Here is a 55,607-nt window from a genome sequence, read left to right on the forward strand (position 1 = left end):
CGGGAGGGATCACGGCCGCGGCCACGGTCACGACCGGAGCAGCCACGGGAACCGGCTCAGGAACAAGCACCGCCGCCGCGGGTTGCACCGCGGGCGCGGCGCTTCGCTGCGACCAGCCGAACCAGGCAGCGCCCGCGGCAGCGAGCGCCGCGGCCACGATCCAGGCGCCGCGCCTTGCGGCGGAAGCGGTGCGGGCCGGCGCGGCCAGCGCGGGCTGCGCGTGGATGCCGCGGGCCGGATCGCGTTCGCGTTGGGCATCGGCCTTGCGCAGGGCATCGAGGATGTACGACATGCGCTTCTCAGGGTTCGGTGCGCAGGCGGGGTTCGTCGAGCCCCGCCGCGCGATTCAGTTGCATGTAGGTGAGCGGACCGGGCTGGCCGTCGGCGGGCAGGCCCTGCGCGAGCTGGAAGGCCCGCAGCTCCGCCCGCAGTCGCTCGTCCAGGCGGCTTCCGGGCGCAGGCACCGGCTGGCCCTTGCGGGCCGCGAGCTGCTGCGCGATCCAGTCGATCGCGACCCCGCCCTGCCCATTGCGCTGGCGTTCGCGATAGCCCTCCGGCACGCGCCACAGGGTCGCGAAATCGCCTTGCCAGCGCTCCGCGAACGCCGCCAGGGTCACGGTCTGCTCGGTGCCGGCCGCCTGCAGCGTGGCGCTGCTGTCGGTCAGGCGCGTGAGCACCGCGTAGGAAGGCTGGCCGGTGCGTGCGTCCAGCGTCACGATGCCGGGCCGGGCCAGCTGGCGGATCAGCGCGAGGCTCATGGTGCGGCTGAAGCACTGCACCTGCTCGCGGGAGAACGCCTCGCAGGCCTCGCCGCTCGCCGCGGGCAATTTCCAGGCGGCGCCCAGTTCGCGCCAGGCCTGCTGCGCGTCGTGCAGCAGGACCGGTGGCGGCGCGGGCGCCGGCGGAGGGACCGGCAGCGGCGCGGCAACCAGCAGCGCAACGGCCTGCGGCTCACGCGGCGCGGCGGTCGGCGACAGCGTGGCTGCACGCTCTTCGCCCAGGCGCGTGGCCGCGGCCAGCAGGCCGGCGCCTGCCACGAGCACCACCGCTCCGGCCACGACCGCCCCGCGCCACCTGGGCGCCGGCCGCGCGGCGGCGGGAAACACCTCCGCCGCGGCCTGGTCGACGATGCGCCGCGTCACCTGCCCCTGCCCGTTGGCATACGCGCCGAGCAGCGCGCGGTCGCACAGCAGGTTGATCCGGCGCGGCACGCCCCGGCTCGCGCGGTGCACCCGCCGGAGCGCGGCGCGGTCGAACGGCAGCGGCCGTTCCAGCCCGCAGACTTCCAGCCGGTGCCGCACGTACTGCGCGCTCTCGCCTTCGCCGAGCGCCTGGAGGTGGTAGCGCGCGATCACGCGCTGCGCCAGCTGCTCCAGCTCGGGCCGGGCGAGCATCTCGCGCAGCTCGGGCTGGCCGATCAGGATGATCTGCAGCAGCTTGCGTTCGCTGGTTTCCAGGTTGGTCAGCAGCCGCAGCTGCTCGAGCACCTCGGGCGCCAGGTTCTGCGCCTCGTCGATCACGAGCACGTTGTTGCGGCCGGCCGCATGCGATTGCAGCAGGAAGGCATTGAGCGGGTCGAGGTAGTCCTTCACCGTGGCGGCGCGCTGCGCCGGCGGGTTCGCCTGCACCCCGAACTCGTGGCACACCGTCTCCAGCAGTTCGAGCACGGTGAGCTTGGGGTTGAAGATGTAGGCCAGGTTGCAGTGCGCGGGCACCTGCTCCAGGAAGGAGCGGCAGACGGTGGTCTTGCCGGTGCCGATCTCGCCCGTCAGCAGCACGAAGCCGCCGCCGCCCTGCACGCCGTAGAGCAGGTGCGCCAGGGCTTCCCGGTGCTGTTCGCTCATGAACAGCAGGCGCGGATCCGGCGCGATGGAGAACGGCTCCTGCTTCAGCCCGAAATACGCGGCATACATGGGCGCAAGGATAGCGCGGCGCTGGCGCAAACCCGTGCATTTTCCAAGGGCCGCAGCTGGGAATCCCGGCGCGCAGGCGATTGCGGGAATGCGACGGACCGGGATAATCCGTCGAAAACCAGCCAGATGCCGCGCCCCCGCCGTTCCCTCGTCGCCCCGGACAACACCGACGCCTTCCAGCCCAGCCGCGCGCGGCCGGTGCGCGTGCGATCGCGCCACCTTCCGGCCGACGCGCACTTCGAGCCGCATCGCCACGCCTGGGCGCAGCTCGCCTACTGCGCCACCGGCATGCTGCAGGTGAGCGCCGCCGACCCGGACAGCGCCACCGGCGAAGTCACCTACATCGTGCCGCCGTCGCGCGCGGTGTGGATCGCTCCGCGCGCGCTGCATTCGGTGCACGTGCTGGAGGACGCCCAGTTCCGCACCCTGTATCTCGATGCCTCGGCGTCGCCGCCGGACTGGCAGGGCTGCCGCGTGCTGATGGTGTCACCGCTGCTGCGCGAACTGATCCCGGCCCTGGACGTGCCCGGCCTGCCGCGCGCTCGCGAAGACCTGCTGGTCTCCCTGGTGCTCGACGAACTGCGCGGCGCCGCCACGCAGGCGCTGGGCGTGCCGCTGCCGCCCGCGCAGGGCGGCGACAAGCGCCTGCGCGCCTTGTGCGAAGCCGTGCTGCGCGCGCCGGCGGAACGCGCGACGCTCGCCCAGTGGGCCGCCGACGTCGGCGCCAGCGAACGCACCATGGCACGCCTGTTCCGAGACGAGCTGGGCACCAGCTACCAGCAGTGGCGCCAGCAGGCCGTGCTGGCCCATGCGCTGCCCCTGCTCGCGCGCGGCGTGCCGGTGGGCCAGGTCGCCGCGGCGAGCGGCTATGCGAGCGAGAGTGCCTTCGCCGCCATGTTCAAGTCGGCGATGGGCCAGCCCCCGAGCCGGCTGCAGGGCAAGCCGGCCTGAGACGGCCCTGCTCGTCCGTTCCCGCGACGGGCCGCTGCATCTACACTGGCGGCGTGTCGACGATCCGCAGTGCCGGCCTGCTGATGTACCGCCGCCGCGGAGCCGCGGCCGAGGTGCTGCTTGCACATCCGGGCGGCCCTTTCTGGACGCGCCGCGACGATGCGGCATGGACGCTGCCCAAGGGCGAGATCGGCCCGCAGGAAGATCCGCTGGCGGCGGCCCGCCGCGAGTTCGGCGAGGAAACCGGCTTCGACAGCACGCCACCCTTCGTCCTGCTCGGCGAAGCGCGTCAGAAAAGCGGCAAGCGCATCACCGCCTGGGCCTTCGAGGGCGATGCCGACCCGGCGCGCCTGGTGAGCAACACCTTCGAGCTCGAATGGCCGCCGCGCTCGGGACGCATCCAGGATTTTCCGGAAGTCGACCGCGTGCGCTGGTTCGGCCTGGACGAAGCGCGGCGCAAGCTGATCGCCGGCCAGGTGCCCTTCATCGACAGCCTGGAGCAATGGCTGGCGGACGCGGATCGCGAAGCGGTGCCTGCGCCTGCTGCACGTGGCGCTTCACCCAGTCGATGATGCGTCCGGCGGCGTCCTCCCGCACCGAGGGCTCGCCCTGGCCGAGGAAGTGGTGGTCCTGCTGCGGGTACAGCACCAGTTCCGCCTGCGCGCGGCCGCCCTTCATCAGGCTCACGAAGAGTTCTTCCGACTGGCACTTCGGGCAGCGCTCGTCCTCGCAGCCCTGGAGGAACAGCGTGGGCGTAGCCGCCTTCTCCACGTGCTTCATCGGCGAGAGCTCGTTGGCGAGCGTGCGGTCGAAGCGGGCGTCGGTGCCCATGGAATACGGATCCGCGTAGTAGCCGCCGTCCGATGTGCCGTAGTGCGTCTCGATGTTGCCCACCGGGGACATCACCACCGCGGCGCGGAACTGCGTCGTGTGGCCGATCGCCCAGGCGCTCAGGTAGCCGCCGTAGGACTTGCCGGCGATGGCCACGCGCCCGTCGCACACGCCTTCTTCCTGCAGCCGGCTCACGGCGGCCTGGTGCTGCGGCAGGTCGTACTCGCCCCAGTGACCCGAGAGGCGGTCGCAGAACTCGCGGCCGTAGCTGGCGGAGCCGACGGCGTTGAGCGCCAGCACCGCCCAGCCCTGGGAACACAGCACCTGCCAGTACACGTTGGTGTCGAAGTCCAGCAGCGCATAGCTCGCGGGACCGCCGTGCACGTCGTTCAGCAGCGGCAGCGGACCGCTCGCGCCCTCGGCACGCAGCAGCCAGCCCTCGATCGTCTCGCTGCCGCCGCGCCCATCGGGCACCTCGAATTCCCGGACTTCCGCGAGGATGGGCGTGCGCTCCTTCCACCAGGGATTGAGGTCGCTCAGCTGCCGCTCGCCCTGGCCGTCCGGCCCGCTCAGGAACACTTCGCTGGGCTGCGAAGGGTGCTCGACGACGTAGGCCACGCCGTCGCCCACCGGCGCGATCGCGCCGAACTGGCGGTCGCCCTGCACCAGCACCTGAAGTCGCGCATCGGCCGCCTGGATGCGCACCAGCTGGTGGCGGCCGCGGTGCTGGCGAGAGAGCAGCAGGCTGGCGGAATCCGGCGACCAGTGCACGGATTCCGCTTCGGTCACCTGCAAGTCTGCGTCGCCGAGACGGCGGATGCGGCCGGACGCGAATTCCAGGAGGTAGAGGTTGGTCTGGGCGTCGCCCTCTTCCACCGTCGCACTGAAGGCGATCCAGCGGCCGTCGGGCGACCACACCGGGCGCATCACGGTCGCGAACTCCGTGGTGAGCTGGCGCGCTCGCGAGCCATCCGCGTCGCAAACCCAGAGGTCGGAGCGGTGCGCGAAGCGCCCCTCGCGCGTGCGCGCATGGGCGATGTGCCTGCCGTTGGGCGCGATGCCGAAGGCCAGAACGTCGAACGGTCCGTCGGTGAGCTGGCGGTGCTCGCCGCTCTTCGCGTCGAGCGAGAACAGGTGGATCTCGCGGGCCAGCATGTAGCCCATGCCGTCGCTCTTGTACGGCAGCTTCCAGGCCACCTGCGGCTGCACTTTGGGCTGCTTCGGCTTGCGGCCGTTGGCGCGTGCGCCGCGCCAGTCGGGGTCGACCGGTACCGCGGCCGTGACCACGAGCGCATTCGCATCGGGCATCCAGCGCAGGCCGGACACGGCGCCGGGCAGCGAACCCAGCGCACCGGCCTCGCCGCCGTCGTGCGGCAGCAGATGGACCGCTGCGGTGCCACCGCGGTCCGAGAGGAAGGCAAGCTGCCGGCCGTCCGGGGACCAGCGCGGGGACTTGTCGAGTCCCGGCCCGCGGGTGAGCTGGCGGGGCGATCCGCCCTCGACCGGCAGCGACCAGATGCAGGAGAAGTAGTCGTCCTGGTCCCGGTCCACGGCGTGCACGGTGCAGGCGATGGCGCGCCCGTCGGGCGCGCCATCGAGTTCCGTGGGATTCCGGTGGAGGTAAAGGTCCTGGACGGAGAACGGCTGCGTCATGCGCGAGATCGTGCGGCGCGCCTCCGTTCACCCCTGTAGGACCGCGGCGGATGCCGCGCGGCGTGGCTGCGCACGCCGCAACGCTCAGGCCTCGGCGAACGCGGGCTGGCGCGAACGCTGCCTCTGCGATGCGACGTACTCGGGGCTGGCGAGCTCTTCCTCTTCGTCCTCGACCTGCGCGGTCGCGGCATGCTCCCAGGCCGCGCGGATCGCCGGCAGCGCCTCTTCGTATTCCAGCCGCGAGTCGCCCTTGATGCGGACCCAGTTGGCGCACAGCGACTTCTCCGCCTCCTCGAACCGGCCGCCGTACTGGGCGAAGCCGATGTAGCCGACGCAGTACGCGGGCGCGTAGTCGTCGTAGCTCAGGTCGGCGCAGTAGTAGGGCTGCGACCAGTAGACGCTCTGCCAGTACGCGTCTTCCAGCTCGGGCTGGATGCGGCCGTCGATGCGGACCTCCGGTTCGTCTGCTTGTTCCTGCCAGAAATCCTGTGCGAGGGCGGTCATGGCCATTTCTCCGTGTGTTTTCGCTTGGGGAGAATGATCGCGAACGAGCCAGCCCGACCGTGTAGGACGCCCGGGCCGCGGTGTTGTCGGAAGCCGTACCCGTGCGATGCAGGCGGCCCTCCCGGCGCCTCGCACGAAAGGGACCACCGGGCCTGCGCGGGGCATGTCGCCTCGGCGGCTTGCACCCGGCGCACTGGCGCGGATACTCTGCGGCTCATCGGAGGCAAGCATGGAAATCAGCGGCAAGGTAGCGGTGGTCACGGGCGGCGCCAGCGGCATCGGCGCGGGCATGGCGGAACGCTTCGCGCGCGAAGGCGCCGCGGGCGTGGTGGTGGCCGACGTGAACCTCGAACGTGCCCAGGGCGTCGCGCGCGGCATCGGCGCGCAGGCCATCGCGGTACGCTGCGACGTCAGCCGCGAGGCCGACATCCAGCAGCTGGCCCAGCAGGCGCGCGAGCGCTTCGGCCGCATCGACATCTGGTTCTCCAACGCCGGCATCCTCGGGCGCATGGGCGGCATCGAGCTGGAGGACGCGCTGTGGGACAAGATGTGGCAGATCCATGGCATGGCGCACGTGTGGGCGGCGCGCGCGGTGATCCCGGAAATGATCCAGCGGGGCGAGGGCTACTTCCTGGTGACGGCCTCCGCCGCGGGGCTGCTGAACATCGTCGAGTCGGCGCCCTACGGCGTGACCAAGCATGCCGCGGTGGCCGTCGCCGAGTGGCTGCGGATCGCCTACGGCCGCCAGGGCATCCGCGTGTCCTGCCTGTGCCCGCAGTCCGTGCAGACCGACATGACGCGCGACGGCACCGGATCGGCCGGCATCGACGGCGTGCTCACGCCGGAGCAGGTGGCCGACGTCGTGGTGCAGACCATGCGCGAGGAGCGTTTCCTCGCCCTGCCCCATCCCGAGGTGGCGAAGTACTTCCTGAACAAGGCGCAGGACTACGACCGCTGGCTGGGGGGCATGCAGAAGCTGTACGCACAGCACACCAAGCCAGCGCCGGCCTCGTAGGGTGGGCAGGCTTCGCTTGCCCACCATGCATTTGATCCGGCGCAAAGTCCTTGCGCGCGCATGCCGCAAGAATGCATGCATGGCCAAGAAGTTCCCGATCCTGCCGGCCCACCCCGAACGCACCTGCTGGGGCTGCGACCGCTACTGTGCCGCCGACGCGATGATCTGCGGCAACGGCACGGAACGCACGCAGCACCCGAGCGAGCTGTTCGGCGAAGGGTGGGAGCGCGAAGGACTGGACCCGCTGCGGCCCCCGGACCCGGCGAACGCGGAGGTCAGGACGCCGTGATGTGGCGCTCCTTGATCACCGCGCCGTAGCGCCGGCTGTCCTCGCGCATCACGGCGCCAAACTGCGCCGGCGTGAGCGGCGTGGGATCGGCGGCCAGCGCCGCGACCTGCGTCTTCACGCCGGGCAAGGCGAGCGCCGCGTTCACCTCGCGGTTGATGCGCTCGATGATCGCCGGCGGCACGCCCTCGGGCGCATAGAGGCCGTGCGTGGTGCCGGCATCGAATCCCTTCAGGCCCACTTCGTCCAGCGTCGGCACGTCCGGATACAGGGGCGAGCGGTGCGGCGCCGCGATCGCCAGCATCTTCAGCTTGCCGGCCTTCACGTGCTGCAGGGCGATGCCCGGATCGAAATAGAAGTCGATCGCCCCGCCCAGCAGGTCCTGCAGGGCCAGCGAGGCGCCGCGGTACGGCACGTGCACGGCGAAGACGTTGGCCTGGCTCTTGAGCATCTCGCCGGCGAGGTGCAATCCCGTGGCATTGCCCGCGGAGCCGTAGGTCACCTTGCCCGGGTTCTTCTTCAGGTAGGCGAGGAAGCCGCGCACGTCCTTCACGGGCAGGTCGCCGCGCGTGACGAGGAACAGGTTGAGGCGCGCGAGCGCCGCCACCGGAACCAGGTCCTTCGCCGGGTCGAACGGCATCCTGGCGAACACGTGCGGATTGGTGGTGATGGTGCTGCCCGCCGTCATCAGCAGCGTGTAGCCGTCGGCCGGCGCCTTGGCCACGAGCTCGGCGCCGATGATGCCGCTCGCACCCGCGCGGTTGTCGATCACCACCGGCTGGCCCAACGCCTGCTGCAGCGGCTGCGAGATCGCCCGCACCAGGGCGTCGGGCGAACTGCCGGCCGGGAAGTTGCAAACGATCTTGATGGGGCGCGACGGCCAGCCGTCGCCCTGGGCGTGCACGCTCCAGGCGAGACTGCCGGCGGCGGCGGCACCGGCTTGCGCGAGGAAGCGCCGGCGCGAGGGAAGGAAATGCGGGTCCATGCTCTCTCCTGTTCTCAGGCTGCCACCGGCAGCCCGGTGAAGTTCTCGGAAAATTCCAGCCGTCCGGGGACGGTGGTGGTCATGTATTCGAGGTCGGCCCGCTGCAGGCGCCGCACGAACGCGTTCTCGCCGGGGAACTGGTGCACCATCGTGCACAGGCCCGCGGCGAAGCGCTGCACCAGCCACATGCGCTCGAGGCAGACCTCCGAATAGCGCTCCAGCCAGTCGCCCCTGCCGCGCCGGTAGTGTTCCGTCAGCGCGCGGCCCAGCACCTTCACGTCGGCCATCGCGGAGTTGAGTCCCTTGGCGCCGGTCGGCGGCACGATGTGGGCGGCATCGCCCGCCAGGAAGAGCCGCCCGTGCTGCATCGGCTCCGAAAGGAAGCTGCGCATCGCGGTGACGCCCTTCTGCGTGATGCGGCCTTCGTTGAGCGTCGGCAGGCCGGGCACGTCCAGCCGCTTGTGCAGCTCGGTCCAGATGCGGTCGTCCGACCAGTTGTCCGGGCTGTCTTCCGGCGCGCACTGCAGGTACAGGCGCGTGACGCTCGGCGAACGGATGCTCATCATCGCGAATCCGTCCTCGTGGCAACCCCAGGTGATGTCCTCGATCGCGGGCTTCGCCTCGGCCAGGATGCCCAGCCAGCCGAAGGGATAGATGCGGTCGTAGACCTTCAGCCGGTCGGCCGGGATGGCCGTGCGGCTCACGCCGCGGAAACCGTCGCAGCCGGCGACGAAGTCGCACTCCAGCGTGGCCGCCTCGCCGCGATGCTCGAAGTGGATGCGGGGGCGCTGGCCGTCCAGGCCTTCGATGCGCGTCACCGGCGCGTCGTACAGCACCGGCCGGCCGGTGCGCTCGCGTGCGGCCATCAGGTCCGTCACCACCTCGTGCTGCGGATAGACCCAGGTGTGGCGGCCGCAAGTGGCCGCGAAGTCGATCGGGTGCGACTCGCCGTTGAAGCGGAAGTCGATGGCCCGCTGCTTCAGGCCTTCGGCGGTGACGCGATCGCCCACGCCGAACTCCCGCATCATTTCCACGGTGCCCTGCTCCAGCACGCCGGCCCGCAGCCGCGCGCGCACGTGCTCCTGGCTGGAGCGTTCCAGGATGACCGACTCGATGCCCTGCAGGTGCAGGATCTGCGCCAGCATGAGCCCCGAGGGCCCGGCTCCGATGATGCCGACTTGGGTGCGCATCAGGCCTGCTCCTCGAAGGTGATCAGGCCCATGCCGGTGGTCATGGGCGCGTAGTAGTTGCGGTGCACCTTCCTCGCCGCCGGCGACAGCGCGCCGCGCATCACCAGCCACATGATCAGCTCGATGCCTTCCACGCCGTACTTCTCCATCATTTCCTGGTGGGTGAGGCGCGTGAGGCTCTCGGGATCCTGCTCCAGCCGATCGAGGAAAGCGAGGTCCTCCTGCTGGTTCATCGCGCCGAAGTCCGCTCCGGTGAGCTGGTGCGACATGCCGCCGGTGCCGACGATCGCCACCTTGATGTCCTTGGGGTAGCTCTCCACCGCGCGGCGGATCGCCTGTCCCAGCCGGTAGCAGCGGCGCGCCGTGGGCAGCGGATGCTGCAGCACGTTCACCTGCACCGGGATCGACGCCACCGGCCAGCCGCCTTCCTGCGGGTCGAAGCACAGGTGCATGGGCACGAGGAAGCCGTGCTCCACCGCCATCTCCTGGCATACCGTGATGTCGAACTCGTCGTACACCAGCGCCGTGCACAGGTGCTGCGAGAACTCCACGTCGCCGCCGATCGCGGGCAGCGGCCGCACGCCGAAGCCCTCGTCGGCGATCGCGTAGCGGTCCGCGCAGCCGACCGCGAAGGTGGGGTACTTGTCGAAGAAGAAGTCCGCGCCGTGGTCGTTGTAGACCATGATGCAGACGTCCACCTTCCGTTCCTGGAGCCACTCGCGCACCGGCACGTAGGCGTCGAACAGCGGCTTCCAGGCCGGCGTGGCCGTCCTGCCGCGGTCGTAGGCGCCGCCGATGGAGGGAACGTGGGAGGTGCCGATGCCGGCGACGATGCGTCCCATCAGGTGGCTCCCGCGTCGTTGCGGGTGGCGAGGAACTGCTCGTAGCTTTCGCCACGCATCTTCGCGCCCATCTTGTACAGGCCGTTGCCGGTGACGACACCGAGCTTGAGCAGGAAGTAGATGTTGCCGCCGGCGGCCAGCAGGCCGGAGAAATCGCGCTGGCGCACCAGCTGCTTCTCCTCCTCGTTCAGGTGGTGGGCCGCCATGAAGGCTTCCTCGTCGCGCTGGAACGCCACGCGGTTGGCCGCGACGGACAGCGCATTGCACATCTTGTTGATGCGATAGCCGCGCCAGGAACTGGCGAGGTCGAAGACTTCGGAACCCTGGATGCGGGCGCCTGGGGTGAGTTGTGTGGTGGACATCGGGTGGGGCTTCAAAGGATGCTGCCCAGTCTAGGAGCCACCCCGATAATTCATCTATACAACTACCTGCGCGCCATGTCCCTAGCCCAGCCCCGCACCGTCGACGACCTGCTGAACTACCGGCTCAGCCGCCTGTTCGCGGCCAGCGGCGCCATGGTCGTGCGCCTGTGCGAGGGCCGCTACGGCATCACGCGGCGGGAGTGGCGCCTGATCGCGCTGCTGGCGGCGCACGGCGCGATGTCGCCGTCGGAACTGGCCGAGCGCGCGCACCTGGAGCGGGCCCGCACCTCGCGCCACATCACCGAACTGACGGAGAAGCGCCTGATCCGGCGCGTGCCGGACCTGGAGGATCGCCGGCGGGCGCAGGTGGATCTCACCGAGGAGGGACGCCGGCTGTACGACGAGCTGTTCCCGCAGTCGGTCCACTTCAATGGCGAGGTGCTGTCCGTGCTCTCGCCGGCCGAACTCGCGGCCTTCGAGAACGCACTCGACAAGCTGACGCAGAACGCGGAGCACATCGCCGCCGGCAAGCCGGTGGCGGAGAAGGCCGACCGCCGCCACGGCGGCGCGCGGCGGTTGCGGAGCCGCTAGAGGCCTAGCTGTCGGTGGTGCCGGGATCGATCCCCGTCACCACCCGCGCATAACGCTGGCGGCTCCAGTAGGCCGAGCCCCAGTCGATCAGCACGACGAGCCGGTTGCGGAATCCGATCAGGAAGTAGATGTGGGCGAACAGCCAGAACACCCACGCGAACCAGCCGCTGAACTGGATGCGGCGCCACGGCGTCCAGAGATCCACCACCGCCGAATTGCGCCCGATCGTCGCGAGGTTGCCGTAGTCGCGATAGCGGAAGGCCTCCGTCGGCTCGCCGCGCAGGCGCCGCAGGATGTTCGCGGCGGCGGTGCGGCCCATCTGCTTGGCCGCCGGCGACACTCCCGGCACCGGGCGCGCATCGTGTCCCTTCAAATGGCTTTGCGCCGACGCGAGGTCGCCGATCACGCTGATCTCGGGATGGCCCGGCACGCTCAGGTCCGGCTCCACCGGCACCCGGCCCGCGCGATCGGTGCGCGCGCCGGCCGCCTCGGCGATCTGCCGCCCGAGCGGCGATGCGGCCACGCCCGCGGCCCACACCATGCAGCGGCTCTCCAGCCGCCAGGAAGCTTCGCCGCCCTGCACCTCCAGGCCTTCGTCGTCGATGGCCGTGACGCGCGAGGACACGCGCACTTCCACGCCCAGTTTTTCCAGCTGCCGCTGCGCGCTCGCGCTCAGGGCCTCCGGCATGGCCTGCAGCACGCGCGGTCCGCCCTCCACCAGCAGGATGCGCGCGGCGGCCGGATCGATGCGGCGGAATTCGCCGGGCAGCGTGTCGCGCGCGATCTCCGCCAGCGTGCCCGCCATCTCCACGCCGGTCGGCCCGGCGCCGATCACCACGAAGGTGAGCCAGGCGGCGCGCCGCTGCGGATCGCTTTCCTTTTCCGCCGCCTCGAAGGCAAGCAGCACGCGCCGGCGGATCTCGAAGGCGTCGGCCAGCGTCTTCAGCCCCGGGGCGAAGCGCGACCAGTCGTCGCGCCCGAAGTAGCTGTGGGTCGCGCCGGCCGCCACGACCAGGTGGTCGTAGGGCAAGGACTGCCCGTCGCGCAGCTTCACCTCGCGCGCGGCGGCGTCCACGGCCACGACGTCACCGAGCAGCGTGGTGACGTTCGCCTGGTGGCGGAACAGGTGCCGTGCCGGCGCCGCGATCGCCGGCGCCGCCAGGCCCGCCGTGGCGACCTGGTAAAGCAGCGGCTGGAACAGGTGGTGGTTGGTCTTGTCGACCAGCGTGATCGCGACCTCGGCGCCGCGAAGCGCGCGAGCCGCCTCCAGGCCGCCGAAGCCGCAGCCGACGATGACGATGCGGGGAATCACTGACGCTCAGTCTAGCAGCCGATGCTTGAGCGCGTAGTACGTGAGGTCGCTGTTGGAGTGCGCATCGAGCTTGCGCATCAGGCGGGCGCGATAGGTGCTGACGGTCTTGGCACTGAGCGACAGTTCCGCAGCCACCTGCCCCGCGGTGCAGCCCTGGGCGAGCTTGAGGAAGACCTGCAGTTCGCGCGCCGACAACTGTTCGTGCAGGCCGCCCGGCGTCGGCGTGATCACCTGCGATGCGAGCAGCTCCGCGACGACCGCCGTGATGTAGCGCTGTCCCTGCGCGATGCGCCGGATCGCCGCGCAGATCTCCGAGGGTTCGCAGGCCTTGTTCAAGTAGCCGCTCGCGCCGTTGCGGATCAGCGGCACGGCGTACTGGTGTTCGGGATAGCCGGAGAGCACGAGCACGCCGACGTGCTCCGCCTTGGCCTTGATCATGGTGAGCGCATCGATGCCGCTCTGCCCCGGCATGTCGAGATCGAGCAGCAGCACGTCGAGCGCCTGCGTGCGCACGAGGTCGATCGCTTCGCGGCCGGAGGCCGCCTCCGCGACCACGCGGATGCCATCCTGTTCGTCGAGGTAGCAGCGCAGCGCCGTGCGCGTGATGGGGTGGTCGTCGGCAATGCCGACGCGGACGGCGCGCAACGCGTACACCCCCTGAGGCGGGGGACCCGCCTGCTCGCGTTCGCCGAAGCGATGCAGCTTCAAGGCCATCCTGTGCTCCCGAGCCCGAAGGCTCGACGGGACCATTAGGTAACAGGCCCTGCACCGGTCCTGTAGTCCTGCACCTACACGGGAGTCGGGAAATTTCGCAAGCTTGCGATTCGTCCTCGCCCTACTTGGGCTCGACGTCGGAGACGTCGGCGAGGCGTCCGCGGGCCACGGCGGCGGCGTCCGCGCGCGGCGTGCGGCTGGCCGGCGGCTGCGGCGCGCGCCGCATCATCTCCTCGAAGACGCTGCGCGGCCCCATGCGCATGCCGAAGGGCGTGACGGGACGGCCGGTCAGCCGCGCCCAGCCGGCGCGCAGCAGCCACGCTGCCATGAACAGCACGAACACGACCGTGACGACCGCGGCGGCGACCAGGCCGACCGCCAGCAGCAGGACGCGCAGGAGGATATGGGTCAGGAAAGGCATCACGCTTGCATTGTCGGGCACATGCAAAAACTGCCGGAGCCTGGGGGCTCCGGCTGCTGCCGGCCAGGCATCAGGCGGCCGCCCCTTCGCGCCGCGGCGCCTGTGCGCCATTGAAGTGGAACACGCCGGGCTCGCGCACCGGATCCACCTCGACGCCGATCGCGCTCTTGGGCGGGAAGCGCCCTTCGAGGATCAGCCGCGACAGCGGGTTCTCGATGCGCTGCTGGATCGCGCGCTTGAGCGGCCGCGCGCCGAACACCGGGTCGAATCCGACCTTCGCGAGCTCCTCCAGCGCCGCCGGAGAGACTTCCAGCTGCAGGTCCATCTTCGCCAGGCGCTGCTCCAGCACGCGCAGCTGGATCTTCGCGATGCGGGCGATGTGGTCGGCGCCGAGGCCGTGGAACACCACCGTCTCGTCGATGCGGTTCAGGAACTCGGGCCGGAAGTGGTTCTTCAACTCGTCCCACACCGCGTCCTTCACGTCCTCGTAGGGCTTGCCCACCATCGCCTGGATCATGTGCGAGCCGATGTTGGACGTCATCGCGATCACCGTGTTCTTGAAGTCCACGGTGCGGCCCTGGCCGTCGGTGAGGCGGCCGTCGTCGAGCACCTGCAGCAGCAGGTTGAACACGTCGTGGTGCGCCTTCTCGACCTCGTCGAGCAGGATCACGCTGTACGGCTTGCGGCGCACGGCTTCGGTGAGGTAGCCGCCCTCCTCGTAGCCGACGTAGCCCGGGGGCGCGACGATCAGGCGGGCCACCGAGTGCTTCTCCATGAACTCGCTCATGTCGACGCGGATCAGGTGTTCCTCGCTGTCGAACAGGAAGTTCGCCAGCGCCTTGCACAGCTCGGTCTTGCCCACGCCGGTCGGGCCGAGGAACAGGAAGGAGCCGGTCGGGCGGTTCGGATCGGACAGGCCCGAGCGCGAGCGGCGGATGGCGTTGGCCACCGCGCTGATCGCTTCGTCCTGCCCCACCACGCGTTCGTGCAGCTTGTCTTCCATCAGCAGCAGCTTCTCGCGCTCGCCCTGCATCAGCTTGGACACGGGGATGCCGGTGGCGCGCGCCACCACCTCGGCGATCTCCTCGGCGCCCACCTGCGTGCGCAGCAGCTGCGGCTTGCCGCTCTTGCCCTTCTGCGTCTCGGCCGCCTGCGCCTCCTTGAGCTGCTTTTCCAGCGCCGGCAGCTTGCCGTACTGCAGCTCGGCGACCTTGTTGAAGTCGCCCTTGCGGGTGGACTCCTCGATCTGGTGGCGCAGCTTGTCCATCTCCTCGCGGATCTGGGCACTGCCCTGCGCGGCCGCCTTCTCGGACTTCCAGATCTCCTCGAGATCGGAGATCTCCTTGCTCAGTCGCACGATCTCGTCGGCTATCAGTCCCAGGCGCTTCTTCGAGGCTTCGTCCTTTTCCTTCTTCATCGCCTCGCGCTCGATCTGCAGCTGGATCATGCGGCGGTCGAGGCGGTCGATGGCTTCGGGCTTGGAGTCGATCTCGATCTTGATCTTCGAGGCCGCCTCGTCGATCAGGTCGATCGCCTTGTCCGGCAGGAAGCGGTCGGTGATGTAGCGATGCGAGAGTTCGGCGGCGGCCACGATCGCCGGGTCGGTGATGTCCACGCCGTGGTGCGCCTCGTACTTTTCCTGCAGGCCGCGCAGGATGGCGATGGTCGCCTCCACGGTCGGCTCGCCGACGAGGATCTTCTGGAAGCGGCGCTCCAGCGCGGCGTCCTTCTCGATGTACTTGCGGTATTCGTCCAGGGTGGTCGCGCCCACGCAGTGCAGCTCGCCGCGGGCGAGCGCGGGCTTGAGCATGTTGCCGGCGTCCATCGCGCCTTCGGCCTTGCCGGCGCCGACCATGGTGTGCAGTTCGTCGATGAAGACGATGGTCTGGCCTTCGTCCTTGGCCAGCTCGTGCAGCACCGTCTTCAGGCGCTCCTCGAACTCGCCGCGGTACTTGGCGCCGGCCAGCAGCGCCGCCATGTCCAGCGACAGCACGCGCTTGTCCTTCAGCGTTTCCGGCACCTCGCCGTCCACGATGCGCTGGGCGAGGCCTTCGACGATCGCCGTCTTGCCCACGCCCGGTTCGCCGATCAGCACCGGGTTGTTCTTGGTGCGGCGTTGCAGGACCTGGATCGCGCGGCGGATCTCCTCGTCGCGGCCGATCACCGGGTCGAGCTTGCCCTGGCGGGCGCGCTCGGTGAGGTCGAGGGTGTACTTCTTCAGCGCCTCGCGCTGGCCTTCGGATTCGGCGGAGTTCACGTTCTGTCCCCCGCGTACCGCATCCACGGCGGCTTCCAGCGACTTGCGCGAGAGGCCGTTCTCGCGGCCGATGCGGCCGATGTCCTGCTTGGTGTCGGCCAGTGCCAGGAGGAAATTCTCGCTGGCGATGAACTCGTCGCCGCGCTTGAGCGCCTCCTTCTCGGCCTGCTGCAGCAGTCCTGCGAGGTCGCGGCCGACGCCGATCTGTTCCTGGCCCTGCACCTGCGGCAGCTTGTGCATCGCGCCCTCGGCGGCCGCCAGCAGGCCGGGCACATTGACGCCGGCCCGCTGCAGCAACGCGCGCGGACCGTCCTCCTGCCGCAGCATCGCCACCAGCAGGTGCGCCGGCTCGATGTAGGCGTGGTCGTTGGCAAGCGCCAGGCTCTGCGCGTCGGCCAGGGCTTCCTGGAACTTGGTGGTGAGCTTGTCGATTCGCATGGAAAAAACTCCGTTACGGCCCAGATAGGCTTGAGGCGGTACTTTTCAAGGTCGCACCACTGTAGGCGGCTCAGCCTCGACAGGAGGGTGACTAGAATCGGGCGGATGCAGATCCACCAGATGTCGGTGACCTACCTGCCCGAGCAGGACCGCATCCTCATGCGCATCAACACGACCGAAGGCGAGGAGATGCGCATGTGGCTGACGCGCCGGCTCATGGTCGGCCTGTGGCCCCTGCTGTCCAAGCTGCTCACCGAGCACCTGCTCAAGCTGGAGTCGGCGGGCGCGTCGCTCGCGGGCGCCAACGCGGAGCTAAAAAGGATGCTCGCGGACTTCCGCAAGGAGGAGTTCCTGCAGCACGCGGACTTCGACACGCCCTACAAGGAAGAGGACCGCCTGCCGCTGGGGGAGGATCCGCTGCTGGTGACGGACGTGGATGCGACGCCGCTCGCGAACGGGCCGCTGCGCCTGAACTTCAACGAGCGTGCGCCGGGCGGCGACGCCAAGCCGCGCAGCTTCCAGATGGAGATGCAGCCCAAGCTGATGCAGGGGCTCATGCACCTGCTGGACCAGGCGCTGCTGCAGTCCGGCTGGCGCGAAGGCTTCGCGCCGGTGGCCCCGGTGGAACCGCCGGCGGAGGAAGGCGGCGGCGACGCGTCGCGGCCGCGGTATTTGAATTGACGCCTGCGCGGGAATGACGGGTTATTTGACGCTCTGCAGCGAGAAGCCCGCCACCTGCTTGTAGTCGTCGGAGATGCGGCGCAGTTCGTCCTGGCTCACCAGGTCGTCGATGCTGCCCGGGAAAGGCTTGCCGCCGCTGAGCTCGTCGGCCTTCATGATGATGAAGTCCGGCGGCACGGTGCGGTTGGTCTCCACCACCTTGGCGGTGGCGGGCAGCCGCAACGACTCGTAGCGTTGCAGCGCCTGCACCAGGTCGCCGCCCTCCGCGAACAGGTCGGACAGCGTGCGGGCGTCGATCAGCGCCTGCGCGCTGCCGTTGGAGCCGCGCGGGTACATCGGGTGGGCCGCGTCGCCGAGGAAGGTCACGCGGCCGAAGGTCCAGCGCGGCACGGGGTCCTTGTCGACCATCGGGTACTCGAGGATCTCGCTGGCCGTGGCGATCAGGTTGGGCACGTCGAGCCAGTCGAACTTCCAGTCCTGGTAGATCGGCAGCACGTCTTGCAGCCGGCCCGGCTTGTTCCAGTCGTTCATGCCCATGTCGGGATGGCGGATCTCGGCCGTCCAGTTGATCAACTGGTTGCCCTTGCCATCCACGTTGTCGACGATCGGGTAGATCACGATCTTGCCCGTGTCGATCGAGCCGATGCGCATGTAGGTCTTGCCGGTGAGGATCGGCTTGTGCACCGTCACGCCGCGCCAGGTGTTGATGCCGGCGAAGGCGGGCTTCTCCTGCGGGTAGAACTGGCGGCGCACCGCCGAATTCACGCCGTCGCAGGCGATCACGATGTCGGCCTGCACCGGCGCGCGCGGCTGGCCGTTCGCGTCGTTGAAGAACAGCGTGGCCTTGCCGCCGTCCTGGTCCACGCCCGTGCAGCGGTGCGCGAGGTGGATGCGCTCCGCGCCGATCCGCTGCAGCGCCGCCTGGTACAGCACGCCGTGCAGCTTGCCGCGGTGCATGCCCAGTTCCGGCACGCTGTAGCCCGCATGCCGGCCGCGCGGCTCGCGATAGATGTACTGGCCCCAGCGGTTGAAGAACACGCTCTCCAGGTTCTCGATGCCCAGGGCCTCCAGCTGGGGCTGCACGCCCAGCGCGGCCAGCTCCCTCACGGCGTGGGGCAGCAGCGTGATGCCGACGCCCAGTTCCTTCACTTCGGCGACGCCCTCGTAGACGTCGCAGGCGATCCCGCGCTGGTGCAAACCGAGCGCCAACGCGAGGCCGCCGATGCCTCCCCCGACTACTGCAATGCGCATGTCTTTTCTTTACTCAGGCTTGATGTTGGCCGTGCGGACCACGTTGGCCCAGCGTTCGGCGTCGCGCGCCACCAGGCGCTTGAAATCGTCCGGCGTGCTCCACTGCGGGTCCATGCCCTGCGTCTGGAACGCGGTGCGCACTTCCGGCAGCGCGAGGATGTCCTTCAGCTCGCGGTTCAGGCGGTTCACTTCGTCGGCGGCCGTGCCGGGCGGGGCGAAGATGCCGAACCACATGTCGACGTTGACGTTGCCGGCCTTCGCCTGCGCGATGGTGGGCACGTCGGGCAGCAGCGCGTGGCGCTTGTCGCTGCCGATGGCCAGCGCGACCAGCTTGCCGGACTTGACGTGCGGCAGCGCCACGTGGATCGGCAGGAACATCGCGTCCACCTGGCCGCCCAGCAGGTCGGTGACGGCCTGCGAGGTGCCGCGGTAGGGGATGTGGGTGAGGAACACGCCCGCGGTCTGCTTGAACAGCTCCATGGACATGTGGTGCGGCGTGCCGACGCCGGGGCTGGCGTAGTTCAGGCGGCCCGGCTTGGCCTTGGCGGCGGCGACCAGGTCGCCCGCCGTCCTGAATTTCGTGCCGGGATGCGTGACCAGGATCAGCTGGCCCCAGCTGGTGAGCGCCACCGGCACGAGGTCCTTGAGCGGGTCGAAAGGCAGGTGCGGATACAGGCCGCGGTTCATCACCAGCGTGTTCACGCTCACCAGCAGCGTGTTGCCGTCCGCCGGGGAGCGCACGACGGCTTCGGTGCCGATGTTGCCGGAGGCGCCGGTGCGGTTCTCCACGACCACCGGGCGGTTCAGGCGCTGGCTGAGGCGCGGGCCGACGGTGCGGGCCACGATGTCGATGCCCGTGCCGGGCGTGAACGGCACCACGAGCTTCAGCGGGGCGCCGCTGCCGGCGGGCTGCTGCGCCTGCGCGGCAAGAGCCAGGCCTGCGAGGGAAAGGACGGCCGCAGCCGCGCGCATGAGTTGTTTCATTGCGATTCGGTGTTGCGAGTTGGCATGCTAACGATTATGGAACTGGCCGCCCCGGTGCACAATGGGCGGATACCCTCAATCACCGCCCACCCGCAGTGCCCGCAGCCACCAAGCTCCCCACCAGCCTCTCCCGCCTCTATGCCAGGCCCGGCTTCCTGCTGCGACGCGCCCACCAGATCTCGGCGGCGGTGTTCGAGGACGCCTGCAAGGAGCTCGCCCTGACGCCGGCGCAGTTCGGCGTGCTCACCGTGCTGCAGGCGCATCCCGGGCTGGGCCAGTCCAGCCTCGCGCGGGCGCTCGGCTTCGACAAGGTCACCGTGCTGCGGGTCCTGCGCGGGCTGGAAACGCGCGGCTTCGTCGCCCGCGGTCCCTCGGAGGACAACCGCCGCAACGTGTCGGTGAGCCTGACCGCCGAAGGCACGCGGGTGCTGCAGCAGGCGCAGAGGCCGGCGGAGAAGGCCTACAGGCGGCTGATGGGCCCCCTGGACAAGGAGCAGCAGGACCAGCTGCTGTACCTGCTGCAGCTGCTGACCGGCGAACTGGAGGAGGAGGCCCGCGCCGCCTTCGTGCCGCCCCCCGCGCCAGCGAGCCGTCAGGCCGCCTGAGCGCCCGCGGCTATGCTCGCCGCATGGCCGACTCCCACCGCCTCCAGCCCCTGCGCCGCCTGCTCCTGGCAGGCCTCTTCGCCACCGCCTGTGGCCTCGCCCAGGCCCAGTCCGGCCCGCCGATCCGCATCCTGGTCGGCTTCCCGCCCGGCGGCGGCACCGACGCGATCGCCCGCACGCTCGCCGAGAAGCTGAAGGACCAGCTGGGCGCGCCGGTGGTGGTGGAGAACCGTGCCGGCGCGGGCGGCCAGATCGCGGCGCAGGCGCTGAAGGCCGCGGCCGCCGACGGCCACACCTTCTTCCTCAGCCACGACCACTCGATCTCGATCCTGCCGCTGGTGACGAAGAATCCCGGCTTCGATCCGGCCGTGGACTTCGTGCCGGTCGCCGGCTTCGCGACCTTCGCCAACGCGCTGGCCGTCTCCGGCGGCACGCCGGCGAAGTCGGTTTCCGACTACGTGCGCCACGTGCAGCACGCCGGCGGCAAGGACACCATCGGCGTGCCGGCCCCGGGTTCCATCCCCGAGTTCCTGGTGGGCATGGTCGGCAAGCGCTACGCGCTGGACCTGCAGGCCGCGCCGTACCGAGGCAGCGCGCCCATGATGGCCGACATGCTGGGCCACCAGATCAAGGCCGGCGTGGCGTCCATTCCGGACTTCATCGAGAACCACAAGGCGGGCAAGCTGCGCGTGGTGGCGGTGATCGGCGACAAGCGCCAGGCCATCCTGCCGGACGTGCCGACCTTCGCGGAGCTGGGCATCAAGGGCCTGGAGGACCTGCCCTACTACGGCCTGTTCGCACCCGCGGGCACGCCGCAGCCGGTGCTGGACCGCTTCAACCAGGCGCTGGCGAAGGTGATCGCGATGCCGGACGTGCGCGAGCACCTCACGCAGATGGGGCTGACGGTGGCGTACCAGCCGCAGGGGGCGTTCACGAATCGCGTGAAGGGCTATACGGCGAGCTGGGAGCGGATCATCAAGGCGAGCGGCTTCCAGCCGAAGTAGAAGCCGGACAACCGGACGTCCGGTTTCAGCCGTTCCGGCTCGCGATCCCCCACCGCTCCAGCGCCGCATCGTCCGCCACGCGCGCATCCACCCAGCGCTCGCCCTCCGGCGTGGTTTCCTTCTTCCAGAACGGCGCCTGGGTCTTCAGGTAGTCCATCAGGAATTCGCAGGCGCGGAAGCTCTCGCCGCGGTGCGAGGACGTAACCACCACCAGCACGATCTGGTCCTGCAGCTGCAGCGGACCCACGCGGTGGATCACTCGGGCGGCACGGATGTCGAAGCGGCGGAAGGCCTCGTCGATCATCCGCTCGATCGCCTTCTCCGTCATGCCGGGGTAGTGCTCCAGCTCCATCGCGCTCACCGCGCTGCCGTCGTTGCGGTCGCGGACCGTGCCGATGAAGCTGCAGACGGCGCCCACGCCGGGATCGTCGCGACGCAACGCGGCGATCTCCGCGGCGACGTCGAAGTCCTGCGTCTGGATGCTCACGCGCGCGGCCATGGCTTCAGCCCCCGGTGACGGGCGGGAAGAAGGCGACCTCGCAGCCCTCGCGCAGGGCCACCGATTCGTCGCTCATGTCCTGGTCCAGCGCCATGCGCACGGCCTTGCCGCGCGCCAGCGCCGTGGCGTAGGGCTCGCCGCGCGCGATCAGCTCGTCGCGCAATGCGCCCAGGGTTTCGCCGCGGGTCTGCAGCGATTCCCCGCCCTGCCCCACCGCTTCGCGGACCGAGGCGAAATAGCGGATCTTGACGTTCATGCGAGCAGCTCCGCCAGCGGCAGGAAGCGCACCAGGTCGCCCCGCGCGATCGACTGGCCGCCGGCCACGTCGATCAGGCCGTCGGCCCACACCGTGGACGTCAGCACGCCGGAACTCTGGTTGGGAAACAGCTCCAGGCCGCCTTCCGCATTGCGGCGCGCGCGCAGGAACTCGCGGCGCTTGTCGGCGCGCGGCCAGTCGAAGTGCGCCGGCAGGCGCACGGCGGTCGGGGCGATCTGCGTCGCGCCCTGCAGCTTCAGCAGGAAAGGCCGCACCAGCAGCAGGAAGGTGACGAAGCTGGAGACGGGATTGCCCGGCAGGCCGATGAAGTGCGCATCGGCCACGCGTCCATACGCGAATGGCTTCCCCGGCTTCATCGAGATCTGCCAGAGGTCCAGCGAACCGAGCTGCTGCACCGCCGGCTTGATGTGGTCTTCCTCGCCGACGGACACGCCGCCGCTGGTGAGGATCAGGTCGTTGTCGCGCGACGCCTCGCGCAGCGCCAGCACGGTGGCCTCGCGCTGGTCCGGCACGATGCCGAGGTCGCGCACCTCGCAGCCCAGGCGCTGCAGCAGGCTGCGCAGGAAGAAGCGGTTGGAGTTGTAGATCGCGCCCGGGCGCATCGCCTCGGGGGCAACCGTGCCCGGCATCACGAGCTCGTCGCCGGTGGAGAACAGCGCCACGCGCGGGCGGCGCGCCACTTGCAGCTTGTCGCGGCCGATGCTGGCGGCCAGGCCCTGCGCCGCGGGACCGATGCGGTCGCCGCGCGCCAGCACCGTGCTGCCGCGGGTGATGTCCTCGCCGCTCGCGCGGATCCACTGGCCGCGCGACGGCACGCGCAGGATGCGCACGCGCCCGTCGTCGAGAGGCTCGGTGTCCTCCTGCATCACGATCGCGTCGGCACCTTGGGGCACAGTGGCGCCGGTGAAGATGCGCGCGGCCGTCCCCGGTTGCAGCGGCTGCGCGGCCGCGCCGGCGGGGATGCGCTGGCTCACCGGCAGCGGCACGCCCTCGTCGGCGATCTCCGCGCTGCGCACCGCATAGCCGTCCATGGAGCTGTTGTCCTGCGGCGGGACCTGCAGCGCGGACACGAGGTCCTCGGCCAGCACGCGGCCGTCGGCCTCGAAACTGGAAACCGTCTCGGTGCCGGCCAGCGGCTGCGCATGGGCCAGCAACGCCGCCAGGGCGTCGTCCAGGGGTCGCAGCGGCGGCCGCGGCGTCATCACGCGTATCTCTCCGGGTCGTAGTCGAACCGGTCCCCATTCTCGACCAGCCACTGCGCCACGGCGTCGGGGTGGTTGAGATCCAGCACCGGCCGCAGGGTGGACTGCGGCAGCTGGTCCGGCGAGTCGGTGGCGATCGCCACGACGAAATCGTCGTCGGGGTAGCGGGCCGGCTTGCCGGCGGCGGCGCGCCAGACCTCGACCTTCAGCAGGTTGCTGCCCTTGAAGCCCTCGACCAGCACCCAGTCGACGCCGTCCCACAGCTCGGCCAGCAGGTGGTGCACCGACAGCGGTCCCTGGTGCTCGAATTCGCGCATCAGCGCGAGACGGCGATCGGAAGCGACGACCACCTCGAAGGCACCCGCTTCGCGGTGGCGATAGGTGTCCTTGCCGGGATGGTCGATGTCGAAGTCGTGGTGCGCATGCTTCACCACGGACACCCGCAGGCCGCGCATCTTCAGCGCGGGGATCAGCTGTTCCACCAGGTGGGTCTTGCCCGCGCCGGAGAAACCCGCGAAGCCGACGACCTTCATGCGCAGTGCGTCGCGATGAATTGCTTGATCTGCGCGGCGTCGGCCGGCAGCACGGTCACGCGCTTGGGCAGGTCTTCGATGCCGATGAACTTCGCGGGGCGGTCGGGCTCGCGGCCGAGGGCCTCCACGATGGTCGCGGCGAACTTGATCGGCAGCGCGGTCTCCAGCACCACGATCGCTTCGCCCGGCTGGCGGCGCTCGCGCGCGACCTTCAGGCCATCGGCCGTGTGGGTGTCGATCATGGTGCCGAAGCGCTGCCAGGTGTCGCGAATCGTCGCCAGGCGGTCGGCGTGCGTGCTCTTGCCGGAGACGAAACCGTACTGCTCACGCGCCCGCCGCATGACCTCTTCGCCGAGGTGGAACTGCCCTTGCGTTCCGAGCTCTTCGCCGAACAGCTTGCGCAGTTTCGCGGCGTCCCGTCCGAGCAGGTCGAACACGAAGCGCTCGAAGTTGCTCGCCTTGGAGATGTCCATCGAGGGGCTGGAAGTCTCGTAGGTGTCCTGGCTGCCGCGCACGCGGTAGGTGCCGGTGCGGAAGAACTCGTCGAGGACGTCGTTCTCGTTGGTGGCCAGCACCAGGCGGGCGATCGGCAGGCCCATCGAGCGCGCCACGTGGCCGGCGCAGATGTTGCCGAAGTTGCCGGAGGGAACGGCGAAACTCACGCGCTCGTCATTGGACTTCGTCGCCTGGAAGTAGCCGGCGAAGTAGTAGACGACTTGCGCGACCAGCCGCGCCCAGTTGATCGAGTTGACCGTGCCGATGCGGTACCTGCGCTTGAACGCGAGGTCGTTCGACACCGCCTTGACGATGTCCTGGCAATCGTCGAAGACGCCTTCGACGGCGAGGTTGTGGATGTTCGGGTCCTGCAGGCTGAACATCTGCGCCTGCTGGAAGGGGCTCATGCGGCCGTTCGGGGACGTCATGAACACGCGCACGCCCTTCTTGCCGCGCATCGCGTATTCGGCGGCGCTGCCGGTGTCGCCGGAGGTCGCGCCCAGGATGTTCAGCTCTTCGCCGCGGCGGCCCAGTTCGTACTCGAACAGGTTGCCCAGCAGCTGCATCGCCATGTCCTTGAAGGCGAGCGTCGGGCCGTTGGAGAGGGCCTCGAGGACCACGCCCTCTTCCAGCTTCTTCAGCGGCACGATCTCGCGCGTGCCGAACACCTCGGGGGTGTAGGTCTTGCGGCAGATGGCGCGCAGGTCGTCCGCCGGGATGTCGTCGATGTACAGCGACAGGATCTCGAACGCGAGCTCGTGGTAGGGCAGGCCGCGCCACCTGGCGAGCGTGGCGGCGGCTACGCGCGGATAGCTTTCAGGCAGGTAGAGGCCGCCATCGGGCGCCAGGCCTTCGAGCAGGATCTCGCAGAAGTGCTTGCGGTCCGGGTGGCCGCGGGTGGACAGGTACAGCATGGGTCGGCCTCAGGCCAGTTCTTCCTTGCGGATGCGCGTGATGGGCGCCAGCACCGTCGCCAGGCCCTGCATCTGCGCGAGCACCTCGTTCATCGTGCCTTCGCGCACGCTGTGCGTCAGCAGGATGATGTCGGTCTGGGTGGAGCCCTGGCCGCCAACGGCGGAGGCCTCGCGCTGCAGCATCGCGTCGATGCTGATGCCGGCGTTCGCCAGCAGGCTCGCCACCTTGGCCAGCACGCCGGCCTGGTCGGCCACGCGCAGGCGCAGGTAGTAGCTCGTGACCACCTCGCTCATGGGCAGCACCGACTCGTCGCTCAGGGCCTCCGGCTGGAACGCCAGGTGCGGCACGCGGTGCGCGGCATCGACCGTGTGCAGGCGCGTGACGTCCACCAGGTCCGCGATCACGGCGCTGGCGGTGGGCTCGCTGCCCGCGCCCTTGCCGTAGTACAGCGTGGTGCCGACGGCGTCGCCCTGCACCATCACCGCGTTCATCGCGCCTTCGACGTTGGCGATCAGGCGCTTGCGCGGCACCAGCGTCGGGTGCACGCGCAGCTCGATGCCCTTGTCGGTGCGCTTGGTGATGCCCAGCAGCTTGATGCGGTAGCCGAGGTGCTCGGCGTACTCGATGTCCTGCGAGGAGAGCTTGGTGATGCCCTCGACGTAGGCCTTGTCGAACTGCACCGGCACGCCGAAGGCGATGGCGCTCATGATCGTCGCCTTGTGCGCGGCGTCCACGCCCTCGATGTCGAAGGTCGGGTCGGCCTCGGCGTAGCCCAGGCGCTGCGCCTCCTTCAGCACCACGTCGAAGTCCAGGCCCTTGTCCCGCATCTCCGAGAGGATGAAGTTGGTGGTGCCGTTGATGATGCCGGCGATCCACTCGATGCGGTTGGCGGTGAGGCCCTCGCGCAGCGACTTGATGATCGGGATGCCGCCGGCCACGGCGGCCTCGAAGGCCACCATCACGCCCTTGTCGTGCGCGGCGGCGAAGATCTCGGTGCCGTGCACCGCGAGCAGCGCCTTGTTGGCGGTGACGACGTGCTTGCCCTGCGCGATGGCTTCCATCACCAGCTGGCGGGCGATGCCGTAGCCCCCGATCAGCTCGATGACGATGTCGATGTCCGGATTGGCGATGATCTCGCGGGCATCCTTGACCACCCTGGCGTTGCCGCCGACGACGGCTTCGGCGCGCGCGGTGTCGAGGTCCGCGACCATCGTGATTTCGATGCCGCGGCCCGCGCGGCGCTTGATTTCGGCCTGGTTGCGCTTCAGGACATTGAAGACACCGCTGCCCACGGTGCCGATGCCCAGCAGGCCGACTTGGATCGGTTTCATTTGGAGTTGCGTTTGCGATATTGGTCGAGGAAGCGCGCGATGCGGCCGACGGCCTCGCGCAGGTCGTCCTCGTGCGGCAGGAAGACGATGCGGAAGTGCTGGTTGTCCGGGTAGTTGAAGCCCGAACCCTGGACCAGCATCACGCGCGTCTGCTGCAGCAGTTCCAGGAAGAACTGGCGGTCGTCCTGGATCGGGTACAGCTTGGGATCCAGGCGGGGGAACATGTAGAGCGCCGCCTGCGGCTTGTTGCAGGCGACGCCGGGGATGGCGGTGATCAGCTCGTAGGCGAGGTCGCGCTGGCGGCGCAGCCGGCCGCCTGGGCCCACCAGCTCGTTGATGCTCTGGTAGCCGCCCAGCGCCGTCTGGATCGCCCACTGGCCCGGCACGTTGGCGCACAGGCGCATGTTCGAGAGCATGGTGAGGCCCTCGATGTAGTCGGCGGCCGCCTTCTTGTCGCCCGAAACCACCAGCCAGCCGGCGCGGTAGCCGCAGGAGCGGTAGCTCTTGGACAGCGAGTTGAAGGTCAGCGTGACCACGTCTTCCGACAGGCTGGCGATGGCGGTGTGCTTCACGCCTTCGTACAGGACCTTGTCGTACACCTCGTCGGCCAGGATCACCAGGCCGTGCTGGCGGGCGATCGCGACGATCTCCCTGAGCAGCTCGTCGGAGTACAGCGCGCCGGTCGGGTTGTTCGGGTTGATCACCACGATGCCCTTGGTGGCCGGCGTGATCTTGCGGCGGATGTCCTCGGGATCGGGCATCCAGCCGTTGGCCTCGTCGCACATGTAGTGCACCGGGGTGCCGCCGGCGAGCGCCGTGCAGGCGGTCCACAGCGGGTAGTCCGGCGAGGGAATGAGCAGCTCGTCGCCTTCGTCCAGCAGCGAATTGGTGGCGAGCGCGATCAGCTCGCTCGCGCCGTTGCCCAGGTAGACGTCGTCGAGCGTGACGCCCTTGATGCCCTGCTGCTGCGTGTAGTGCATCACCGCCTTGCGCGCGGCGAAGATGCCCTTGCTGTCGGAGTAGCCCGCCGAGTTCGGCAGGTTGCGGATCATGTCCTGCTGGATCTCCTCGGGCGCGTCGAAGCCGAAGGGCGCGAGGTTGCCGATGTTCAGCTTGATGACCTTGTGGCCCTCCTCCTCCATCTGCCGGGCGGCATCCATGATGGGGCCACGGATGTCGTACAGGACGTTGGCGAGCTTGGCGGACTTGTGGACGGTCTTCAATGGCCCTCCCGAGGGCGGTGAGACGAGGTGAAACCTATAATTTGACCATAAGTCCATGCGCGCGCTCCCGAGCAAGGACACCACTCCCACTTCCCTTGAAGCTCCAGCCCGATCAATCCGACGTCCAGACCATCAGCGGCTACGGCCCGGGCTGGGTTTCCGTGGCCGGTGAAAAGATCACGCATGGCGTCGTGATCGCCTCCAGCGGCGAACGCATTCCCTGGGCGGCGCACTACGAGGACCTCGGCCCCGCCGATTTCGAGGTGCTGGCCAAGCTGCGCGTGGAGGTGGTGATCTTCGGCAGCGGCGCGCGCATCCGCTTTCCCCGGCCCGCGTGGCTGGCGCCCCTGGCGGCGCGGCGCATCGGCATCGAGACCATGGACACCGCCGCGGCCTGCCGGACGTACAACATCCTGGCGCAGGAGGGTCGCGAAGTGGCAGTAGCCCTCCTCCTCGAAACGGCACCCTGATCCCCCCGGGCGCGGAATAGGCTTTTGGCGGTAAAATCGCGTGTTGCGGCTCGGCCTGCGCGAAGCCTGCCGCCAACGAGCAAGACTGTCACACACCACAGAACCACATACCCCGCTAGGACTCTATGGCGATCGTTGTCAACAAACCCCTCCCAGAATTCGAAGCGAACGCCACCGGCGGCCTCAAGGTCACCAACCAGTCCCACCTGGGGCAGATCCTCGTGCTGTACTTCTACCCGAAGGACAACACCCCCGGCTGCACCACGGAAGCCATGCAGTTCCGCGACAAGTACAAGGACTTCGTGAAGGCCGGCGCCGTGGTGTTCGGCGTGTCGCGCGACAACATGAAGTCGCACGACGAATTCAAGTCCAAGCTGGAACTGCCCTTCGAGCTCATCGCCGACACCGAGGAAAAGATGTGCCACATGTTCGGCGTGGTCAAGAACAAGATCATGTACGGCAAGAAGGTGAAGGGCATCGAGCGCAGCACCTTCCTGGTGGGCGCCGACGGCATCCTCAAGCAGGAGTGGCGCGGCCTGAAGGTCCCCGGCCACGTCGACGAGGTGCTCAAGGCCGTCAAGCTGCTGAAGAAGGCCGCCTGAGCACGGACGCTGCTGCCCGGCTTTGACGCTTCAGCACAACAGGCCGCCGTCCGACATTGTTGCGTCACGGCGGCTGTGCATAATGGGTTCATGCCGTTGATCACGACGCACCGCGTCATCACCGTCAGCCCGCAAGAAGCCGCCCGGCCCGCCTGGCGGCTTTTTTGTTTCCCGCGTATCTCATCCGGAAGCCGTACCACCCATGCCCCTGCCTCCTGCACCGACCAAGCGCGCCACCATGCTTTCGCCGGCAGCCTTCGACGCTCCGGCCCGTTCCTCGCACAAGGGCGCGCGAAAAACGGAGGCTCCGGCAGCTGAAACGCTGCTGGAGCGCCCGCAGGCGCAGGACGACTTCGACCCCCGCGCCGGCGGCGGCGACGTGCCGCTGGGGACGTACGACGAAGCGGACGTCGAGACCTACCTGGACGAGCCGCAGCCGGCGGCCAGGCGCAAGAAGGACGTGACCGTCCCGGCGCCCCAGCCCAAGAAGAAGAAGTCCAACGGCCCGGCCAAGATGTTCGTGCTCGACACGAACGTGCTGATGCACGACCCGATGAGCCTGTTCCGCTTCGACGAGCACGACATCTTCCTGCCGATGATCGTGCTGGAGGAGCTCGACGGCCACAAGAAGGGCACCAGCGAGGTCGCGCGCAACGCCCGCCAGGCCAGCCGCTCGCTGGACGCCCTGGCCGGCACGCAGGGCGCGGACATCGCGCACGGCCTGCGGCTCGACACCACCGGCCACAAGGAAGCCGGCGGCTGCCTGTTCTTCCAGACCATGCCGCTGTCCACCACCGGGCTGCCGCTGGGCCTGCCCCCGGGCAAGGCCGACAATCAAATCCTGAGCGTCGTGCAGGCGCTGCAGGAAAAGCATGCGCCGCGGCAGGTGGTGCTGGTGTCCAAGGACATCAACATGCGCGTCAAGGCGCGCGCGCTGGGCCTGGTCACCGAGGACTACCGCAACGACAAGACGCTGGACGACCTGGACCTGATGTATTCGGGTTCGCTCGCCCTGCCCCCGGACTTCTGGTCCAAGCACGGCAAGACGGTGGAGAGCTGGCAGTCGGGCCAGCACACCTTCTACCGGATCAGCGGGCCGATCGTGCCCAGCCTGTTCATCAACCAGTTCGTGTTCTTCGAGGCGCCGGGCGAACCCAGCCTCTACGCGCGCGTGACCGAGATCCGCGGCAAGACGGCGGTGCTCAAGACGCTGAAGGACTACGGCCACCTGAAGAACGCGGTGTGGGGCGTGACCACGCGCAACCGCGAGCAGAACTTCGCGATGAACCTGCTGATGGACCCGGAAGTGGACTTCGTGACGCTCTCGGGCACGGCGGGCACCGGCAAGACGCTGATGGCACTGGCCGCGGGCCTCACGCAGGTGCTGGACGAGCGCCGCTACACCGAGATCATCATGACCCGCGCCACCGTGAGCGTGGGCGAGGACATCGGCTTCCTCCCCGGCACCGAGGAGGAGAAGATGGGCCCGTGGATGGGCGCGCTGGACGACAACCTCGAGGTCCTGGGCAAGACGGAAGGCACCGGTGGCGAATGGGGCCGCGCCGCGACCAACGAGCTGATCCGCTCCAAGATCAAGATCAAGAGCATGAACTTCATGCGCGGGCGGACCTTCCTGAACAAGTACGTGATCATCGACGAGGCGCAGAACCTCACGCCCAAGCAGATGAAGACGCTGATCACGCGCGCGGGCCCCGGCACCAAGATCATCTGCATGGGCAACCTGGCGCAGATCGACACGCCCTACCTCACGGAAGGCTCCTCGGGCCTCACGTTCGCGGTGGACAAGTTCAAGGGCTGGCCGCACAGCGGGCACATCACGCTGGCGCGGGGCGAACGGTCGCGGCTGGCGGATTTCGCTTCGGACGTCTTGTGATCGTCACCCCCGCGGAGGCGGGGGCCCAGGGCATGCAGAAGGGGCGCGTCGCGCCCCTTCTGCTTTTGGATGCCTTGGATCCCCGCCTGCCCGGGGATGACGGTTAACCGCGTTGCGCGTTCGGGTCGCAAGGCGGGCAGGCCGAGATGCTGCGCCCGAACGGCGTGTAGCGCAGCACCTTCGACAGGCCCTCGCGGCCGCTGGCCGCACGGGCCACCAGCGCGCTGGCGCCCAAGGCACCGGCCGTGCGAACGAGGTAGTTGCGATGCTTGCGCGTCACCTGCCACAGCGCGATGCCGATCGCCAGCACCAGCCAGTGCTCGCCGGGAAAACCGGGCCGTGCCTCGTCGGCCGCCTTCATCTTGTCCAGCGTCGACGGCCCCTCCAGCCCCGGCGGCACCTGCTCGGCGGGCACCGGCACGTTGGCCTCGGCAAGGGTAGGCACCAGGTCGATCTCTTGCATGGTCTTCTCCAGGATCTGCTGGAGCCAGCATCGCCCGCCCTGCGGCCGCGCCACGTAGGAACGCGGCGTGGAAGCAGCGCCTTAAAAGTCGTCGCTGCCGCCGCTGGCGAGGTTCTCGAACTTGGTCAGCTGCTTCATGAAGGCGAGCTTCACCGTGCCCGTGGGGCCGTTACGCTGCTTGCTGATGATCACTTCCGAGACGCCCGGCTCCTTGGAGTCCTTGTTGTAGTAGTCGTCGCGGTAGATGAACATGATCACGTCGGCGTCCTGCTCGATGGCGCCCGATTCGCGCAGGTCGCTCATCATCGGGCGCTTGTCGGTGCGCTGCTCCACCGCGCGCGACAGCTGCGACAGTGCGATCAGCGGGCAGCCGAGCTCCTTGGCCAGCATCTTCAGGCCGCGCGAGATCTCGCCCACGGCGGTGGCGCGGTTCTCGTCGCTCATGCCGCCGGACACGCTCATGAGCTGCAGGTAGTCGACCACGATCAGGCCCAGCTTGCCGCCGCACTGGCGCGCAAGGCGCCGGGCGTTGGCGCGCAGTTCGCTCACGGTGAGGCCGGGCGTCTCGTCGATGTGCAGCTGGATGTTGCGCAGCTTCTCGATCGCTTCGGTGAGGCGCGGCCATTCGTCGTCGGTCAGCTTGCCGGTGCGCAGGTGGCCCTGGTCGATGCGGCCGATGGAGCCGACGATACGCACCGCCAGCTGGTTCGCGCCCATTTCCATGGAGAACACCGCCACCGGCAGGCCTTCGTTGAGGGCCACGTGCTCGGCGATGTTGATCGCCAGCGAGGTCTTGCCCATGGAAGGGCGGGCCGCCAGGACGATCAGGTCGCCGGCCTGCATGCCGGACGTCATGCGGTCGAAGTCGTAGAAGCCGGTGGGCACGCCCGTGATGTCGTTCGGGTTGTCCGCCATCTCCTGGACGCGGTCCAGCAGCGTGACGACGAGGCTGTCCATCGAATGGAAGCCCTGCTTCGACCGCGAGCCCTCTTCCCCGATGTTGAAGATCTTCTGTTCGGCCTCGTCGAGGATCTTCTCGACCGGCTTGCCCTGCGGATTGAAGGCCGCCGTGGCGATCTCGTCGCTCGCCGAGACCAGCTTGCGCAGCACCGAACGCTCCCGCACGATCTCGGCGTAGCGGCGGATGTTCGCCGCGCTCGGGACGTACTGGGCCAGCGAGTTCAGGTAGGGCAGCCCGCCGATCTCCTCGGCCTTGCCCTGCGACTGCAGCGCCTCGAAGACGGTGATCACGTCGGCCGGCTTGCTGGCATTGACCAGCAAGCCGATCGCGGCGTAGACCAGCTTGTGCTCGTAGCGGTAGAAGTCGCCGTCGACCAGCAGGTCGCCCACGCGGTCCCAGGCGCCGTTGTCCAGCAGCAGGCCGCCGAGCACGCTCGACTCCGCCTCGACCGAATGCGGCGGGATGCGCAATTGCGCCACCTGCCGGTCACGGGGGAAATCGTCTTCGACGGCACTCAACACTGCGGACATGGGGCTCTCATTTCTCTCCACGGATTGTCCGGCCAGGGGCGGCAAGGTCCAAGGAATAACTGTGTGGATATCCAGCCGTCAGGCTGTGGAAATCGCGGGACAAGTCCGCCGGACAAGAAAAAAGCCGCCCGGGGGCGGCTTTCCTGGAAGGCGGGAGGCTTACGCCGTCTCGCCGTACACCGTCGCGTTGATGTCGACCACCACGTCCGTGTGCAGCGCCACGGAAACGGTGCTGTCGCCGACGGTCTTGATCGGGCCGTTGGGCATGCGCACCTGGGCCTTCGCGACCGGGAAACCCATCTTGGTGAGTTCTTCGGCGATGTCGTGGTTGGTGACGGAACCGAACAGGCGGCCGTCGACGCCGGCCTTCTGGGTCAGCTTGACGGTCTGGCCGGCCAGCTTCTCGCCCTGGGCTTGCGCTTCGGACAGCTTGGCGGCGGCCTGCTTTTCCAGTTCGGCGCGCTTGGCTTCGAATTCGGCCTTGTTGGCCTCGGTGGCGCGGCGGGCATGGCCCTGCGGGATCAGGAAGTTGCGGGCGTAGCCGTCACGCACCTTCACGATCTCGCCCAGGTTGCCCAGGTTGACCACTTTCTCGAGCAGGATGACTTGCATGGCTACTTCCTCAGATGCGGTGCTGGTCGGAGTACGGCAGCAGGGCCAGGAAGCGCGCGCGCTTGATGGCGGTGTTCAGCTGGCGCTGGTAGATCGCGCGGGTGCCCGTCAGGCGCGCCGGGATGATCTTGCCGTTCTCGGAAACGAAGTCGCGCAGGGTGTCGATGTCCTTGTAGTCGATCTCTTCGACGCCGGCGACGGTGAAGCGGCAGAAGCGCTTGCGCTTGAACAGCAGCGACTGCGTGTTGCGCTTCGGACGCTTGTCCTTGTTGAACTTCTTGAATCCGGGCATGGTGGACTCCTATGAATGTTGATCTTGCTGGAATGACTGGATGTGCAGGACCGGGTGCTTGCCGTGGCGGAACGCCGCGAGAAAGCCCGTGAACCGGAACGAACTGCCGATCGCCTGGCGGGAGAGCGTTTCCGCGTCGGTCCCGAAGGCAACGGCCCTGATCTCCACCTTCACCTGCCGCCTGGTTCCCGCCTCCACCGTCTCCGACTCGTGTTCGAGCCGCAGGTCGAGGGCGGGCAGTCCGGCGGGGGTGTAACGCAGGGGCTTGGCCTCCGCGATACGGGCGCTCAGGAGCGTCTGGTTCACACCCGGCGAGTTCTCGCCGCTTAGGACTGGAACTCCGCCTGTTGCGCCTTGCGGGCTTCCTCGCGCTCCACGGTCTTCATCATGGAGGACGGGCCGGTGTCGGCCTTCTTCTTCACCACGGTCAGGTGGCGCAGCACGGCATCGTTGAAGCGGAACGCATGCTCCAGCTCGGACATCACGGCCTGGTCGGCCTCGATGTTGATGCACAGGAAGTGGGCCTTGGCGAGCTTGTTGATCTGGTAGGCCAGCTGGCGGCGGCCCCAGTCCTCGACACGGTGCACCTTGCCGTTGCCGGTGGTGATCATGCCCTTGTAGCGCTCCAGCATGGCCGGAACCTGCTCGCTTTGATCCGGGTGGATCAGCAAGACGATTTCATAGTGACGCATTGAAACTCCTTGTGGATGGGTGCGCCGCGTGGCACGCGGCGCGTCTGGAATAGCCGCCTCCGGCGTCAACACGGGGTGCGGCAAGGGGAAAGCCCGCGATTATAGCCCGCGGGTCCCGCTGCCGTCCGGCAGGGGTTCAGTGGCCGTTGAGGGCGGCTTCGAAGCGGGCGAATTTCAGGGGCAGCACCGCGGCCCGGATGCGCGGCGCCAGCGCCACCAGTTCCTCGAGGTTTTCCGCCGCTTCCACCGCCAGGTGCAGGCGGCCGCCGCGCGCGCCAAGCTCCGCGGTGAGCTGGATCGCCACCTTGTAAGCGCGCAGGTAGCGCTCGTACTCCGCCTGCGAGGCCGTGGTGGCGGCCGGGGGCGTCAGGGGCATGGGCTCGCTGTAAAGCGGAGCCGGCGCGCTGTCGATGGCCGGCAGCCGGCTGTCGAGAGGCGCGGGACCGCTGGCGCCGCCCTCTTCCGCCACCAGCCCCATTTCGACCAGCCGGTGGATGTCCGCGAGCGTGACGCCGCCTTGCGCCGTGGCCGCCAGCACCTCGTCCAGGCTGCGCTTGCCATCCAGCAGGATCAGCGCGGTGCGCTGGCGCGGCGACAGGCCGGAGGAGCGATCCTTCAGCACCTGGTGGCCGGCGGCGGTCTTGGACAAGGTCATGACAGTTGCGGATTACGCCATCAAAAAGCCCGCACGAGGCGGGCTTTTTTCGCGTCTCCCCCAAACGGATCAGTCGCGCGAGTAGATGTCGACGTCCTTGGTTTCGCGCACGAACAGCATGCCGATCACGAAGGTGCCCGCCGCGACGATGACCGGATACCACAGGCCGTAGTAGAGGTCGCCGGTCGCCGCGACCATCGCGAAGGCGGTGGTGGGCAGCAGGCCGCCGAACCAGCCGTTGCCGATGTGGTACGGCAGGCTCATCGAGGTGTAGCGGATGCGGGTGGGGAACAGTTCCACCAGCATGGCGGCGATCGGGCCGTAGACCATGGTCACCAGGATCACGAGGAAGACCAGGATGGCCAGCACCGTGACCGTGTTCATCTTGGCCTTGTCGGCCGGCTGCGTCAGGCCGGCGGCCTTGGCGGTGTCGCCCAACTGCTTCTTGAAGTCCGCGATGGCCTTGCCGGATTCCGCGGAGAAGCCGTGGCGCTGCTCGTTGAGCGTCGCCGACGGCGCGGTGATGACCGTGCCGCCGATGGTGATCGTCGCCGCGGACCCCGCAGGACCGGCCACGTTCTCGTAGGGGATGTACGACTGGGTCAGCGCGCGCTTGGCGATGTCGCACGCGCTCGTGAAGTCGATCTCGCGGGCGATCGGGCTGCCCTGGAAGGAGCATTGCTTGGGATCGGCCGTGACCGTCACCTTGGTGGCCTGCTGCGCCGCGACCAGGCCGGGATTGGCGGCCTTCAGCAGCATCGGGAACACCGCGAAGTAGGTGAGCGCGGCGATCAGGCAGCCGGCCATGATGATCGGCTTGCGGCCGATGCGGTCCGACAGCGCGCCGAAGACGATGAAGAAAGGCGTGCCGATCAGCAGCGAGGCGGCGATCAGCAGGTTGGCCGTCGTCACGTCCACCTTGGCGATCGTGGTCAGGAAGAACAGCGCGTAGAACTGGCCGGTGTACCAGACCACGGCCTGGCCGGCGGTGAGGCCCAGCAGCGCCAGGATCACGATCTTCAGGTTGCGCCACTCGCCGAAGGATTCCTTCAGCGGCGCCTTGGAGGTCTTGCCTTCCGACTTCATCTTCTGGAAGGCCGGCGACTCGTTCAGGCTCAGCCGGATCCACACGGACACGGCGAGCAGCACGATCGACACCAGGAAGGGGATGCGCCAGCCCCACTCGGCCCAGGCCTTGGGATCCATGGACTCGCGCACGCCCAGGATCACCAGCAGCGACAGGAACAGGCCCAGCGTCGCCGTGGTCTGGATCCACGAGGTGTAGGCACCGCGCTTGCCGTGCGGCGCATGTTCGGCGACGTAGGTCGCCGCGCCGCCGTACTCGCCACCGAGCGCAAGGCCCTGCAGGAGGCGCAGCGCGATCAGGATCACCGGGGCGGCGATGCCGATCGCCTTGTAGTTCGGGAGCAGGCCCACGATGAAGGTGGACGCACCCATGATCAGGATCGTGACCAGGAAGGTGTACTTGCGCCCGATCATGTCGCCCAGGCGGCCGAACACGATGGCGCCGAAGGGGCGCACCAGGAAGCCGGCCGCGAAGGCGAGCAGCGCGAAGATGTACCCCGAGGTCGGGTCCAGGCCCGAGAAGAACTGCGCGGCGATCACCGCCGCCAGCGATCCGTACAGGTAGAAGTCGTACCACTCGAACACGGTGCCGAGCGAGGAGGCGAAGATGACCTTCTTTTCCTCTCGCGTCATGGGCGCGCTCGCGGCGCCCGGCCCCATGACATTCGCGGATGCTGTTGCCATGTTGTCTCCTCAGGGATGGCCCTTGCGGGCCCTATGGATGGGAAGGGGCAGTGTTTGGACGGCGTCTGACGCCAGCCTGACGCACCCCCGCCGTTCTTCCTAGGAGATTCCCCTAGTCATCCGGACGCGACCCGCAACCAGGCTCACTGCCCAGGTTGTCACCAGGCCGACGGGGACGCCGAAAACCGCCGCCGACAGGGGCTGGATGCCGAACCACAGCTGCTGCCCCGGGGGCAGCCCGAGGAGTGCACGCACCGGCGCGGCGTTGCTGGCCATGTAGTACACGGTGACGCACAGGCCCGCGAGCATGCCGGCGGCGGCGCCGCTGCGGTTGGCGCCGCGCCAGAAGATCCCGAGCAGCATCGCCGGGAACAGCGCCGAGCCGGCAAGCGAGAACGACGCGGAGACCAGCGGCAGGATGTCGGCCGGCTTGCCGGTGGCCACGATCGCGGCGATCAGCGCCACCCCCATCAACACGAACTTCGACAGGATCACGCGCTGCTGCGGCTTCAGCTGCGGGCGCACGTCGTGGCAGAACAGGTCGCGCACCAGCGCATTGCTGATGGTGAGCAGCAGGCCGTCGGCCGTGGAGAGCGCCGCCGCCAGTCCGCCCGCGGCGACCAGGCCGGAGATCACGTACGGCAGGCCACCGAGCTCCGGGGTCGCCAGCATGATGATGTCGGCACCCAGGCGGATCTCGCCCCATTGCAGGATGCGGTCGCCGTTGACGTCGGCGACCGAGAGCAGCGATGGGTCCACCCTGCTCCACTGGGCGATCCACGCCGGCAAGGCATCGAAGCTGCTGCCCACCAGGTTGTTCATCACCTCGAACTTCACCAGCGCGGCGAGCGCCGGCGCGCTGACGTACACCAGCACGATGAAGAACAGCGACCAGGCGACCGAGGACCGCGCCGCCGCAACGGTCGGTGTCGTGTAGTAGCGCGTGAGCAGGTGCGGCAGTCCGGCCGTGCCCACCATCAGGCAGAACATCAGCGCAAGGAAGTTGCGCCGCGAGGTCTCGAAGGCCTCGCGCTCCTGCGCCGAACCCTCGGGGTCGCCGGCGAAGGGCTGGGTGTGGCGGGGCATGCCCCCGAGCGGCTTGGCGCGGTCGTAGCTCTCGTGCAGCGCGCGCGTCCAGGTTTCGCGCGCGGTGGCGGCATCGCGCGGCAGCGAGGCGAGCGCCCGGTGCGCCTGCACGATCTGCGCGGAATCGGCGCCCTGCGCCTTGAGCGCGCGGATGCGCTGCTGCGCGGCGGCGCGTTCGCGCGCGAGCGCGCCTTCCACGTCCTGCAGCCGCGCCTCGTACTCGCGCGCGCGCCGCAGGAAGATCGCCGCGACCTCGCGTTCCGCCGGATCCTGCGCGATCCGGTCCTCCAGCGTGCGGATGCGTTCCAGCTGGGTGCCGTACACCAGCGGCGCCGCCGGCTGCCCGAGCTGCTTGTACGCGAGCCAGGACACGGGGATCAGGAAGGCGAGCAGCATCACCACGTACTGCGCCACCTGCGTCCAGGTGATGGCCTTCATGCCGCCCAGGAAGGAGCAGAGCAGCACGCCGCCGAGACCGAGCAGGATGCCGATCTCGAACTGCACGCCCGTCAGCCGCGAGGCGATCAGGCCGATGCCGTAGATCTGCGCCACCACGTAGACGAAGGAGCAGATCACCGCGGCGAACGCGCCGAGGCGGCGTGGCCATTCGCCGCCGTAGCGCACGTGGAAGTAGTCCGGCACCGTGTACAGGTTCAGGCGGCGCAGGTGCGGCGCGATCAGCAGCGCCACCAGGCAGAAGCCGCCGGTCCATCCCAGCACGTACGCGAGCCCGCCGGCCTGCGCGTCGGTGCCGCCGTAACCCTGGAGGTAGAGGCCGCCCGCCATGGAGATGAACGAGGCGGCGCTCATCCAGTCGGCGGCGGCGGCCATGCCGTTGTAGACCGGCGGGATGCGCCGCGCGGCGACGTAGTACTCCTCCGGGTCGGTGGTGCGGCTGCGGATGCCGATCACCGCATACATCATCACGGTGGAGAACAGGAAGATCGGCCCGAGCCAGAAGCGCGAGAGTCCCTGCTGCTCGGCCCACGCGAGCACCAGCAGGAACACGGCGAAGCCGGTGATGAAGTAGAACAGGATGCGGCCGACGCGCCGCTCGTAGCGGTTCACCGGCGCGCCCTCACTTGACCTCGTCCACGCCGGGCGGCAGCGCGTCTTCCGGCGCCAGCCGGTTCATCGCCCAGGCATAGCCCGCCACGATGGCGATGAAGGCCAGGAGCGCGCCCTGCGCCGCGAACCAGTAGCCGAAGCGCCAGCCGAAGAGGCTGAAGTCGAGCGCGCGCGCGAAGAAGCTGGTGCCGAAGGCGACGCCGGCCCACAGCAGCAGCAGCACCAGCTTGAGGGCGCGCACGCGGGGTTGGCGCTCCGCCGCGGACTGCAGGTCATCCATTGCGCGATCATCGCATCGCCGCGCCGGCGCCGCCTAGGTGTTTGCGGCAGGCCGGGGACGCGCTCCAGCCGCACGACAGCCTCAGCCCGCGAGCTGCTGCCAGGTCGCGATCACGCTGTCGGGATTCAGCGAGATCGAGGTGATGCCTTCCTGCACCAGCCAGGCCGCGAAGTCCGGGTGGTCGCTGGGGCCCTGGCCGCAGATGCCCACGTACTTGCCCTGCTTCACGCAGGCCTGGATGGCGCGCGAGAGCATCGCCTTCACCGCGGGATCGCGCTCGTCGAAGTCCGCCGCGAGCAGTTCCAGGCCGGAGTCGCGGTCCAGGCCGAGGGTCAGCTGCGTGAGGTCGTTGGAGCCGATGGAGAAGCCGTCGAAGAACTTCAGGAACTCCTCGGCCAGGATCGCATTGCTGGGGATCTCGCACATCATGATCAGCTTGAGATCGTTCTCGCCGCGCTTGAGGCCCTTGTCGGCCAGCAGCTGGGTGACCCGCTCCGCCTGCGACAGCGTGCGCACGAAGGGAACCATCACCTGCACGTTGGTCAGTCCCATCTGCTCGCGCACCCGCAGCAGCGCCTCGCACTCCATCGCGAAGGCTTCGGAGAAGTCCTTGCTGATGTAGCGCGCCGCGCCGCGGAAGCCCAGCATCGGGTTCTCTTCCTCGGGCTCGTAGCGGCTGCCGCCAATGAGCTTGCGGTACTCGTTGGACTTGAAGTCCGACAGGCGCACGATCACCGGCTTGGGCCAGAACGCGGCGGCGATGGTCGCCACGCCCTCGGCCACCTTGTCGACGTAGAAGGCGCGCGGCGAGGCATGGCCGCGCGCCACCGACTCCACCGCCTTCTTCAGGTCGGCGTCGACGTTGGGGTAGTCGAGGATCGCCTTCGGGTGGACGCCGATGTTGTTGTTGATGATGAACTCGAGGCGGGCCAGGCCCACGCCGTGGTTCGGCAGCTGCGCGAAGTCGAAGGCGAGCTGCGGGTTGCCCACGTTCATCGCGATCTTGGTCTTGATCGGCGGCATCTCGCCGCGCTGCACCTCGGTGACCTCGGTCTCCAGCAGGCCGTCGTAGATGAAGCCGGTGTCGCCCTCGGCGCAGCTCACCGTGACCAGCGTGCCGTCCTTCAGCGTCTCGGTGGCGCTGCCGCAGCCGACGACGGCCGGGATGCCCAGTTCGCGCGCGATGATCGCCGCGTGGCAGGTGCGGCCGCCGCGGTTGGTGACGATGGCGCTGGCGCGCTTCATCACCGGCTCCCAGTTGGGGTCGGTCATGTCGGTCACCAGCACGTCGCCGGGCTGCACGCGGTCCATCTCCGCCGTGCTGTGCACCAGGCGCACCGGGCCCGTGCCGACCTTCTGGCCGATCGCGCGGCCTTCGGCGAGCACCGTGCCCTTGCTCTTCAACTTGTAGCGCATCTCGGACTTGCCGTCCTGCTGGCTCTTCACCGTCTCGGGCCGCGCCTGCAGGATGTAGAGCTGGCCGTCGGTGCCGTCCTTGCCCCACTCGATGTCCATCGGCCGGCCGTAGTGCTGCTCGATCACCAGCGCGTAGCGGGCGAGCTCCATCACGTCGTCGTCGGTGAGCGAATAGCGGTTGCGCTGCTCCAGCGGCACGTCGACCGTCTTCACCAGCTTGCCGCTTTGCGCCTTCTCGGCGTCGCTGCTGAACACCATCTGGATCAGCTTGGAGCCGAGGTTGCGGCGGATCACGGACTGCTTGCCCGCCTTGAGCATCGGCTTGTGGACGTAGAACTCGTCCGGGTTCACGGCGCCCTGCACCACCGTCTCGCCCAGGCCGTAGCTGGAGGTGACGAAGACGACGTCGGGAAAGCCCGATTCGGTGTCGATGGTGAACATCACGCCGGCGGCGCCGAGGTCGGAGCGCACCATGCGCTGCACGCCGGCGGACAGCGCGACGTGCTCGTGGGCGAAGCCCTTGTGCACGCGGTAGCTGATGGCGCGGTCGTTGTAGAGGGAGGCGAAGACCTCCTTCATCTTGTGCAGCACGTCGTCGATGCCGACCACGTTCAGGAAGGTTTCCTGCTGGCCGGCGAAGGAGGCGTCGGGCAGGTCTTCCGCCGTCGCCGAGGAGCGCACGGCGAAGCTGGCCTGGGGGTTGCCGGCCGAGAGCTTCTCGAAATGGGCACGGATCTCGCGCTCGAGCTCGGCCGGGAAAGGCTGCGCCTCCAGCCAGCCGCGGATCTCCGCGCCGGCCGCGGCCAGCGCCCGCACGTCTTCGGTATCGAGCTTCGCCAGGCGTTCCTGGATGCGCTTGTCCAGGCCGCCATGCTGCAGGAACTCGCGGAAGGCATGGGCCGTGGTGGCGAAGCCGGTGGGCACGCGCACGCCATGCGGCAGCTGCGAGATCATTTCGCCGAGGCTGGCGTTCTTGCCGCCGACCGCCTCGACGTCGGTCATTCTCAGGTTCTCAAACGGAACGACCAGGGCGGTCGCGCTGAAACGTGCAGACATGGGAAGACTCCGGAAGTTGAAACTGGGTCTGCGCGCAGGCGCATGGCGCGATGGAGCCCCGCCGACGGGCTTTGTGCTTGTTCGAATGGGCTGCGGCGGGTCATCGGCTCGGAATTCGGATAATGGGCGGGATTGTAGGTCCCTATGCACACCCGCACCGTCTTCTTCGTCTCCGATGGCACCGGCATCACGGCCGAGACTTTCGGCAATGCCATCCTGGCCCAATTCGAGTTCAAGCCCAGGCACGTGCGCCTGCCTTTCATCGACACCGTCGACAAGGCGCACCAGGTGGTGCGGCAGATCAACCACACGGCGGAAGTCGAGGGCCGGCGGCCCGTGGTGTTCACCACGCTGGTGAACGTCGAGGTGCTGCAAGTGATCGAGGAAGGCTGCAAGGCGATGGTGCTCGACATGTTCGGCACCTTCGTGCGGCCGCTGGAGATCGAGCTGGGCATGAAGTCGAGCCACCGCGTGGGCCGCTTCTCCGATGTCAGCAAGAGCAAGGAATACCACGACCGCATCGAGGCGATCAACTTCAGCCTGGCGCACGACGACGGCCAGTCCAACCGCGACCTGGAGCAGGCCGACGTGATCCTGATCGGCGTCAGCCGCAGCGGCAAGACGCCGACTTCGCTGTACCTGGCCATGCAGCACGGACTGAAGGCGGCGAACTATCCGCTGATCCCGGAGGACTTCGAGCGCCGCGTGCTGCCCCCGGCGCTGGCGCCGCACCGCAAGAAGCTGTTCGGCCTGACGATCCTGCCGGACCGCCTGAGCGAGATCCGCAACGAGCGCCGGCCCAACTCCCGCTACGCCTCGCTGGAGAACTGCCGCGAGGAGGTCGCGCAGGCCGAGGCGATGATGCGGCGCGAAGGCGTCCGCTGGCTCTCGACCACGACCAAGTCGATCGAGGAGATCGCCACCACGATCCTGCAGGAGATCCGGCCCGAGCGGCTGGAGTACTGAGCCTCGGCTTCACCGGCACGCGCTAGCACAGGGCGCGATAGCCGACACCTAAGACCCCCATGGCCCCTTTCAATGGGAAAAGGGGTGAACATGCCTTATTCTCCATAGACACGATTCATCAACACGTTATCAGCAATAGAGGAAAGCAATGTCCCTGATCAACACCCAAATCCAGCCGTTCAAGACCGAAGCCTTCCACAACGGCAAGTTCGTCCCGGTGAGCGACGAGTCCCTGAAGGGCAAGTGGTCCGTGCTGATCTTCATGCCGGCCGCCTTCACCTTCAACTGCCCCACCGAAGTGGAAGACGCCGCCGACAACTACGCCGAGTTCCAGAAGCTGGGCGCCGAGGTCTACATCGTGACGACGGACACGCACTTCTCGCACAAGGTGTGGCACGAGACCTCGCCCGCCGTGGGCAAGGCCAGGTTCCCCCTGGTCGGCGACCCGACCCACACGCTGACCAACGCCTTCGGCGTGCACATCCCGGAAGAAGGCCTGGCGCTGCGCGGCACCTTCATCATCAACCCGGAAGGCACCATCAAGACGGCCGAGATCCACTCCAACGAGATCGCCCGCGACGTCAAGGAAACGCTGCGCAAGCTGAAGGCTGCCCAGTACACCGCCTCGCACCCGGGCGAAGTCTGCCCGGCCAAGTGGAACGAAGGCGCCAAGACGATCGCCCCGTCGCTGGACCTGGTCGGCAAGATCTAAACGGCACGACCCCCCGCGATCAGGCAGCCGGCCACCCCGGTTGCCGTGTCGCCGCAAAGGGCCCGGCGCGAACCGCCGCGGCCCTTTATTTTTTGCAGAACACGGAAGGATCTCCCATGCTCGAAGCCAGCCTCAAAGCCCAACTCGCCAGCTACCTCGAACGCATCTCGCAGCCCGTCGAGATCCATGCCGCGCTCGACGACACGCCCACCTCGGGCGAGATGCGTGCACTGCTGAAGGACATCGCCGAGACCTCCGGGCTGATCGCCGTGAAGGAAGTGCCGGGTGCCAACGTACGCACGCCCTCCTTCGCGATCAACCGTCCCGGCGAGACCGGCGGCCCGCGCTTCGCCGGCCTGCCCATGGGCCACGAGTTCACCTCGCTGGTGCTGGCGCTGCTGCAGGTAGGCGGTTATCCGCCCAAGGTGGAACAGGCACTGCTGGAGCAGATCCGGGCGCTCGACGGCGACTTCGAGTTCGAGGTCTACGTTTCGCTCACCTGCCACAACTGCCCGGACGTCGTGCAGGCGCTGAACCTGATGGCGGTCCAGAACCCGCGCATCAAGGCCACCATGATCGAGGGCGGCCTGTTCCAGGACGAAATCAGGGAACGCCAGGTCATGGGCGTCCCCACCGTGTTCCTGAACGGCACCTTCTTCGACTCCGGCCGCATGAGCCTGGAAGAGATCGTCGCCAAGATGGACAAGGGCGGCGCCGAACGCGAGGCGAGCAGGATCTCGGAGAAGGCGCCCTTCGACGTGCTGATCGTCGGCGGCGGTCCGGCAGGCGCCGCGGCCGCCGTGTACGCCGCGCGGAAAGGCATCCGCACCGGCATCGCCAGCGAGCGTTTCGGCGGCCAGGTGCTGGACACGCTGGGCATCGAGAACTTCGTGTCCGTGAAGGAAACCGAAGGCCCGAAGTTCGCGCTGGCGCTGGAAGAGCACGTGCGCCACTACGAAGTGGACATCATGAACCTGCAGCGCGCCAAGGCGCTGAAGGGCGGCGACCTGATCGAGATCGAACTCGAGAACGGCGCGAGCCTGAAGGCGAAGACCGTGATCGTCACGACCGGCGCGCGCTGGCGCAACGTCAACGTGCCCGGCGAGAAGGAATTCAGGAACAAGGGCGTGGCCTACTGCCCGCACTGCGACGGCCCGCTCTACAAGGGCAAGCGCGTGGCGGTGATCGGCGGCGGCAACTCCGGCGTGGAGGCGGCGATCGACCTCGCGGGCATCGTGCGGCACGTGACGCTGATCGAATTTGACACGAAGCTGCGCGCCGACGCGGTGCTGCAGAAGAAGCTGCACTCGCTGCCCAACGTGACGGTGCTGCTGAACGCGCAGACCACGGCGATCACCGGCGACCGGAAAGTGGACGGCCTGACCTACAAGGACCGCGCCAGCGGCGAGGAAAAGCGCGTCGAGCTCGAAGGCGTGTTCGTGCAGATCGGCCTGGTGCCCAACACCGAATGGCTCAAGGGCTCGGTGGAGCTGTCCAAGCACGGCGAGATCGTGGTCGACGCCAGGGGCCAGACCTCGGTGCCGGGCGTGTTCGCCGCCGGCGATGCGACGACCGTGCCCTACAAGCAGATCATCATCGCGGCCGGCGACGGCGCGAAGGCCGCGCTGAGCGCCTTCGACCACCTGATCCGCTCGTGACCTGAATGAAAACGCTTCTCACACGCAGGCCGCATGCCTGCGTGTGGAGAAGCGGCGCACGCGATGCGGATTGCGTGACAATACGGCGCAGCCGACAGAAAGGAAACAAGAACATGCAAGGCGATCCGCAAGTCATCCAGCACCTCCAGGCGCAACTGAGGAACGAGCTCACGGCGACCAACCAGTACTTCCTGCACTACCGCATCCTGAAGCACTGGGGTTTCGACAAGCTGGCGAAGAAGGAATACGAGGAGTCGATCGGCGAGATGAAGCACGCCGACAAGCTGATGGAGCGGATCCTGTTCCTCGACGCGTTGCCCAACCTGCAGGACCTGGGCAAGCTTCTGGTCGGCGAGGACGTGCCCGAGATCCTCGATTGCGACCTGCAAAGCGAGCGCGGCGCGCAGGCCGCGGTGAAGGTCGGCATCGCCCATTGCGAAACCGTGCGCGACTACATCTCGCGCGAGATCCTGGAGCGCATCCTCGAGGACACCGAGGAGCACATCGACTACCTCGAAACGCAGATCGACCTGATCGCGAAGGTCGGCCTGCAGAATTACCTGCAGTCGCAGATGGGCGAAGCGGCCAGCTGATCGTCCTTGGCGCTTTCCTGATGCGGCCAGCCTTCGGGCTGGCCGCGTCGTTTCCGGAATCGGCCCCAATAAGATGAGAATCATTCTCATCTGCAGGGTAGAATAAACGCCTCCGCGAGCCAGCCCTCCGTGGCGAGCCAGCCAGCAACCTGACTGTGCCCCGCCATGTCCGCTCTCCACCGCTCCCTGCAACTCACTCCCGTTGCGTTCGCCGCAGCGCTCGCCTTTCACCTGCCTGCCTCGCACGCCCAGACCGCGCCAGCGACCGGTGAACGCACCCTCGCGACCGTGAAGGTCGAAGCGAGCGCCGATGCTTCGGCCGAGGGACTCTCGCCCGCATATCCCGGTGGGCAGGTCGCGCGCGGCGGCCGCGCCGGCATCCTCGGCACGCGGGACGCGCAGGAGACGCCCTTCTCCATCACCAGCTACACCAACGACCTGATCCAGGACCGCCAGGCCCGCAGCGTCGGCGAGGTGCTGCAGAACGACCCCGGCGTGCGGGTGGCGCGCGGCTTCGGCAACTTCCAGGAGTCGTACTTCATCCGCGGCTTCGTCCTGGGCTCGGACGACGTCGCCTACAACGGCCTCTTCAGCCTGTTGCCGCGCCAGTACATCGCCACCGAACTGTTCGAACGCGTCGAGGTGCTGCGCGGCGCCTCCGCCTTCCTCACCGGGGCCAACCCCGGTGGCGGCGGCCTCGGCGGTTCCATCAACCTGCTGCCCAAGCGCGCGACCAAGGAGCCGCTCACGCGGGTCACCGTCGGGGCCGGCAGCGGCGGCCAGGGCAACGTGGCAGCCGACATCGGCCGGCGCTTCGGCCCCGACGGCGCCGCCGGCATCCGCGTCAATGCGGCCTATCGCGACGGCGGCACGGCGGTCGACGGCGAGAAAGCGAAACTGGGCCTGGCATCCGTGGGCCTCGACTGGCGCAGCCGCGACGTGCGCCTGTCCGGTGACCTCGGCTGGCAGGACAACCGCCTGCGCGCCACGCGGCCCAACGTGTCGCTGGGCGCCGTGACCGGCGTCCCCACGCCGCCCGATGCGTCGTCGAACTTCGCGCAGCCCTGGTCCTTTTCGAACGAACGCGACGTGTTCGGCACGCTGCGCGGCGAATGGGACCTGACGCCGGCGACGACGGCCTGGGCCGCCTACGGAGCGCGCCGCAGCAACGAGGCGAACTCGCTCGCCAACCTGACCGTCGACAACGCCACGACCGGCGCCGCCAGCACCTCGCGCTTCGACAACACGCGCAAGGACCGCGTCGACACCGGCGAGGTGGGGCTGCGCGGCAAGCTGCGCACGGGCGCGATCGGCCACGAGTGGGTCGTGTCGGCCGCGCGCTTCCAGGCCGAGCGCGACAACGCCTTCGGCTTCGATTTCCTCAACACGCTGGCCACCAACCTGTACAGGCCGGTGTCCCATCCGCAGCCGGCCTTCGGCCCGTTCACCTTCTTCGGCGGCGACCTGGCCAACCCGGTGCGCACCGGCCGCACGGTGCTGACCAGCTTCGCGGTCGGCGACACCCTGTCGCTCGTCGACGATCGCCTGCTGCTCACGCTCGGCCTGCGCCACCAGAAGCTCGCGATCTCGAGCTACGCCTTCGGCACCGGCGAGCTGCAAAGCACCTATGAGCGCAGCCGCAACAGCCCCGCGGTCGCGGCGGTGTGGAAGTTCGACCGCCAATGGTCCGCCTACGCCAATTACATCGAGGGCCTCACGCAGGGCGACACCGCGCCCGCGACGGCGAACGGCCGACCGGTGGCCAATGCAGGCCGGGCGCTGGCGCCCTACGTGTCCAAGCAGAAGGAGATCGGCGTCAAGTACGACGGCGGTCGCCTCGGCGGCAGCCTCGCGCTGTTCTCCACGCGCAAACCGCGCGGCCTGGTCGACGCCTCCGGCGTGTTCACCGACGGCGGCGCCGACCGCCACCAGGGTGCGGAACTGAACCTGTTCGGCGAAGCCACGCGCGGCCTGCGCCTGCTGGGCGGCGCCACCTGGCTGGACGCCCGCCAGCAATCGACCGGATCGCCCACGACCGACGGCAAGCGCGTCATCGGCGTGCCGCGCTTCCAGGCCACGCTGGGCGCGGAATGGGACGTGCCCGCCTTGCAGCGCCTTGCGCTCGATGCACGCGTGGTCCACACGGGCGGCAGCTACGTCGATTCGGCCAACACGCTGAAGGTGCCGGGCTGGACCCGCCTGGACCTGGGCGCGCGCTACCTCGTCGAAGTGGGCGGCCGCGCCGTGACCTTGCGTGCGCGCGTGGACAACGCGACCAACCGCAACTACTGGGCATCGGCCGGCGGCTTCCCCGGCATCGGCTACCTGGTGGTCGGCGCGCCGCGCACCTTCACCCTGAGCGCCAGCGTCGACTTCTGATGGCCAGCGCCCGCGCCCTCCGCACCTGGTCCTGGCTGCACAAGTGGAGCAGCCTGGTGTGCACGCTCTTCATGCTGCTTCTGTGCATCACCGGACTGCCGCTGATCTTCCACCACGAGATCGGCCACCTGCTCGGGACCGAGGTGGAGGCGCCGGCGATGCCCGCCGGCACGCCGCGCATCAGCCTGGACCGGGCGCTGGCCGCGGCGCAGGCGCGCCACCCGGAGCGGGTGGTGCAGTTCTCGTCGCAGCCGGAGGACAGCCAGGACCTCTGGTTCGTCACGCTCACGCCCACGCCGGCCCCGACCGACGACTTCCACTCGGTCGCCGTCGATGCCCGCACCGGCACCGTGCTGGGCGAGCCGCGTTTCGACGACGGCTTCATGGGCGTGTTGTTCCGCCTGCACGTGGACCTGTTCGCCGGCCTGCCCGGCAAGCTGTTCCTCGGCGCCATGGGCCTGCTGCTGCTGGTGGCGATCGTCTCCGGCGTGGTGCTGTACGCGCCCTTCATGCGCAAGATCGAATTCGGCACGGTGCGGCGCGAGCGCTCGGCGCGGCTGAAATGGCTGGACCTGCACAACCTGCTGGGGATCGTCACCCTCGCCTGGGGTTTCGTGGTCGGCGCCACCGGCGTGGTCAACACCGCCGCCGACCTGCTGCTGCAGTACTGGCAGGCGGACCAGCTCGCCGTGCTGGTGGCTCCCTACAAGGGCCGGGACATCGTGCCGCCGGCCGAGCGCGCACCCGCGCAACAGGCGCTGGACGCGGCCATGAAGGCCGCGCCCGGCACCCGCGTCTCCTTCATCGCCTATCCCGGCACGGTGTTCTCCAGCCCGCACCACTGGACCTTCTACCTGCGCGGCGCCACGCCGCTCACCTCGCGGCTGCTGCAGCCCGTGCTGGTGGACGCGCGCACGGCCCGCGTCACCGCGATGCCGGATCCGCCCTGGTACCTGGCGCTGCTGCTGCTGTCGCAGCCGCTGCACTTCGGCGATTACGGCGGCATGCCGATGAAGTTGCTGTGGGCCCTGCTCGATCTCGCCACGATCGTGGTGCTGGGCAGCGGCTTGTATCTCTGGCTGCAGCGGCGCCAACCGCAGTCCCTCGCGCAGGAAGCCGGCGCCGCGCTGCCGGGAGGTGCGTCGTGAACAGCCCTTTCCTGCGCCTGTGGGGCTGGCCCCTGCTGCTGGCGGTGCTCACCACCAGCGGCCTCGCCTCCGCGCTGTTCTCCGACGGCTGGGGCGATGCCTGGTCCTGGTTCGCGCTGGGCGCGCCGGTGGCGGTGATCGCCTGGTGCTGGCTGCGGCCGCGCCGCCCCTTCAAAGCGAGGCAGTGAGCCAGCCGGCCGCCAATACGGGCGCGCCGAGCAGCAGCACCGCGGTGAGCAAACGCCGCGGCCGCATCTGCGTCCACAGCAAGGTGCCGCTAAGCGCGAGCACCATGAGGCTCGCCGCGATCGAATCCAGCAGCAGCACCCAGAACGCATTGACGCCGGTGGCCATGTGCAGCCGCGTCATCGTGCCGATCAGCGTGGCGTCGAACTTCTCGATGCGTGCGGAGGCGCTGCCCACGAAGTATTCGACCTTGGCGCCGCGCGTCGGATGGGCGAAATGCAGCTCCCAGCGCTCAGGCTGCTGCACGCCGACGCTGTTCCACGAAACGGCGCGTGCCGGTTCGGCCACGATGCGCGGCGGCCGGCCCTCGTAGCCGAAGGCGCGCGAGACCTGCTCGCCCAGTTCGGCCGGCGTGCGCGGCTCACCCTGCAGCCGGTACTGCACGACGCTCTGTTCACCCTTGCTGACGGGCAGCTTCAGCACCGCGCGGTGCGCCAGCACGATGCCGGTCACGCCGAAGAGGAAACCGAAGACAGCGGCCCACAGTCCCAGCCAGCCATGCACCTGGCGCAGCCAGCGCAGGAAGGCGGCGCGCCGGCGCTGCGCGATGGCGGCCGGCGAAGGCTGCGGCCGGCCGCCGCCCATGCCGCCCTGCTCCACGCGCATGGCCTCAGCGCTCCGCATGCTTGGGCGCCAGCGTGCCGGTGCCCGCCGCGGCGAGGCCGTCGCGGCGCACCAGCGTCAGCGTGGCGCGGTGGCGCTTCGCTTCGTAGCGCTGGCCCTGGAACTCGCCCGCCACCGCTTCGCGATGCACCACCTCCAGCACGTACTGCCCGCGCCAGGGCAGCGCCAGCGCCACCTGGCCCTGCTCGTCGGCCTTGTGCTCCTGCTGCCAGCCGTTGGGCGCAGTCACGATCAGCTTCGCGCCGGCGAGAGGCTTGCCGTCGAACAGGACGGCGGCGCGCGGCGCGGCACCGGGAAGCGGCTGCACGTCCAGCCGCAACTCGGGCGCGGCCGGCACCGCCTGCCGCACGGGCCACGGGCTGTAGCGCGCATAGAACAGCGGCTTCACCACGCCGTGGCCGTAGCGGGTCCAGTCCTTCACTGCATAGCCCTCTTCGACCGCGGCCAGGTGCGGGCCGACGCGGCCCTCTCCGAGGAAGGAGCCGGCACGGCGCGCGAGCTTGCGTTCCGCGGCGGCAGAGAGGTCCCACAGCCGCGGTGCCGGCATCTCGTCGAGACGGCCGGGCGACTGCTCGCGCACTTCGGCCGCTTCACCGAAATACAGGCGCGCGGCGTCGCCTTCGCGCTCCAGCCAGAGATAGTGGGCGGCGGCGGGGCCGGCGAACGCCGGCAGCAGCGCGGCGAGCAACAGGTGACGCAGGGAACGTCGGATCATGGTGGACTTCCTCAGATGTGCACGCGCACGGTCAGCAGCACCTGGCGCGGATCGCCGGGCAAGGCGCCGGAGAAGGTCGGCACCGAGTAGTAGCGGCGGTCGGTCAGGTTCTTCACGTTGAGGGCGATGTCGCCCCAGCCCAGCTTGTAGAAGACGGCGGCGTTGTAGACCGTGTAGCCGGGCACGCGCAGCTTCTCGATCGAGTCGGCGAAGGTGTCGCCCTTGTGCACGAGGCCGACGCCGAAGCCGAGGCCCTTCAGCGGACCCTCTTGCAGCTGGTAGGAAGTCCAGAAGGAGGCGGCGAAGCGGGGGGTGGCCGCGAGGAACCGGTCGTGCACGCTCTCGCCGGTGGTGATGCCGGCGATGGACGCGCGCTCGTTGCCGGTGGAGCGGGCATCGACGTAGCTCAGGGCCGAGGTCACGTTCCAGCCCGGCATCGGGTTGCCGATGATGTCCAGTTCCACGCCGCGGCTCTTGGACTGGCCCCCGGGCACCGGATCCGTGCCGGGCGTCAGCGTCACCAGGTAGTTCTTGCGCCGGGTCTCGAACAAGGTGACGTTGACGTTCAGCCTGTCCTGCAGCCAGCTGGTCTTCGCGCCCAGTTCGACCTGGCTCGATTCCTCCGGCAGGCGGTCGAGGTTGGCGCTTTCGCTCTGCACGGCGACGAAGCGGCCCTGGTTCACGCCGCCGAACAGCGAGACGGTCTGCGTCGGCTGGTACACCACGCCCAGCTGCCAGCTCGGGAGCGTGTCGCGCACGTCCAGCTTGCGCTGCACGTTGGCGCGCGTGGGCACGGTCAGCGAATTGCCGATGCCTTCGTCGAACCAATGCGCGCGATCGAGACGCAGGCCGGCACGCGCCTTCCACTGGCTGGAGAGCTCCACCTGGTCCTGCGCGTAGAGCGACACGGTGTCCGAGCCGATCGTCTTGTTGAACGAGGGCGTCAGCGTCTGCGCCGCCAGCGAGGTCTCCGGCACCACGGGCGCGAGCGCGTTGGTGATGTTCGGCAGGTTGAAGTTGAAGCGCACGGTGTCGTTGCGCACCCGCTCGTATTCGGCACCGACCAGCACGGTCTGCTTCAACGGGCCGGCGGGCTTCCAGGTCAGTTCGCTGGAAGCGGTGGTGTACGTGGCCGAATCGCTTTGCGTGCGGCCGGTGCGGCCGCTGAAGACGCCGGCCGCATTGACCGGGTTGCCGCCGGCGTTGCGCACGCTATCGATCTCGCGCCGATCGTGGACCAGGGCCGTACGCACCGACGCCGCCGGCGAGAACTGGTGCTCGTGCACCGCGGTCAGGCGGTCGAGGTCCTGGCTGGAACGGTTGAAGGGGCTGTAGAAGCGGGCGTCGTGCGGGGCGCCGACGATCTGCCCGCGCGTGTTGAACAGGATGCCGTAGTTGTCGATCACGCCGCGGTTCTCGCGGTGGTCCCAGCCCAGGCTCACGCGATCGGTGCCGTTCGGCACGTAATCCAGCTTGCCCACCAGCTCGCGCACGTCGGAGCGCAGGCCGCGGTAGCCGTCGGTGTGGTAGTCGTTGGCGATGATGCGGCCGGCCCAGGCCTCGGACAGCGGGCCGGTGATGTCGGCCGTGACCTGCCGGGTGCCGAGGCCACCGACCGTGGCCGAGGCCTCGGCCTGCAGGCGGCGCTTGGGCTGCTTGGTGGTCAGGTTGATCACGCCGCCGGGCGCGCCGTTGCCGTAGAGGGCGGAACCAGGTCCCTTCAGCACTTCGATCGACTCCACGTCGGCGAAGCTGCGGATGTAGTTCAGCAGCGGCGGGCCGTCCGGCAGGCCGTCGCGCAGGAAGCGGGCGCGCAGGCCGCGGATCACGAAGGCGTCGGCCAGGCCGTAGCCGCCGGCGTAGACCGGCTGCACGCCGCTGGCGTTGCTCAGCGCCTGGCCCATGTTCTTGGCCGCCTGCTCCTCGAGCGCCTCTTTCGGCACGACGCTCACGGACGCGGGCAGGTCCTTCAGCGGCACGGCGATCTTGCTTCCGGTGGAAGTGACGGCGGGCGTGTAGCCCTCGGAGCCGTTGCGGTCCCCGTTGACGGTCACGGTGGGGAGAGAGCGCGTTGCGTCCTGCGCGGACGCAGGCACGGCAAGGGTCAGCAGGCCGCCGCCGACGGCGAGAGCGATGGCGGTGGAGAGACGCGCGGGGCGCGAGGGAGGCAGGGCGAAGCAATCGCTGGCGCGAGCCATGGCAGTTTCCTTGTGGGATTGGTTTTTCTTGTTGGCTGGCCCGGAAACGATCCACGGCTGGCTATGCAACGCATTGTAATGCGAACTATTCTCATTAGTAAACGAGAAACGTTCGCGATGACTCCTTCCCGCCTCAGGTCCGGGCGGCCGCGGGGGTGCGCCGGCCCAGCCAAAGCATCAGGGCGATGGCCGCGAGCATCGCCGCCTGCGAACCCAGTCCCTGCACCGTGGCGTGGATCCCCAGCAGCGGCAAGTTGACGAAGTGCACCGGCGTGGCGTGCAGGACGCCCGCCTCCTGCAGCGCCGCCACGCCGTGGCCCACGAACACCACGGCCATCACCACCAGCAGCGCCGACGTCGCGGTGAAGAAGGGACCGAGCGGCAGCCGCACGCTGAAACGCAGGATCGCCCAGCCGGTGATGGCCAGCAAGGCGACGGCCGTCCCCATGCCGGCCAGCACCGCCCCCTGGCGTTCGGCGCCGGCCTGCACCCACAGCGTCTGGTAGAAAAGGATGATCTCGAACAGCTCGCGGTACACCGCCAGGAAGGAGATTCCGGCCATCGCCCACAGCGTGCGCTTCTCGAGCGCCGCGCTGACATGCTCGCGGATGAAGGTGGCCCAGGCCTGCGCGTTCGACTTGCCATGCAGCCAGTAGCCCACGTAGAGCAGCATGGCGGCGGCCACCAGCGCGGTGATGCCTTCGGTCATTTCGCGGCCGGCGCCGCTGAAGTTCAGCAGCCTGCCCGCGACGAACCAGGTCGCCACGCCCAGCAGGATCGCCCCGCCCCAACCCGCGTGGATGTAGGGCAGCGCATCGCGGCGTCCCGTCTTGCGCACGAAGGCGATGATGGCGGCGAGCACGAGGATCGCCTCGAGGCCTTCACGCAGCAGGATCAGCAGCGAGCTGACGAAAGCCGCTTCGGCGGACATGGCGTCGCCCGAGAGCCGCTCGGCGGCGCGATCCAGCAGCGCGTCGATGCGGCCCACCTGCGCTTCCATCGCCTGCACGGGAACGGCGGAATCGATCGCGGTGCGCAAGGCCATCATCTCGCGCTCGGTCTCCTTGCGCAGGTCGGCATCGACGTTGTCCAGGCCCGCCTCGACCAGCTCGAAGCCCTCGAGATAGGCGGTGATCGCCGCCTGGCGCGCGGCCTGGCGGTCGCCCTTGCGATAAGCCGCGATGGAGTCCTGCAGGCGTGCGCGCGCGATCGACAGGGGATCGGCACGCACCGCGGCCAGCGCTTCCGGGCGCGCGGTGAGGAAGGCGCGCACCGCATCCAGATCCGCGCCACCCTGCTGCTGCACGGCCTGCGGCGCGCTGGTGACCAGCGCCCGCAGGTTGCCCAGCGCCTCGCGGCCGCCGCCCTGCGTCCACAGGGTCTCGCCGCGCGCCACGGTGTCGGCGGGCGCGCGCATGCCCGCGGCCAGGAAGGCCAGGGCCCAGCGATCGCCCTCGTTGAATTCGGAGAACGCGCGCATCGGCGTGCCGCCGACCCCCAGCGTGATCGTGTTGTAGAGGCCGTAGATGCTGCGCTGCTTCATGCGCGCGTCATCGTGGAAGTTGCTGGGCGAAGGATCCATGCCCTTGGCCAGCGGCCCGTCGCCGCGACCGGCCGCGCCATGGCAAGCCGCGCAGTTCGCCGCGAACAGCTGCGCGGCGCGCTGCAGGTCGGGCGCTTGCCGCGGCGCCACCGCCAGCTTGTAGACGCGCACCACGTCGGCTACGACAGCGCGTGCCAGGGAGGAGACTTCCGCACCGTCCTCCTTGGCGTCGACGCGCGCCAGCAGCTGGCGGGCTTTCGCGAGCACCGCCTCCTTGCCCTCGGCCGCCGGCAGCTGCTCCAGCAGCTTGACCGACTGCCCGGCGAATTCGCGCTGTTCCTGGTATTCGGATTCGTCGAGGACCTTGCCGTCCTTCACGAACCCGGGGTAGTCGACGCTGACGTAGTCCAGCATGTGGATCACGGTCTGCGCCTGTTCCTCGGAGGTGGCTGCCCCAGCGGCGAAGCCAGAGAGGGCGAGTGCGATCGCGACGCAGGCACGCAGGAAGAAGCGGGCGAAGGCTGGCTGTGCACGCATGGATGCTCTCCTTAGAGGTCGACTTGCAGGCTCAGCTGCACCGCGCGGCCCGGCTGGGGCATGCGGCCCTGGCTGTAATCCACGCCGCGGAAGTAGTAGTCGCGGTCGAACAGGTTGTTGATGCCCAGGCCGGCCTTCATGCGGGTGCCACCCCACTCGAAGGCGTAGCCCACGTGAGCATTCCACAGCCAGTAGGACGGGATGCGGCCGACGGACCCGGTCGCGTTCTCCGCCACCGTGTTGGCGCCGTCGCTGAACATGGCGCCCTGGTAGTGGCCATGAAGGTTCCAGGTCCAGCCGTTGGTGCGGTAGCCGGCGGCAAGCGCGAGCTGGTGGCGCGGCGCGTACGGCAGATCCTTGCCGCGGAAAGCGCCCGAGAGCTGCTCGGTGTCGACCTGCGTGTAGGCCGCGCCCAGTTCCAGTCCGCGCAGCGCCTCCGGCCGCCACTTCGCCTCGAGTTCGGCGCCCTGGTGCACCGCTTGCCCGAGGTTGCGGAAGCCGGTCGCCGCGTTGACGAATTCCAGCTTGTTGTCGAAGCTGAAGCGGAATGCGGTCAGCGACAGGTCCACCTGCGGCGTGGCGGCCCAGCGCGCGCCGGCCTCGTAGTTCTTCGCCCGCTCCGCGGCCAGGTCGCCGCCGAAGGTGATCTGCGTGAACTGCACCGGCCGCAGCGAACGGTGTGCATTGGCGAACAGGAAGACGCTGGGCGTGACCTGGTAACCAACATCCAGGCCGGGCAGCCAATCCTGGGTGGTGTCGCGGTTCTCCGCGCGCGTCGCGTTGTTGCGATAGAACAGGCGCACGTCCTCGTGGCGCACGCCGGGCGTCACCTTCAGCTTGCCATCCAGCAGCGAGAAGGTGTCGCTCAGGTAGGCGGCATAGGCGTCGTTCTCGAAGCGCCAGTTGCGCGTGACCGCGTACGCGCCGGTGGCGAGCGTGCGCGCATCGACCTTGTAGTCGACTTCCTCGCGCATGTAGCGCATGCCGAGCATCACCTTCTGGGGGACGGCGCCGCCGACGTTGAAACTGACGCTGGGCTCGCTGCCGTAGACCTTGAACTGGCGCGGCGAGGTCTGCAGTTGCGTCGAAGCGGCGTCGGCGTTGGTGGCGTTGCCGAAGGCGAAGATGCGCTCGCTGCGGTGGCCGAAGTTCTTCCAGTTGAACTCGCCGCCGTTG

Annotated in this window: 54 protein-coding genes and 1 pseudogene (1 of these 55 running past the window's edge); 18 read left to right on the forward strand and 37 right to left on the reverse strand. The window is 68.9% G+C overall.

Going from position 1 to position 55,607, the window contains the following annotated elements; genetic code table 11:
- Both VF522_RS12765 and VF522_RS12770 read right to left on the reverse strand, forming a co-directional pair.
- Positions 1-292: pseudogene (locus VF522_RS12765) on the reverse strand (hypothetical protein); the annotation flags it as partial.
- A gap of 7 nt (positions 293-299) precedes the next feature.
- The gene (locus VF522_RS12770; RefSeq protein ID WP_330908649.1) at positions 300-1,913 is read right to left on the reverse strand and encodes an ExeA family protein; all 1,614 of its coding nucleotides are present in this window, start codon (positions 1,911-1,913) and stop codon (positions 300-302) included.
- 126 nt (positions 1,914-2,039) lie between these two features.
- On the opposite strand from VF522_RS12770, the gene VF522_RS12775 reads away from it, so the two are divergent.
- Together VF522_RS12775 and VF522_RS12780 are read left to right on the forward strand one after the other, a co-directional pair.
- Positions 2,040-2,864, forward strand: a complete 825-nt coding sequence (locus tag VF522_RS12775; RefSeq protein ID WP_330908650.1) for a helix-turn-helix transcriptional regulator — start codon at positions 2,040-2,042, stop codon at positions 2,862-2,864.
- Between the two features lie 53 nt (positions 2,865-2,917).
- On the forward strand, positions 2,918-3,436 hold the full coding sequence (locus VF522_RS12780; RefSeq protein ID WP_330908651.1) for an NUDIX domain-containing protein: 519 nt from the start codon (positions 2,918-2,920) through the stop codon (positions 3,434-3,436).
- Here VF522_RS12780 and VF522_RS12785 read toward each other — a convergent pair.
- Positions 3,348-5,348, reverse strand: a complete 2,001-nt coding sequence (locus tag VF522_RS12785; RefSeq protein ID WP_330908652.1) for a S9 family peptidase — start codon at positions 5,346-5,348, stop codon at positions 3,348-3,350. The two genes, VF522_RS12780 and VF522_RS12785, sit on opposite strands and share 89 nt — an antisense overlap.
- Positions 5,349-5,432: 84 nt before the next feature.
- The gene (locus VF522_RS12790; protein ID WP_330908653.1) at positions 5,433-5,852 is read right to left on the reverse strand and encodes a hypothetical protein; all 420 of its coding nucleotides are present in this window, start codon (positions 5,850-5,852) and stop codon (positions 5,433-5,435) included.
- 229 nt (positions 5,853-6,081) lie between these two features.
- Between VF522_RS12790 and VF522_RS12795 the strand changes: the two genes are divergently transcribed.
- Together VF522_RS12795 and VF522_RS12800 are read left to right on the forward strand one after the other, a co-directional pair.
- Positions 6,082-6,867, forward strand: coding sequence for an SDR family oxidoreductase (locus tag VF522_RS12795; RefSeq protein WP_330908654.1), 786 nt, complete (start codon positions 6,082-6,084; stop codon positions 6,865-6,867).
- 79 nt (positions 6,868-6,946) lie between these two features.
- Positions 6,947-7,156, forward strand: a complete 210-nt coding sequence (locus VF522_RS12800; protein WP_330908655.1) for a DUF3079 domain-containing protein — start codon at positions 6,947-6,949, stop codon at positions 7,154-7,156.
- Here the strand turns inward: VF522_RS12800 and VF522_RS12805 are convergent.
- From VF522_RS12805 to VF522_RS12820, 4 genes are read right to left on the reverse strand one after another with little or no spacing between them, the layout of a single operon-like run.
- Positions 7,143-8,138: a tripartite tricarboxylate transporter substrate binding protein gene (locus tag VF522_RS12805; RefSeq protein ID WP_330908656.1), complete on the reverse strand. Its 996-nt coding sequence runs from the start codon at positions 8,136-8,138 to the stop codon at positions 7,143-7,145. The genes VF522_RS12800 and VF522_RS12805 overlap by 14 nt on opposite strands.
- Before the next feature lie 14 nt (positions 8,139-8,152).
- Complete coding sequence (locus VF522_RS12810) at positions 8,153-9,328, reverse strand: 4-hydroxybenzoate 3-monooxygenase (RefSeq protein ID WP_330908658.1); 1,176 nt, start codon at positions 9,326-9,328, stop codon at positions 8,153-8,155.
- Positions 9,328-10,170, reverse strand: coding sequence for a class III extradiol dioxygenase family protein (locus VF522_RS12815; protein ID WP_330908659.1), 843 nt, complete (start codon positions 10,168-10,170; stop codon positions 9,328-9,330). Before VF522_RS12815 ends, VF522_RS12810 begins: the two co-directional genes overlap by 1 nt.
- The gene (locus VF522_RS12820; protein ID WP_330908660.1) at positions 10,170-10,532 is read right to left on the reverse strand and encodes a protocatechuate 3,4-dioxygenase; all 363 of its coding nucleotides are present in this window, start codon (positions 10,530-10,532) and stop codon (positions 10,170-10,172) included. Before VF522_RS12820 ends, VF522_RS12815 begins: the two co-directional genes overlap by 1 nt.
- Positions 10,533-10,607: 75 nt before the next feature.
- Between VF522_RS12820 and VF522_RS12825 the strand changes: the two genes are divergently transcribed.
- Positions 10,608-11,123 (forward strand): MarR family transcriptional regulator, encoded by a 516-nt coding sequence (locus VF522_RS12825; protein ID WP_330908661.1) that lies wholly within the window; start codon positions 10,608-10,610, stop codon positions 11,121-11,123.
- Between the two features lie 4 nt (positions 11,124-11,127).
- Here the strand turns inward: VF522_RS12825 and VF522_RS12830 are convergent, their stop codons facing one another.
- The 4 genes from VF522_RS12830 to clpB form a co-directional block, all read right to left on the reverse strand.
- The gene (locus tag VF522_RS12830) at positions 11,128-12,432 is read right to left on the reverse strand and encodes an NAD(P)/FAD-dependent oxidoreductase (protein ID WP_330908704.1); all 1,305 of its coding nucleotides are present in this window, start codon (positions 12,430-12,432) and stop codon (positions 11,128-11,130) included.
- Between the two features lie 9 nt (positions 12,433-12,441).
- Positions 12,442-13,149, reverse strand: coding sequence for a response regulator transcription factor (locus tag VF522_RS12835; protein ID WP_330908662.1), 708 nt, complete (start codon positions 13,147-13,149; stop codon positions 12,442-12,444).
- A 121-nt stretch (positions 13,150-13,270) separates the two neighbouring features.
- Positions 13,271-13,570 carry a hypothetical protein gene (locus VF522_RS12840; protein ID WP_330908663.1) on the reverse strand — a complete coding sequence of 100 codons (300 nt, stop codon included), beginning with the start codon at positions 13,568-13,570 and terminating at the stop codon, positions 13,271-13,273.
- Positions 13,571-13,640: 70 nt separating this feature from the next.
- The gene (gene clpB, locus VF522_RS12845; RefSeq protein WP_330908664.1) at positions 13,641-16,265 is read right to left on the reverse strand and encodes an ATP-dependent chaperone ClpB; all 2,625 of its coding nucleotides are present in this window, start codon (positions 16,263-16,265) and stop codon (positions 13,641-13,643) included.
- 105 nt (positions 16,266-16,370) lie between these two features.
- Here clpB and VF522_RS12850 point away from each other — a divergent pair, with 105 nt between their 5' ends.
- The gene (locus tag VF522_RS12850) at positions 16,371-16,946 is read left to right on the forward strand and encodes a hypothetical protein (RefSeq protein ID WP_330908665.1); all 576 of its coding nucleotides are present in this window, start codon (positions 16,371-16,373) and stop codon (positions 16,944-16,946) included.
- 21 nt (positions 16,947-16,967) lie between these two features.
- Here VF522_RS12850 and VF522_RS12855 read toward each other — a convergent pair whose 3' ends face one another.
- Both VF522_RS12855 and VF522_RS12860 read right to left on the reverse strand, forming a co-directional pair.
- Entirely contained in the window at positions 16,968-18,197 is a 1,230-nt protein-coding gene (locus VF522_RS12855) for a flavin-dependent oxidoreductase (RefSeq protein WP_330908666.1), read from the reverse strand.
- Positions 18,198-18,206: 9 nt separating this feature from the next.
- A complete protein-coding gene (locus tag VF522_RS12860) occupies positions 18,207-19,181 on the reverse strand; it encodes a tripartite tricarboxylate transporter substrate binding protein (protein ID WP_330908667.1) in 975 nt (324 codons plus the stop codon).
- A 95-nt stretch (positions 19,182-19,276) separates the two neighbouring features.
- Between VF522_RS12860 and VF522_RS12865 the strand changes: the two genes are divergently transcribed.
- Positions 19,277-19,786, forward strand: coding sequence for a MarR family transcriptional regulator (locus VF522_RS12865; protein ID WP_330908668.1), 510 nt, complete (start codon positions 19,277-19,279; stop codon positions 19,784-19,786).
- A 23-nt stretch (positions 19,787-19,809) separates the two neighbouring features.
- A complete protein-coding gene (locus VF522_RS12870) occupies positions 19,810-20,790 on the forward strand; it encodes a Bug family tripartite tricarboxylate transporter substrate binding protein (RefSeq protein WP_330908669.1) in 981 nt (326 codons plus the stop codon).
- 25 nt (positions 20,791-20,815) lie between these two features.
- Here the strand turns inward: VF522_RS12870 and VF522_RS12875 are convergent, their stop codons facing one another.
- From VF522_RS12875 to VF522_RS12905, 7 genes are read right to left on the reverse strand one after another with little or no spacing between them, the layout of a single operon-like run.
- The gene (locus tag VF522_RS12875; protein ID WP_330908670.1) at positions 20,816-21,289 is read right to left on the reverse strand and encodes a molybdenum cofactor biosynthesis protein MoaE; all 474 of its coding nucleotides are present in this window, start codon (positions 21,287-21,289) and stop codon (positions 20,816-20,818) included.
- 4 nt (positions 21,290-21,293) lie between these two features.
- On the reverse strand, positions 21,294-21,545 hold the full coding sequence (gene moaD, locus VF522_RS12880) for a molybdopterin converting factor subunit 1 (protein ID WP_330908671.1): 252 nt from the start codon (positions 21,543-21,545) through the stop codon (positions 21,294-21,296).
- Positions 21,542-22,768 carry a gephyrin-like molybdotransferase Glp gene (gene glp, locus VF522_RS12885; RefSeq protein WP_330908705.1) on the reverse strand — a complete coding sequence of 409 codons (1,227 nt, stop codon included), beginning with the start codon at positions 22,766-22,768 and terminating at the stop codon, positions 21,542-21,544. The genes moaD and glp overlap by 4 nt, the downstream gene beginning before the upstream one ends.
- Entirely contained in the window at positions 22,768-23,301 is a 534-nt protein-coding gene (gene mobB / locus VF522_RS12890; protein WP_330908672.1) for a molybdopterin-guanine dinucleotide biosynthesis protein B, read from the reverse strand. The genes glp and mobB overlap by 1 nt, the downstream gene beginning before the upstream one ends.
- Positions 23,298-24,710, reverse strand: coding sequence for a threonine synthase (gene thrC / locus VF522_RS12895; RefSeq protein WP_330908673.1), 1,413 nt, complete (start codon positions 24,708-24,710; stop codon positions 23,298-23,300). The genes mobB and thrC overlap by 4 nt, the downstream gene beginning before the upstream one ends.
- Positions 24,711-24,719: 9 nt before the next feature.
- Entirely contained in the window at positions 24,720-26,042 is a 1,323-nt protein-coding gene (locus VF522_RS12900) for a homoserine dehydrogenase (RefSeq protein ID WP_330908674.1), read from the reverse strand.
- The gene (locus VF522_RS12905; protein WP_330908675.1) at positions 26,039-27,265 is read right to left on the reverse strand and encodes a pyridoxal phosphate-dependent aminotransferase; all 1,227 of its coding nucleotides are present in this window, start codon (positions 27,263-27,265) and stop codon (positions 26,039-26,041) included. Before VF522_RS12905 ends, VF522_RS12900 begins: the two co-directional genes overlap by 4 nt.
- Before the next feature lie 95 nt (positions 27,266-27,360).
- On the opposite strand from VF522_RS12905, the gene VF522_RS12910 reads away from it, so the two are divergent.
- The 3 genes from VF522_RS12910 to VF522_RS12920 all read left to right on the forward strand — a co-directional run bounded on the left by VF522_RS12910 (position 27,361) and on the right by VF522_RS12920 (position 30,231).
- Positions 27,361-27,735 (forward strand): Mth938-like domain-containing protein, encoded by a 375-nt coding sequence (locus tag VF522_RS12910; protein WP_330908676.1) that lies wholly within the window; start codon positions 27,361-27,363, stop codon positions 27,733-27,735.
- Positions 27,736-27,860: 125 nt separating this feature from the next.
- A complete protein-coding gene (locus VF522_RS12915) occupies positions 27,861-28,337 on the forward strand; it encodes a peroxiredoxin (RefSeq protein WP_330908677.1) in 477 nt (158 codons plus the stop codon).
- 202 nt (positions 28,338-28,539) lie between these two features.
- Positions 28,540-30,231, forward strand: coding sequence for a PhoH family protein (locus tag VF522_RS12920; RefSeq protein WP_330908678.1), 1,692 nt, complete (start codon positions 28,540-28,542; stop codon positions 30,229-30,231).
- A gap of 103 nt (positions 30,232-30,334) precedes the next feature.
- Here VF522_RS12920 and VF522_RS12925 read toward each other — a convergent pair whose 3' ends face one another.
- From VF522_RS12925 to ppsA, 11 genes are all read right to left on the reverse strand, one after another.
- Positions 30,335-30,694: a hypothetical protein gene (locus VF522_RS12925; protein ID WP_330908679.1), complete on the reverse strand. Its 360-nt coding sequence runs from the start codon at positions 30,692-30,694 to the stop codon at positions 30,335-30,337.
- A gap of 81 nt (positions 30,695-30,775) precedes the next feature.
- On the reverse strand, positions 30,776-32,185 hold the full coding sequence (dnaB, locus tag VF522_RS12930) for a replicative DNA helicase (RefSeq protein WP_330908680.1): 1,410 nt from the start codon (positions 32,183-32,185) through the stop codon (positions 30,776-30,778).
- A gap of 159 nt (positions 32,186-32,344) precedes the next feature.
- The gene (gene rplI / locus VF522_RS12935; protein WP_330908681.1) at positions 32,345-32,797 is read right to left on the reverse strand and encodes a 50S ribosomal protein L9; all 453 of its coding nucleotides are present in this window, start codon (positions 32,795-32,797) and stop codon (positions 32,345-32,347) included.
- 10 nt (positions 32,798-32,807) lie between these two features.
- A complete protein-coding gene (rpsR, locus tag VF522_RS12940; RefSeq protein ID WP_330908682.1) occupies positions 32,808-33,089 on the reverse strand; it encodes a 30S ribosomal protein S18 in 282 nt (93 codons plus the stop codon).
- Between the two features lie 9 nt (positions 33,090-33,098).
- Positions 33,099-33,395 carry a primosomal replication protein N gene (gene priB, locus VF522_RS12945; RefSeq protein WP_330908683.1) on the reverse strand — a complete coding sequence of 99 codons (297 nt, stop codon included), beginning with the start codon at positions 33,393-33,395 and terminating at the stop codon, positions 33,099-33,101.
- A 20-nt stretch (positions 33,396-33,415) separates the two neighbouring features.
- Positions 33,416-33,781: a 30S ribosomal protein S6 gene (gene rpsF / locus VF522_RS12950; protein WP_330908684.1), complete on the reverse strand. Its 366-nt coding sequence runs from the start codon at positions 33,779-33,781 to the stop codon at positions 33,416-33,418.
- 136 nt (positions 33,782-33,917) lie between these two features.
- Positions 33,918-34,436 carry a hypothetical protein gene (locus VF522_RS12955; protein WP_330908685.1) on the reverse strand — a complete coding sequence of 173 codons (519 nt, stop codon included), beginning with the start codon at positions 34,434-34,436 and terminating at the stop codon, positions 33,918-33,920.
- Positions 34,437-34,505: 69 nt separating this feature from the next.
- Positions 34,506-36,206, reverse strand: a complete 1,701-nt coding sequence (locus VF522_RS12960) for an MFS transporter (RefSeq protein WP_330908686.1) — start codon at positions 36,204-36,206, stop codon at positions 34,506-34,508.
- 99 nt (positions 36,207-36,305) lie between these two features.
- Positions 36,306-38,360, reverse strand: coding sequence for a VC_2705 family sodium/solute symporter (locus VF522_RS12965; RefSeq protein ID WP_330908687.1), 2,055 nt, complete (start codon positions 38,358-38,360; stop codon positions 36,306-36,308).
- Positions 38,361-38,370: 10 nt separating this feature from the next.
- Entirely contained in the window at positions 38,371-38,640 is a 270-nt protein-coding gene (locus VF522_RS12970) for a DUF4212 domain-containing protein (RefSeq protein ID WP_330908688.1), read from the reverse strand.
- Positions 38,641-38,721: 81 nt separating this feature from the next.
- Positions 38,722-41,112: a phosphoenolpyruvate synthase gene (gene ppsA, locus VF522_RS12975; RefSeq protein ID WP_330908689.1), complete on the reverse strand. Its 2,391-nt coding sequence runs from the start codon at positions 41,110-41,112 to the stop codon at positions 38,722-38,724.
- Between the two features lie 144 nt (positions 41,113-41,256).
- Between ppsA and ppsR the strand changes: the two genes are divergently transcribed.
- From ppsR to VF522_RS13010, 7 genes are all read left to right on the forward strand, one after another.
- On the forward strand, positions 41,257-42,078 hold the full coding sequence (ppsR, locus tag VF522_RS12980; protein WP_330908690.1) for a posphoenolpyruvate synthetase regulatory kinase/phosphorylase PpsR: 822 nt from the start codon (positions 41,257-41,259) through the stop codon (positions 42,076-42,078).
- Positions 42,079-42,226: 148 nt separating this feature from the next.
- Entirely contained in the window at positions 42,227-42,790 is a 564-nt protein-coding gene (gene ahpC, locus VF522_RS12985; RefSeq protein ID WP_330908691.1) for an alkyl hydroperoxide reductase subunit C, read from the forward strand.
- Between the two features lie 116 nt (positions 42,791-42,906).
- Positions 42,907-44,448 (forward strand): alkyl hydroperoxide reductase subunit F, encoded by a 1,542-nt coding sequence (ahpF, locus tag VF522_RS12990; protein ID WP_330908692.1) that lies wholly within the window; start codon positions 42,907-42,909, stop codon positions 44,446-44,448.
- Between the two features lie 113 nt (positions 44,449-44,561).
- Complete coding sequence (gene bfr, locus VF522_RS12995; protein WP_330908693.1) at positions 44,562-45,041, forward strand: bacterioferritin; 480 nt, start codon at positions 44,562-44,564, stop codon at positions 45,039-45,041.
- Positions 45,042-45,206: 165 nt separating this feature from the next.
- Entirely contained in the window at positions 45,207-47,420 is a 2,214-nt protein-coding gene (locus VF522_RS13000; RefSeq protein ID WP_330908694.1) for a TonB-dependent receptor, read from the forward strand.
- A complete protein-coding gene (locus VF522_RS13005) occupies positions 47,420-48,568 on the forward strand; it encodes a PepSY-associated TM helix domain-containing protein (RefSeq protein ID WP_330908695.1) in 1,149 nt (382 codons plus the stop codon). The genes VF522_RS13000 and VF522_RS13005 overlap by 1 nt, the downstream gene beginning before the upstream one ends.
- Positions 48,565-48,756: a hypothetical protein gene (locus VF522_RS13010; RefSeq protein WP_330908696.1), complete on the forward strand. Its 192-nt coding sequence runs from the start codon at positions 48,565-48,567 to the stop codon at positions 48,754-48,756. The genes VF522_RS13005 and VF522_RS13010 overlap by 4 nt, the downstream gene beginning before the upstream one ends.
- Here VF522_RS13010 and VF522_RS13015 read toward each other — a convergent pair.
- From VF522_RS13015 to VF522_RS13035, 5 genes are all read right to left on the reverse strand, one after another.
- On the reverse strand, positions 48,740-49,438 hold the full coding sequence (locus VF522_RS13015; RefSeq protein ID WP_330908697.1) for a PepSY-associated TM helix domain-containing protein: 699 nt from the start codon (positions 49,436-49,438) through the stop codon (positions 48,740-48,742). The two genes, VF522_RS13010 and VF522_RS13015, sit on opposite strands and share 17 nt — an antisense overlap.
- Positions 49,425-50,153 (reverse strand): DUF4198 domain-containing protein, encoded by a 729-nt coding sequence (locus VF522_RS13020; RefSeq protein ID WP_330908698.1) that lies wholly within the window; start codon positions 50,151-50,153, stop codon positions 49,425-49,427. Before VF522_RS13020 ends, VF522_RS13015 begins: the two co-directional genes overlap by 14 nt.
- Before the next feature lie 11 nt (positions 50,154-50,164).
- Positions 50,165-52,351: a TonB-dependent receptor gene (locus tag VF522_RS13025; RefSeq protein ID WP_330908699.1), complete on the reverse strand. Its 2,187-nt coding sequence runs from the start codon at positions 52,349-52,351 to the stop codon at positions 50,165-50,167.
- 133 nt (positions 52,352-52,484) lie between these two features.
- Entirely contained in the window at positions 52,485-54,431 is a 1,947-nt protein-coding gene (locus tag VF522_RS13030; RefSeq protein WP_330908700.1) for a cytochrome c/FTR1 family iron permease, read from the reverse strand.
- A gap of 11 nt (positions 54,432-54,442) precedes the next feature.
- On the reverse strand, positions 54,443-55,607 hold the 3' portion of the coding sequence (locus tag VF522_RS13035; protein WP_330908701.1) for a TonB-dependent siderophore receptor. 920 nt of this gene lie beyond the right edge of the window; the window shows 1,165 of its 2,085 coding nt (coding positions 921-2,085); the start codon falls outside the window, past its right edge — the gene reads right to left on this strand; its stop codon occupies positions 54,443-54,445.

This window comes from Ramlibacter sp., from assembly GCF_036383835.1.
Lineage (GTDB): Bacteria > Pseudomonadota > Gammaproteobacteria > Burkholderiales > Burkholderiaceae_C > Ramlibacter.

Bases quoted from the DNA above. Each gene is read 5' to 3' on its own strand.
- VF522_RS12770 (WP_330908649.1), bottom strand. From the start codon at position 1,913: ATGTATGCCGCGTATTTCGGGCTGAAGCAGGAGCCGTTCTCCATCGCG.
- VF522_RS12775 (WP_330908650.1), top strand. From the start codon at position 2,040: ATGCCGCGCCCCCGCCGTTCCCTCGTCGCCCCGGACAACACCGACGCC.
- VF522_RS12785 (WP_330908652.1), bottom strand. From the start codon at position 5,348: ATGACGCAGCCGTTCTCCGTCCAGGACCTTTACCTCCACCGGAATCCC.
- VF522_RS12790 (WP_330908653.1), bottom strand. From the start codon at position 5,852: ATGACCGCCCTCGCACAGGATTTCTGGCAGGAACAAGCAGACGAACCG.
- VF522_RS12795 (WP_330908654.1), top strand. From the start codon at position 6,082: ATGGAAATCAGCGGCAAGGTAGCGGTGGTCACGGGCGGCGCCAGCGGC.
- VF522_RS12800 (WP_330908655.1), top strand. From the start codon at position 6,947: ATGGCCAAGAAGTTCCCGATCCTGCCGGCCCACCCCGAACGCACCTGC.
- VF522_RS12805 (WP_330908656.1), bottom strand. From the start codon at position 8,138: ATGGACCCGCATTTCCTTCCCTCGCGCCGGCGCTTCCTCGCGCAAGCC.
- VF522_RS12810 (WP_330908658.1), bottom strand. From the start codon at position 9,328: ATGCGCACCCAAGTCGGCATCATCGGAGCCGGGCCCTCGGGGCTCATG.
- VF522_RS12815 (WP_330908659.1), bottom strand. From the start codon at position 10,170: ATGGGACGCATCGTCGCCGGCATCGGCACCTCCCACGTTCCCTCCATC.
- VF522_RS12820 (WP_330908660.1), bottom strand. From the start codon at position 10,532: ATGTCCACCACACAACTCACCCCAGGCGCCCGCATCCAGGGTTCCGAA.
- VF522_RS12825 (WP_330908661.1), top strand. From the start codon at position 10,608: ATGTCCCTAGCCCAGCCCCGCACCGTCGACGACCTGCTGAACTACCGG.
- VF522_RS12835 (WP_330908662.1), bottom strand. From the start codon at position 13,149: ATGGCCTTGAAGCTGCATCGCTTCGGCGAACGCGAGCAGGCGGGTCCC.
- VF522_RS12840 (WP_330908663.1), bottom strand. From the start codon at position 13,570: ATGCCTTTCCTGACCCATATCCTCCTGCGCGTCCTGCTGCTGGCGGTC.
- clpB (WP_330908664.1), bottom strand. From the start codon at position 16,265: ATGCGAATCGACAAGCTCACCACCAAGTTCCAGGAAGCCCTGGCCGAC.
- VF522_RS12850 (WP_330908665.1), top strand. From the start codon at position 16,371: ATGCAGATCCACCAGATGTCGGTGACCTACCTGCCCGAGCAGGACCGC.
- VF522_RS12855 (WP_330908666.1), bottom strand. From the start codon at position 18,197: ATGCGCATTGCAGTAGTCGGGGGAGGCATCGGCGGCCTCGCGTTGGCG.
- VF522_RS12860 (WP_330908667.1), bottom strand. From the start codon at position 19,181: ATGAAACAACTCATGCGCGCGGCTGCGGCCGTCCTTTCCCTCGCAGGC.
- VF522_RS12870 (WP_330908669.1), top strand. From the start codon at position 19,810: ATGGCCGACTCCCACCGCCTCCAGCCCCTGCGCCGCCTGCTCCTGGCA.
- VF522_RS12875 (WP_330908670.1), bottom strand. From the start codon at position 21,289: ATGGCCGCGCGCGTGAGCATCCAGACGCAGGACTTCGACGTCGCCGCG.
- moaD (WP_330908671.1), bottom strand. From the start codon at position 21,545: ATGAACGTCAAGATCCGCTATTTCGCCTCGGTCCGCGAAGCGGTGGGG.
- glp (WP_330908705.1), bottom strand. From the start codon at position 22,768: ATGACGCCGCGGCCGCCGCTGCGACCCCTGGACGACGCCCTGGCGGCG.
- mobB (WP_330908672.1), bottom strand. From the start codon at position 23,301: ATGAAGGTCGTCGGCTTCGCGGGTTTCTCCGGCGCGGGCAAGACCCAC.
- thrC (WP_330908673.1), bottom strand. From the start codon at position 24,710: ATGCTGTACCTGTCCACCCGCGGCCACCCGGACCGCAAGCACTTCTGC.
- VF522_RS12900 (WP_330908674.1), bottom strand. From the start codon at position 26,042: ATGAAACCGATCCAAGTCGGCCTGCTGGGCATCGGCACCGTGGGCAGC.
- VF522_RS12915 (WP_330908677.1), top strand. From the start codon at position 27,861: ATGGCGATCGTTGTCAACAAACCCCTCCCAGAATTCGAAGCGAACGCC.
- VF522_RS12920 (WP_330908678.1), top strand. From the start codon at position 28,540: ATGCCCCTGCCTCCTGCACCGACCAAGCGCGCCACCATGCTTTCGCCG.
- VF522_RS12925 (WP_330908679.1), bottom strand. From the start codon at position 30,694: ATGCAAGAGATCGACCTGGTGCCTACCCTTGCCGAGGCCAACGTGCCG.
- dnaB (WP_330908680.1), bottom strand. From the start codon at position 32,185: ATGTCCGCAGTGTTGAGTGCCGTCGAAGACGATTTCCCCCGTGACCGG.
- rplI (WP_330908681.1), bottom strand. From the start codon at position 32,797: ATGCAAGTCATCCTGCTCGAGAAAGTGGTCAACCTGGGCAACCTGGGC.
- rpsR (WP_330908682.1), bottom strand. From the start codon at position 33,089: ATGCCCGGATTCAAGAAGTTCAACAAGGACAAGCGTCCGAAGCGCAAC.
- rpsF (WP_330908684.1), bottom strand. From the start codon at position 33,781: ATGCGTCACTATGAAATCGTCTTGCTGATCCACCCGGATCAAAGCGAG.
- VF522_RS12955 (WP_330908685.1), bottom strand. From the start codon at position 34,436: ATGACCTTGTCCAAGACCGCCGCCGGCCACCAGGTGCTGAAGGATCGC.
- VF522_RS12960 (WP_330908686.1), bottom strand. From the start codon at position 36,206: ATGGCAACAGCATCCGCGAATGTCATGGGGCCGGGCGCCGCGAGCGCG.
- VF522_RS12970 (WP_330908688.1), bottom strand. From the start codon at position 38,640: ATGGATGACCTGCAGTCCGCGGCGGAGCGCCAACCCCGCGTGCGCGCC.
- ppsA (WP_330908689.1), bottom strand. From the start codon at position 41,112: ATGTCTGCACGTTTCAGCGCGACCGCCCTGGTCGTTCCGTTTGAGAAC.
- ppsR (WP_330908690.1), top strand. From the start codon at position 41,257: ATGCACACCCGCACCGTCTTCTTCGTCTCCGATGGCACCGGCATCACG.
- ahpC (WP_330908691.1), top strand. From the start codon at position 42,227: ATGTCCCTGATCAACACCCAAATCCAGCCGTTCAAGACCGAAGCCTTC.
- ahpF (WP_330908692.1), top strand. From the start codon at position 42,907: ATGCTCGAAGCCAGCCTCAAAGCCCAACTCGCCAGCTACCTCGAACGC.
- bfr (WP_330908693.1), top strand. From the start codon at position 44,562: ATGCAAGGCGATCCGCAAGTCATCCAGCACCTCCAGGCGCAACTGAGG.
- VF522_RS13000 (WP_330908694.1), top strand. From the start codon at position 45,207: ATGTCCGCTCTCCACCGCTCCCTGCAACTCACTCCCGTTGCGTTCGCC.
- VF522_RS13005 (WP_330908695.1), top strand. From the start codon at position 47,420: ATGGCCAGCGCCCGCGCCCTCCGCACCTGGTCCTGGCTGCACAAGTGG.
- VF522_RS13015 (WP_330908697.1), bottom strand. From the start codon at position 49,438: ATGCGGAGCGCTGAGGCCATGCGCGTGGAGCAGGGCGGCATGGGCGGC.
- VF522_RS13020 (WP_330908698.1), bottom strand. From the start codon at position 50,153: ATGATCCGACGTTCCCTGCGTCACCTGTTGCTCGCCGCGCTGCTGCCG.
- VF522_RS13025 (WP_330908699.1), bottom strand. From the start codon at position 52,351: ATGGCTCGCGCCAGCGATTGCTTCGCCCTGCCTCCCTCGCGCCCCGCG.
- VF522_RS13030 (WP_330908700.1), bottom strand. From the start codon at position 54,431: ATGCGTGCACAGCCAGCCTTCGCCCGCTTCTTCCTGCGTGCCTGCGTC.